The sequence below is a fragment of the Arthrobacter sp. Z5-13 genome, assembly GCF_056499105.1.
The window spans coordinates 4,409,307-4,465,762 of the sequence record NZ_CP096460.1; the positions used below are offsets into that span (position 1 = coordinate 4,409,307).

Below are 56,456 nucleotides of genomic sequence, written 5' to 3' on the forward strand. Positions count from 1 at the left end.
GGGGACATCCTGATCGACGACACGAAACCCCGCATCATCACGCTGACCGCGGGGGTGCAGACGACGAACATCGTCCTGACGTCCTACGCCCAGGACCACGTGACGAAGGTGAGCTACCAGATCGCCATCGTGCGCCGATAATCGCACAATGGCACACCGCCTGAATGGGAGACTTCCTGATAGTTGGTAAGGCTCGCATGCACGCTGGGATGGACCGTGCCACTTCCTTGGAAGTGGGACGGTCCATCCGTTGGACAGTGGGGGTGCCTTTCGTCCAGTCGCAGTCCTAATTTCACCCCTGTAGCGTGCCATCGGAAGGTCCGTCGATCCCCCAATTGTCGGCGGACCTTCTTTAGCCCGCAGCCGGCGTCGCAGCTCCCGGCTCTCCGGAACTGAGCCCCGAGACCTCACAATGCTGATTTCCCGGAAACAGCATTGTTTGTTGCAGGAACAGGATCTCGGGTCCAGCCTTGAAGTCATGCACCACCAATGCCAACACAGGGATGGCAGGATTATCTTGCGGCGGCTAAGCGGCTAAGCGGCTGTGCCGGTCGGGCAGCGGAGGCGGTACTGAGGTACAGGCCACGGCCAGTCGACGGACGCCAACGCTTCGCTTAGCACCCGATCTGATGAGGGGAAGATCGTCATGGAGAATAAATGGACCGGAGACGCTCAACTTGTACGCGCCGTGGAGCGCACGTTCCGATCGAAAACGGCAGCAGTGGCGGTGGTTACCCCTGATCGTGAAATGACCGCGGCAGTAGGTTCTGACCATCACTCCTCCTTCGAGATCGGTTCAATCTCCAAGGTGCTCACCGGAATGTTGTACCGGGATGTGACAGAGCGCGGCCTCATCTCGCAGACGACAGTCCTGCGCGAGTTACTTCCGCTTGAGGGTCACGGAGAGGTTGGCTCCGTGAGCCTGAGTTCCCTGGCCACCCACCGCTCCGGCCTCCCGGGCCTACCGCCAGGGATGCATCCGCTTAGCCGAAACCTTAGGTTCTTGATGAGAGGTGAAAACCCTTACGGCGACTCGCTAACCGAGCTCCTCAGCCAGACGCGCAACCTGCGGGTTGGCGATCCACGACCGAAGTACTCGAACCTGGGCTTTCAGTTACTCGGGCACGCCGTGGCGGAAGCAGCCGGGAGCCGCTACGAACAACTCCTGCAGGACGTCTTGGGCTCCGGGTTCCGGGCTCCTGCCCGCCCCGAGGACCTTGGACCATCGGAATTGCCGGGGTTCAGTCGGTTCGGACGCCGCATGCACCCCTGGGTTGGTGAAGCCATGGCCCCGGCGGGAGGGGTGCGCGCCACCATCAACACCATGCGTGGCTTCCTTCGTTCAGTCCTTGATGGGACAGCTCGGGGTCTCTCCTCGCTCGAACCGGTCGCGGAATTCACTCCCAAGGTGGGCATCGGAGCGGGGTGGATCACCCTCGAGTATCGAGGCCGGGAGATCACGTGGCACAACGGCAGCACTGGGGGCTTCAGTAGCTGGATCGGACTCGATCGCGACGCCGGCACCGGAGTTGTTGTGCTCTCGGCAATTCATGGGTCTGTCGATAGACAGGGATTCCGGCTCCTCACCGAATTCGCCACATCCGAAGCAGGACCTCCGTCACGCGCCGTCAATGGCAGGCCAGCGTGATCGGGAGCGCCGTGTGCTGGGAGAAGAGCAGACGGATTGGTGTCGGCTTGAATCGTGATCAGGTTCTTGACGACGGCAAGCGTGCACTGGGAATCCGGTCCAACCGCAAGCGGGCGACTGCCAATATTGGTAAGGATCAGTGGAGCTGTTTGGGTCTCGGGCTCAGTCGTATGCGGACAGCAACGCCGGCGCAGAGAATGACGGCCAGACCGCCGATGATCGTGGTCGAAGTCAAGTCCTCGCCCAGCAGAAGACCTGCCCAACAAATGCTGAGGACCGGCTGCGCCAGTTGGATCTGGCTTATCTGTGCCATCGGCCCGATCGCAAGGCCGCGGTACCAGGCGAAGAAACCCAGGAACATGCTGACGACCCCAAGGTAGACGAACGCTGCCCACTGCAAGGGTGTACCGGACGGGACCTGCTGCGCCATGGCAAGGGCGCTTAGGACCACCATTAGGGGCGATGCTAGAACCAGCGCCCAAGATACTGTCTGCCACGCGCCCAGTTCACGGGCCAGCAAACCTCCCTCCGCGTACCCGATGGCTGCGGCAATGACAGCGCCGAAGAGCAGCAAGTCCGCCCAATGCAGCTGCCCTAAACCACCCGATTGTGCGGAAGCGAAGGCAATCGCCGCCACCGAACCCACCGCTGTCACGATCCAGAAGACAAGCGGTGGACGTTCTCGGCTGCGGAGGACGACCGTAGTAGCCGTGGCCGCCGGCAAGAGAGCGATGACGACTGCTCCATGACTGGCAGGCGCGGCAGTAAGTGCAAAGGACGTGAGCAGCGGGAAGCCCACGACAATCCCTGCAGCGACAACAGCCAGCCGGGCCCATTGAACGCCTCGCGGAAAGCGCTGCCTCGCCAGAGATAGGGCCATGGCAGCAAGAAAGGCCGCCACGACTGCCCGTGCCGATCCGATGAACAGCGGCGATAGGCCGCCGACTGCCAGCTTCGTAAAGGGGACCGTGAAGGAGAAGGCAACTACTCCAACGAGGCACCACCAGAGGCCGGATGCTGTCCGGTACGGTAGCACAGGTCGGATTATGGCAGTAGCGCTACTTTGGAGTCTCATGAGTGACGATAGCAGTTTCCTCTAAAGCTTGCTGTCCTTGAACGGCAAGGGTCGCGGCCGCTCCCACCGTCGTGTGACTGGGCTCCATGGTTGGATGAATTATGACAACCATCGATGTAGTGAATGCAGAGGACCTGCCCTTCACCGAAGTCCTCGCGCTTTACGATGCGGTGGAGTGGTTGGCCTACACAAAGGACCCTGACAATCTTCAAAGAGCGTTGGAGGGGTCCTCAACCCTCGTGGCAGCTCATGATGGACAGGCGCTGGTTGGACTAGCGCGGATCATCTCCGATGGTGCCTCGATCTGCTACATCCAAGATCTCCTCGTGCTGCCGTCACACCACAGAAGAGGTATTGGACGAGCCCTGGCTGAACGGGCGCTCGAACAGTATCCGCATGTGCGTCAGAAGGTCTTGATCACCGACGACGGGCCACGGCAGAAGGCATTCTACGAAGCGCTCGGCTACACGCAGGCTGAAGAGTTCCAAGGAGGATCCATCAGAGCGTTCGTCAGGTTCGATTGATCGCAGAATTCGTGCGAGGCACCATCCTGGGGGTCCCTCCGATCAGGAACGCCTGACGTCAAGCCAAGAAAAAGAAAGCACTGGTCCCCCGGATTCGTCCGGGGGACCAGTGCTTCGCGGCGCTCTCAGCTGTCCCTGAGCACGTTACCTAGACAGTGGCCTCGGCGAGCTTCTTCTCGCTTGAACGAGCGCTGCGCTTACCATTGGCAGCCGGTGCGGCGCCGGCTCGCTTCTCCACTGACTCGGCTGCAATGTAGAGACCCTCGCGGTTCAGGTTCCGCGAGTAGGAGGAATCGAGGTACAGAGTCGGGAACGAGTCCACAGAGTTCATCTCGGTGGCCTTGGCCAGAAGTGCCGGATACAGATGTGGCTTCACCGGACCTGCCCCGCCGCCGAAGACATACGCGACCTCGGTGGTCGCACCAACGACGGCCAGAACGCGGCCGAACCGCTCCGCAACTTCCTTGGCGAAGAACCGCATCTCTTCATCGACGAACTGAGCAACCTTGTCGTAGAAGTTACGCTTCAACGGCGACGCTCCGGCCTGCAAGTACTCAGCCAACTGCTTGCGGGAAGTGAAGCCATGCGAGAAGCCCTGGTCCTCCATCGCCTTCAGCGCGTCGTTAAGAACCGAACCGTAACCTCGGTTGTGCGTGGTCGAGGCGTCGGCGTTGAACTCTCCAGCGGTGAACACAGGAAAGTTGACTGTCCCTTCACCGACGTCGATGCCAACTGTGTGCTCGGCTGCAAGCACGTCTGCAGATGTGATGCCCACCAGTGACAGGCCTCTGCGGCGGACATCGGCTAGCATAGCGTCCATCAACGGCTCGCCCTTGGCAGTGATCGCATACTGAGCCGACGCGCCCTCGGGGATCACCTGTACATCCACGAATTCAAGCTTCACGGTGACCGGGGTCTCGAAGTTATGCACGGTAACCGTATGCGTGCCGCTCGTGAACTCAGCGGCGTAGCTGGTGCGGTGTGAGATGTACTCGTTGATCGGCAGCGCAAGTGCCACCCGAGCCTGCACACTTATGGTTTCGATAGCCGGCGGCAATCCACCGTGCTGGCGCACGTAGTCACGCAGGGCCTTGGCGGCGAAAGCACCCATGACCAGAACCTTGCTCAGCTCCTGCTGGGCCTTGCTACGACGGCCAACCACGTCGAACTCATCAAATGCGCCTTGCGCGCTCAGGGCACGCAGTCCGAAGAGCCTGCGGTGATAGTTGCTGACCAAAGGGGAGACGAAGCTGACGTCCAGCTCGTTGTAGAAGTTGCCTTCCATCTTCGTTGCGGCTTCATCGTCAGGGGTCGGCAGAGCGTTCGGGCGCGTGATCGTTGAGACGCCGCTTGGCAGGTCGATCTCGTCCACGTTGGCGGCACCTGATGCACCGGCGCCGCGGATGAGGCCCTTGACATAGCCGTTACCGACGTCGATGCCACCGGTGAGATTGATCGAAATGGTCATGAATGTGATCCCTTCGTGGAAAGTGTTTGATGTGGTTACTGGGTTGCCATACAGGAGAAAGTGCTGGGGGTTGTTTTGAGAGTCAGCGCAGCATCGAGAAGATGTCGTTGACTTCCTGTCCGACAGAAGGCTGCTCCGGTTCAGGAGTGGTCGAGGAGGTGTGGATCTCGTCCTTCTTTGGGACAGACTTATTAGGCAGTACCGCAGGTTCCGGTGCGATGCCGCGGATCTCGGGTTCGGTGTTTGTCTCCTGGCTTAAACCCGGATCTGCGAACGCAGCGGGGGACGCTACCTGCTGAATCGAGGCAGCCGAAGCCCCAACTGTTCCTGCGTTCCGCTCTGTCTCTGTGGATTCCTCTTCAGGACCCACAGGACGTGCGCGCGTGGGAAGCTTGGCAACTGGTCGGTTAACGACGTCGATGTAGCCAAGGCGCTCGATGCTCTCACGGATCAGCATCCGAATAGACAATGATGGGTTGTCCTGCAAATTCATCCACACCAAAACAGCCTCATCGGCTGCGGGGACGCTCATGCGGAAACGGTGCGGCTGCGGTTTCACAGTTGTTACAGCAGAAGGTTTTGCCGTTTTCACAGCGGCCTTCGCCTTTGGTGCTGCCACCTTGCTCTGAAGATTGGCCATGGACCCCTCCCCTCTCTTTTTGTGATTAACAAAAGTTCATGATGAGACTCAAACTGAACCCTCGCTCGCGTAGCTCCGGCCCACATATGACCCGTCTCCGGTCAGATATGGTCAGGAACAACCCAACCTTAGCCCGCAATTTGTGGAGCAACTTACGCGGCGCTTCAACTAATCCTCGCGGGCACGGCGCAGCGGTTTCTTTTTTGTTGGTATCTGCCCGTGGAACTAATGTTGTGCACATGAGTGCAGAACGAAAAGCCAGTCGCCACGCCCAAGAATTTCGTTGGCACCAGGAAAACCTTCAGTTAACGGAGACCGAGGCTGCTCTTCGCGACCTCAGAACCCTCCGGGAGGCGGTTGACCAGCTCCTCATCGAAGCTGTCATTCGAGCCAACGACGAAGGAATGAGCCCGGCCAGCCTTGCTGACGCGCTCGGATTCACCAAACACATTGCGACGGAATCACCCTCCCCTGAAATCGTGAACGCTTCAGTAGCAAGGCCTTCTGGTCGCCGTGGCATTCGTTTTGAGCCAATGGCTTAATTGTGAAATGGGGCGCACCCAGGGCATGAACTGCTCCTCGAAAGTTGGACTGAGAAATCCGTTCTGACTTGCGGGGAGCAGTTTTATGTTGATGGCTTCTCTACGTTAATGAGTTCCAGCACAGGCCCTTTGTGGAGAGAGCGATAGATTTCGTTCCGGATGCCGTTCGCTTCTTGATCGGTAAGAGTCCGCGACAGTGGGCGCAAGGTGATGCGCAACAATGCGTTCGACTGCAAGCTATCCAGTTGCAACCTGGCCTTCGCTCCCTCAGGCAGGTCATCATAGGCCGTCAGGGCCATGAGCGTCACCGATTCGAGATCCTCTGAACGCTCGCCCAGCGCGGCACGCACCTCGTCGCCCAGGGTCTCGTCGTCTGAGTCAGCGGGAACAACGATAGAAATATCCCGGCTGATACTGGGCATCAGGGAAACCGGACGCCACGGCGAAAGGTCGAGCACCTGAATCCTGATCCTTTCATCCGTGGAGCGCAGGAGCCTGATGTCGGGAATGCCCTTACGGAGCATCAACGCCCAATCCATGCCCATACCCAACGCCAAGCCCGACCAGCGGGCCGGGTCCAGGCCCGCATCGTCGAAGAGTTGCGGCCGCATCATCCCGCACTCGGCCAGTTCCAGCCATTCTCCGCTTACCAGCACGTCAACCTGCCGCCCGCTCGTTGTGTACGGGTGTTCGGCGGGGACCGCCCTCCACTGTGCCCCCGGAATCACCGCTTCAACCAGTTGACCGATCATGGCTTCGAGATCGACGGGCGTGAGGGAGGCCTTGGAGGAAACCCGCCACAGGTCCACCTGGTGCGGGGTTCCTACGTGGGCCCGGTCAATCGCGTCAAGGCGGTACACCAGCCCGGGCATAACCAGCAGCTGGTCCACTGCCATGGAATCGGAGTAGGAACGCAACAGCGCCGGGATGGAGGCGGAGGTGTGGCTGCGCAACATCACGGTAGGGCTGGCGTACCGGGTGTAACGACGGTTCCGGGTCACGTCCGTGGATGCGAAACCCAGTTTGTCGTAGTTGTCAGCCACCGCGACCAACGGACTGTCTCGGATGGTGCGGCATGGAACCTCCCACGCCTCTGTCAAAGCTGCAGTGACCTGCTGCAAGAGGTCCTGCATGGCGTGTGGGCCGGACGCAGGGTTTGAGAGGTCTCGCAACGTCAGGGCATCGTGGAGTTGTGCAGGGGAAAGGTACTCAGTCATTGGAAGGTCCTTCACTGGCAGGTTCGGCGGTCGGGTTCCCCCGAGCCGTACCCGTAGCCAGGACCTAGGCGCTCGCCTTTGAGCCCTCGCAACCGGTAACCGGTCGGGGGCTGATAAATCGCAGGCAATTGCGCATGAAAGTAAGAGTAGCGCGACGGCGGCCATTCACGCACCCATGGTCGACGACGGAACTAATCGTGCTGGGACGGGCTGACCGGAAAGTCCTTTCATACCCACAACCCGTTCATGATCAGCGGATAGACGTTAGTGTCTGTTGTCATGGAACTTCGCCGCCTCTCACTTCAGGACGAGCAAGAGGTAGCACGAGCTCATGAAGAACTCGCACGTGAGGGCTTTGAATTCCTCCACGGCTATGAGCCCGACACGGACTGGGCCGATTTTCTGGAGAGGACGGAACGTACTCGTCAAGGCATCTGTCTGTCCGGGACTCACGTTCCGGAAACGTTTTTGGTCGCGGAAGTAGGAGGCCAGATAGTGGGTCGCGTTTCGATCCGCCATCACCTCAATCCAGCACTCCGCCTAGTGGGCGGCCATATTGGATATTCAGTGCGCCCAGGATTCCGGAGGAACGGTTATGCAGGGCAAATTCTGGATCTGGCACTGATCGAAGCCCGGAACCTTGGGATCGGCGAGGCATTGCTCACCTGCGACGTCGACAACCTGGCATCCCGGCGCGTGATCGAAAGCCACGGTGGCGTTCCCGAAGCGGCGATCCACCAGGACACCAAGTTCAAATTGCGGTACTGGATAACCACCTGAAGTGCGAGGACGCCTCCAGCCCACGCACGGCGATCCGTCCGGTGACGGTCCCTCTTCACCGACAGCTATCAGCCCTCGACGACGGACATCGGCCCTTCGACTTGCGGAACAGCTCACGAGGTCTCTGGGCGGCGCTACGCGCGGCACCGGACGAAAAAGTCCTGCAGTGGGTGAGGATTGAGCCATGGCAAAGCGCATCAGCGGCCTGGCCGCCGTCGTCTACCAACAGGCTGCGTCCGCGGCTGTGAGCCAAAGTGCATCCTCATGAAGCAGATGAGGCTCAGGTACACCGGAGTGTGTCGGCTGTGCGGTGCCTCTCTTTCGGCCGGTACAGAAGCGATCTATGAGCGCGAGACGAAGACTGTCCGCTGCCTGGGATGTGCCACCGAGGCTACGGGAACCTTGTCCCCCGAGTCCGGAGTAGCCGGGTCATCCGCCCGTCGCGAGTATGACCGTCGCAAAGCGAAGGACGAGGAAAAGCTCCGCGAAAAGTGGGGTCGCCTCGGTGGCCTCGCTGTCGTCCTCTCTGACGAACGCCCGCACACCAAGGCCTGGGATCGAGGCGCGACCGGCGAGGAACGCCTCGGTGCTCGACTAAATGCCCTGGCTGCCGATGGCCTGGCTGTCCTCCACGACCGACGCATCCCCGGCTCGAAGGCAAATATCGATCACATCGCCATCACTCCCGGTGGAATCTGGGTGATCGATGCCAAGCGGTACAAGGGACGGCCTGAACTCAAGATCGAGGGTGGCATCCTTCGCCCACGCCTGGAGAAGCTTCTCGTTGGCCGCCGTGATTGCACGAAACTGGTCGACGGGGTACTGAAACAGGTCGACGTCGTCCGCGACCTCGTCGGGGATGTTCCGGCGACCGGGGTGCTGTGCTTCATAGAAGCAGACTGGCCCCTGATTGGGGGCGCATTCTCGACTCGTGGCGTTCAGGTGCTCGGGCCCAAACAGTTAGCCAAGGCGTTAACAGAGCAGACGTCCGGCGACGTTGATGTGCCGGCGATTCGTGCGACGGTAGCGTCGCGGTTCGGGTCAGCCTAATGAACCGTGATGTGTCTTCGAGTTCCTGGCCTCGTCTGCAGCGCGGAGACATTGTCAGAATTGTCTCGCCGGCAAGCTTTCCGGACGAAGCTGATGTCGCAGCGCTTCGGTGCCGGTGCATACCGCATCGCCGAGGAGATCGACTTCGAAGCTGTACGTAGAGACCCCAAACCGCTCATTGGCTTCAGCGACATCAGCTACTTACAGCTGGCACTTCGGCGTGAGTGCAGCCTGGTGACCATCCATGGCGCTGCTGTTGGCCAAGAGGCGACCTCCTCGGTGAGACAACTTCTGATGGGCGACAGGCCGGTGACTGTAACCCGGGACGCACAGGCGTACTCCGCAAAAGTCCAGGTGGCAGGCCGGCAAGGGGGCCGCTTGTCGGCGGCAATCTTTCATCGATCGCCCACATGGTTGGCGCCGGCCTGCCACCCCTCGATGGCACCATCCTGCTGCTGGAAGACAAGCGCGACATGGGGCTTGGTCGCATCGATCGGCAAATCACTCAGCTGAAAATAGCCGGGGCGCTCAACAACCTGGCAGGCGTTGCACTTGGCCTTTTCAGTGGCTTCGATGACTATGAGGATCGTGGTTGGACCTTGGTGGATGTCCTCAAGGATCACCTGGAACCCCTGGGCATCCCTGTCCTGGGCTGGCTCAACATCGGACACGGGAGGAAGGCTCGAGAGCGCCGGTGATATCCTGCGGCGGTGACTTTAGAAGCCTCGCGTTTGCGCCCGTTCCACCAAGTCGACGTCTTCTCCGATCGGCCTTACCGAGGCAATCCACTCGCCGTCGTGGTCAATGCCGAAGGCCTCAGCACCGAGACTATGCAGCATTTCGCCAACTGGACCAATCTCTCTGAGACCACGTTCCTCCTCCCTCCTACGGATCCGCGCGCCGATTATCGCGTGCGCATCTTCACGGGCAACGAGGAGTTCCCGTTTGCGGGGCATCCCACGCTGGGTTCTGCGCACACCTGGCTTCAGGCCGGCGGGGTACCGAAGACTGAGGGCGTCCTGGTTCAGGAGTGCGGCGCAGGTTTGGTTCGTGTGAAGCACGACGACGGACGGTTGGCTTTCGCTGCACCGCCGCTGACCCGGTTCGGTCCAGTTGACCCCGCCGTCCGCTCCCAGCTGGCAGCCGGTCTGCGACTTCCGGAAAACGCGCTGATGGACGCAGCGTGGCTGGTCAACGGACCTGAGTGGATTGGTGTTCTTGTTGCCTCCGCCGAGCAGGTGCTGGCCATCGAACCCGATTGGACGGCACTGGCTGATCTCAAGGTCGGTGTGATCGGCGCCCAGGAGCCGGGCGCAGGCACGGACTTCGAAGTCCGCACGTTCATTCCAGGTGACGCCATGATGGAAGACCCGGTCACGGGCAGTTTCAACGCCGGGGTAGCACAATGGCTCATCGGTAGCGGCCGCGCGCCCGAAGAATACGTGGCTGCCCAAGGAACGGTGCTCGGCAGGGCAGGGCGTATCCATGTGAAGGCTCAGGACGGAGACATTTGGATTGGCGGGGAATCGGCCACCTGCATCCAAGGCACTGTCATGCTGTAGGCGCCCTCAGGGTCACAAACCGGAGCCGGGGGAAATGGTTCCCGGTAAGGAGCACCTCGTGTCCGCCGTCGGTCTTCAGCCAGAAGGTGACTGCCTTCCCAGGTCGTGCGTCCGCCATGAAGAGCAGGCTCATATCGGGATAGAGACAAAAGGTGTGGGGCCGCCCCGTTAGGTCCGGAGCCTCAAGCCAGAGCTTTCTCCCATGACCCGTTGTCTCGTGCCGTTTTACGGTGCCCGTCAGCTGCCGCCAGGGGACGTCGTCGCTGGCTAATGAGCGTGCCCGACGATAGACCCTGACCGACCTCACAAGGAAGAGGCCAGCTGTAATGCTTCCCACAATTGCACCGACGGCAAAAGGCCATGCGGTCCAGCTTTGGGAGTCCTGTCCAACGACAGTCAGGTACTCCAGCGGATTGTCGGGATAGACGTTCAGCGTCACTCCAGCCCCAGGGCCGGGGACTCCTTTGCAGGTCGTATTGGTGTCCACGGTGCCCTGCAAGTGGCGCCCGTTCAGGGAGAAGGCCACGTTCAGGACGCAATGGCCGCCTCTGTGGCCGGACTCGTCCTGGGCGGTAATGATGCCGGGCACGTGAACGCTCGTGACAGCGGCCCTGATCATGGTCCCGATGCCATGCCCGGAACCAAGTACCACAGCACAAAAAGCAAGGAGCATCAGTGCCCGCCACAGCAGCATTCTGGCCCATAGCCCGCTGCGCTGCCAGACCGGCGGCAGGGCACCAGTTGGCAGGTTGTCGGCGCGCAGTTGCACCTTCCCTTGTTGACCGGCCGACGCCGGGACATTGATAGAGATGCCCTGCGGGGACGGCGCTGGAACCGACATGGACATCCCCGCAGGATCGTGGCTGGCTTGCCACAGGATTCCGTGACTGGAGTAGACGATACAGGCCGGAATGCTGATGCGAGGGGTGGCCCTCTTGTCGGCCCTGCATGGGTCAGGATGACCCCGTTTCCACATGCATTTTCCCGGAACTTGATCGGAATTTGCATCGCCTGTGGGATCCGTGATGAACCTGCACAAAGCCTTTCCCACTCCTGCGGAAACGCTGCCTAAATCTGCTCACCTGCGGGGGCATGATTAATCCAACAGTCAGGAAATCCCACAGACAATGAAAACGGAGGCCCTCCGGTGGCAACAAAAGCAGACAAGGCGAACTACCGCTACAGCGACTTCTACTGCTTCATGTCCCTCTCGGACTTCACAGCCTACGTCTCCCGCGATGACGTTGACGGCGAGGATTTCTTCTCCATCAGCACCAGCATGCTGGCCGCGTAACTGACTGCTCGCAGACTGAACGGACCGAGCACAAAGGCGTCAGCGGAACAGCCTATTGGCGGACCCGAAGTTTCGGGCCCATGCGGGTACGAATGGTCGAATATACACCGGGCTACCTGGCCGACCATTGGTGCGAAAAGGGCCACGTTCTGCTGTGCACGGCTGGTGAACTCGTGAACTCCATCCACCGCAACCGGTGCCACTCTCTTCATCGTGGACTGACCAACTCGGTTTAGCCCTCCTGCAACGCCGCCTTGAACGAGAACGCCGCGTTGCTCCACACCACGAACAGCAAGGGCGCAGGCGCCAGGGCAGTTCCCAAAACGGGCTGGGTCAGCGCCGCAGCCGCGATAATGCCCAGCAGCGCCAAGGCAGCCAGACTCAGGTACCAGCGCTTGACAGCCAGGTAGAGCGCGGCCTTTGCGAGGCTTTCTAACCCGGCTTGGGGAACCAGCACCATTCCAGCGATCATCAGCAGGCTGACGCACACCACAAGAGCCGCCGCCGTCACTGCCAGCGGAACCAGAACGGCGGCTCCCGGCATGGACTGCAGGATCACCAGGTCAAAAACCAGAAACCCCAAAAGTACGACGCCGGCCAGGCCCACCAGGGCCGCCCGGCTGAAGGACTGCTTATAGCCCCTCAGAAAGGCGGCCACCGGGCGAACGGCCGGACCGTCCTCCTCCGCGAGCGCGTGAAAAGCACTGAATGCGCCGGCCAGAGACGGGCCCACCGTAACGGCGAGCGCGAGGAAGAACGGCCACGCCGCCACCGGATCGCCTACGAAGGACAGGAAGAACACAAGGGGTGCGTTGGCCGCCGCGAGCAGGAAGTTCACGGCCAGGAACGTGTAGACGAAGCCGAAGATACTGCCGAACGTTTCGAAGCCAGGTCCCGCCCACTTCCGCCGCAGCGGCTGCACTGTGTGCCCACCCACGGTGCTCATCCCTTCATACCGCTCGTCGCGATTCCCTGGATGAAGTAACGCTGCCCCACCAGGAAGATGATCAGGATCGGAACCACTGAAATTACTGAACCGGTCATGATCATGGCGAATTCGGCGTCGAACTGTCCTACAAAGGAACGCAAGCCCAACTGGACCGTCCAGAGACGGTTGCTGGTCAGATAGATGAACGGCCCCATGTAGTCATTCCAGGTGTTCACAAAGGTCAGCAGTGCCAGGCTGGCAAGGGCGGGTTTGGAAAGGGGCAGGATGACCCTGGCCCAGATTCCATACTCGCTCAGGCCATCGATCCGGGCAGCCTCACACAACTCGTCAGGGATGGTCATGTAGTACTGCCGCATAAGGAACACCCCGAACGCGCCGAACGCCTGCAGCAGGATCAGCGCATTGAAGCTGTTGGTCAGCCCCAACTGCTGCATCATGATGTACTGCGGCACCATGTACGCCTGCCACGGTACGGCGATGGTTCCGATGTAGGCGAGGAACAGCACGTCGCGCCCCGGGAAGCGCACCTTGGAGAAGCCATAGGCCGCCAAGGACCCGGTGAGGACCTGCAGGATGGTGATGATCACGGACAGGTAGAGCGAGTTCTGCAGGTACCCCATCATGGGTATCCGGGTCCAGATGTCCGAATAGTTGCTCCAGACGAACTCCTCCGGAATCCACTGGATAGGGACCGTGAACACCTGGTTGTTCTCCTTCAGCGAGGAGGACACCATCCAGATGAAAGGAACCATGAGGGCAGCCACCAGGACCACCAGCACCGCGTAAACGATGACGTTAACCGTGCGCGCCTTTTGCTCCCGTGGGCTCCGCCTGCGGAACTCATCCCGGGCAGAGACGTCGTTTCCGCCGCCTGTAATGGCTTGGGCCTTGAGGTCTTCGGTCAGGTTAGTCATCAGCGTTCCCTCCGCTGCTGGATTTTGAACTGCAATACCGTCACCGTCAGGACGATGAGGAAGAGGACGAGGGAGACAGCAGATGAGTAGCCGAACTTACCTTCGCCGATTCCTTCCTGGTAGATGAGCTGGGACAGAACAGTCGTTGCCCGCCCGGGTCCGCCGTTGGTCATGACCACAATGAGGTCGAACACCTTGAAGCTGGAGACGGTCAGCATCACCACCACAAAGAACGTGGTGGGCCGCAGGGAAGGAACGGTGACGTTCCAGAAGCGCTGCCAGGGGCTGGCGCCGTCCACTTCGGCTGCCTCGTAAAGCTCCGTGGGAATCGCCTGTAGGCCGGCTAAGTACAGAATCATGTAGTAGCCCATGTCCCGCCACACGCTGGTGATGATGACGGCGGGCATGGCCCAGTCGGAACTGGACGTCCAGCCTGGCGGGTTGGCCACTCCGACGAATTGCAGGAACTGATTGATGGGACCGTCAGTGGGGCTGAACAGCATGTTCCAGACGACGGCGACAGCCACCAGTGAGGTGATGTAGGGGAAGAAGATGGCAACCCGGAAGAAGCCGATGCCCTTGAGTTTCCGGTTCAGCAGCATGGCAAGTGCCAGCGCCAGCACCAGGGTCAGCGGCACGTGGCCCACAGCGTAGATCACTGTATTGCGCAGCGCGATCCAGAACGAATCGCTGCCGAGCATGCGTTCGAAGTTTTGCAGCCCCACCCATTTCGGGGCGGAGAACGAGGTCCATTCCATGAACGCCAAGGCGAACGCGGCCAGGACCGGGATGAGGGTGAAGGCCAGGAAACCCAGGAAGTTCGGAAGGATGAAGGTCCAGCCGATGAGGGTGTTGCGCCGCGCCTGCTTCCGGTTCCCTCCACTGAGGCTGTTTCCTCGGTTCAGGGTGTTCCTTCGCTTGGGATCAGGGCCGACGGCAGGTGCCCGGAGTCGTGTTTCGGTAGTCACTTAAGGACTTCGTCCTTGACTCGCTTCCCCATCTCGGCGATGCCGTCCTCGATGGAACGTTCACCGGCCATGATCAGCTCGTGCTCCTGGGTCAGGATCTTATCCGTTGCCCCTGACTTGTCGCTGACGGGCATCTCGAGGGCTGTCTTGTCCGGCGCAAAGGCCTCCTTGGACAGCTCGTCTGTGGGAAGGCCCTTGAGCTTGAAGTACTCCTCGGTGATGTCATCGGTCTGCAGGGCCGGGACCACCCCGATCTTTGCGATGGCCTTCGCACCCTCCACACCTGCGGCCCACTCAATGAATTTCTTTGCTTCGTCCGAGTGCTGGGCGTTCTTGTTCACGGCAAAGGCGGTGGGAGAGCCGAAGGTGGTGATCTCCCCGCCCTTTGATTTCTGCGGAAGCTGGGCGAAGCCCCAGTTGACGTTGGTCTTGCCGTCCTTGAGGGCGGCGGCGAAGCTCGAAATGTACCAGGAACCCATGGGCATCATGGCTGTCTGGCCGGACTCGAACATCGTGCGGTAGCTGGTCTTCTGGCTCTTGGCCGTACCGAAGTCCATCAGGGCTCCACTCTTCTGGAGGTCCAGTGTCATGTCGTACTGGTCCTTGAAGAAGGGGTAGTCGCCGCCGATGAGATCGCCGTCGTTCTGCGCGGCGGCGACGGCCTGCACCAGCGAGCGCCAGGTGTGCTGGTAAGTGCCGTAGACCTTCTTGCCGTCAGCGGCCGTCCCGGTCAGCTTCTTGGCGAGCTCGGCGTACTCATCCCAAGTGATGTTGTTTGGTTCTTCGAGTCCTGCTGCCTTGAACAGGTCCTTGTTGTAGTAGAGCAGCCAGAAGTCCTGCCGGTAAGGGGCAGCGAAGTACTTGCCCTGCAGATCGAAGGCGTCAAGGCCGGCCAGGTTTTCCTTGTCCAGCTTGTCCACAACGCTGTTGATCTCCTGGAGCTGGCCGTTGCTGGCGTAGCGGGAGTAGTCGATGACGTTCTTCATGGTGAGGACATCCGTGGTGTCGCCGCCGGCAAGCATCGTGGTGACTTTTTGGGGATAGTCATCGGCCAGGATGTCCACGGGTTCGATGTCCACATTCGGGTTGGCGGCCTCGTATGCATCAAACAGTGCCTTGAATTCAGGTGTGCCCTCATAGTTCCAGACGGACACGCTGAGGGTGGTCTTGCCTTCTGTTGCGGGTTTCTCTGCCGGGCCGGCAGCGCCGGCGCAGCCGGTGAGCCCGAGTCCTGCGGCGGCAGCCAGGGCAATCGCTGCGAGAGTGGTGCGCTTCATTGCGTTTCTCCTTGTCGAGGGGGAGGTGGAACGTGATGGTTGGAGCTGTAGATGATGGTTCTTGCCTACGCGCTGACGCTTAGGTCTTCAGCGGATACCTCGGCGAGCAGGTCTTTGCCGGCGAGGTAGCGTTCAAGTTCGTCCAGGGCGGTATCGGACATCCGGCGGGTTTCCGTACCGAGGGACCCTGCGATGTGCGGGGTGAGGACCACGTTGGGAAGGTCGTAAAGTACTGATCCTGCGGGCAGCGGTTCGGGTTCGGTGACGTCGAGGATGGCGTGGATCCGGCCGTTGGAGCACGCGGCCTCAAGGGCTGCGGTATCCACCAGGGATCCCCGCGCCGTGTTGATCAGTGTTGCGTTGTCCCGGAGCAGGGCCAGTTGAGGTGCACCGATCATGTGCCGGGTCTGCGGCAAGGCGGGGGCGTGAATGCTCACGATGTCCGACTCACTCAGGAGCTGGTCCAGCCCCACGAGCTTTCCGCCTGCTGCTGCCACCGCCGCGGGATCAGCGTACGGATCCGCAACAAGGCAAGTGACGTCCTGCAGCTGCTGGACCAGCTTCACCACCCTCCGGCCGATGCGCGAGAATCCCACAACGCCGATGGTCCGGCCGATGTTTCCCAACTCTCCGCGGGCCGACGCGTAGGACCAGTCTTCGCGCCCGGTCCGCGCGTCGTTGGCAAGGACCTGGGCCTTCTTTCCTGCCAGGACGATGGAAGCAAACGTGAATTCAGCTACCGGAATGGCATTGGCATCTGCTCCGTTGGTGACCAGGATCCCCCGCTCCCACAGTTCATCGCTCACGAACGAACGTACCGTGCCGGCGCAGTGAAACACAGCCCGCAAGAGCGGCATACTGTCCAGCCGTGCAGCATCCAGCATGGGTACACCCCAGCTGGTAATCAGGATTTCAACCTCGGCCAAACGGGCGGCGAGCCCAGGCTCGTCCAGCGACTCCGTCCAGGCCGGATCCTCCAGCTGCACCAGTTGCCCAAGGCGATTCATCCGCGAGGCGTCGAACTGATCAGCCAGAGTTCCGCGGTTCATGAGCAGCAGGGCCTTGGGCTTGCGCGTCATCCTTAGGACCTCCTTTCTAAAAACGTGGCCGGGCGGCCTTGCCCGGCTTTCCGTGTGTTGCATCACAACTGGGAATCAGTAGATACTCAGATGCAACAAAGTTCAATCGAGTCATTCATATTCGGTCTCAAGTAATCACGATCGAACATTCACCAAGGCAGAAAACAGCAGGAGGCACCGTGCCAGGCAGGCCAACCAGCCAGCTTTCGACGCCCGATACGGCTGGGGCACTTTTCGCTTCGGGTCTGCCTTTCCACGGCCCGTTAGCAGAAGCGTGGGGACAGGCGGCGTGCGCTGCCGAGCTGCCAGCACTCCTGGACGGCTTCCGGAACAGGATGAGTGTTCGCCCGGCAGAGGAACGGGACCGGTGGCGGGAAGTGCCCGCCACCCGGACGGAGTTCTTGGGGCAGGAAGCCGAAAAGGAAAAGCAGACGCCGTGGCCCCAGCCTTTGGTCTCGCACTATGCGCGCTACTTCCGTGACGGCAACCGCACCGCGTACGAGAACCTCGTGCGGGCCCGGCAGGAGCGGCTGACGCGCGCCGTGGTGATGGCATTGCTTGCTGAAGGGCAGGAATCGGCCGATGCTTCCCACGTTTTTGACCCAGATGCAGATGCGCAGGCGTGGCTCGATGAAGTGATCGACGGCGCTTTCCTCCTATGCGAGCAAAGTTCCTGGTGCTGGGCAGCTCATGACGACGTCCACACGCGCCTCGGCCACGTGGTGCCCGACCGGGACCGGCCCTATCTGGACCTGGGCGCCGGGGAAGTTGCCGCCCAGCTTGCCTGGCTGGACCATGTCCTCGGCGCATCGCTGGATCGCCGCGCCCCGGGGCTCCGCCTGCGTATCCGGCACGAAGTCCAGGAAAGGATCATCAGCCCGTTCCTCGAGCAGAATGACTGGCATTGGCTGGGACTTGACGGTCACGTCCACAACTGGAACCCCTGGATCCACTCCAACATCCTGGCCGCGGCTCTTTTCCTCGTGGAGGACAGCGCGCTGCAGGCCAAGACTGTGGCAAGGTGCATCGAGGGCCTTGACCGTTTCCTCGCCGTCATTCCCGCAGATGGCGCCATCGACGAAGGGTTCTCCTACTGGTGGAACGGCGCAGGCCGGGCCCTCGAGGCCTTGGCGCTGCTGGAGGAAGCAACAGCCGGGGCCCTCGCAGCGGACATTCCCGTGGTGCGCGCCCTGGTTGCGTTCCCGCACAGGATGCATATCGGGCAGAAGTGGTTCCTCAATGTTGCGGACGGCCGGGCCGTGGCCGAAAGCAACCTTCCCTGGAGCATGGTCCGAAAGTGGGCACTGCGGCTCGGGGACTTGGAGGCGGCCGCACATGCCGAGGCCATGACAGCGGCGGCGCCGGACGCGGCTTTCGGGCTGGGAAGGACCCTGCACGCCCTGATTGAACGTGATGCTGCACCTCAGGACAAGGCACCCGGCACTCCCCCGTTGACGGCCTTCACCTACCTGCCGTCCGTCCAGATCATGGTTGCCCGCCAGGCTCCCGGGACCACAGAAGGCCTCGTTGTCACGGCCAAGGGCGGGCATAACGGCGAGAACCACAACCACAAGGACGTCGGCTCGGTCACTGTGGCCGTGGACGGAGTTCCGTTACTGGCGGACGCAGGCCAACCCACCTATACCGCCCAAACTTTCGGCCCTGATCGCTACGGCATCCGTGCCATGCAAAGCGGTTGGCACAGTGTTCCAACTCCCTTTGGCCTTGAACAGGGTGCAGGCGCAGAATTCGGGGCCGACGTAATACAAGCACCAACCGCCGAGGATCCGCGGCTCATTCTGGAACTGGCGCGCGCTTATGGCCTGGGCGGCGGTTCCAGTTGGACGCGCTCGGTTTCCCTGGATCGTCCCGGCTCCCGCGTCCGCATCGAGGACAGCTGGCACCTGCCAGCGCCGGAATCGGAAGGAACGGACGACGTCGACATCCACCTTCTCCTGGCAGGAACCGTCAGCCTCGGCCCGCAGGGCACGGCGACCGTCCTTCCCCACGGCATTCCTGCCGCCGAGGCGACCGGCGCCAGTAGGATCACCAGTCGCGGCGGGATCCTGCGCTGGGACCAGCCCGCCGCCGTCGTACTGGTGGACGAGTGGCTGCTGGATGATCCGCTGCTGTCCTCCGTGTGGGGTACCAGTCTGACCCGTCTGCGCTTCCGGATGCCCGCGGGTCGGCGGGCAGCAGGTTCATTCACGCTGACAATGGAGGCCACGCCATGACGCCACGACAAAGCCCGGAGCAGGGTTCGGAACCGGCAGGAAAGTCGCTCTTTTCACTCCAGCGCCGCGAGAAACTTATGGACGAACTCCGGGCCCACGGCTCCATCACGGTGCGGGCCATCGCGGCCGAGCTGGGCGTCAGTGAACTGACCATCCGCCGGGACGTGAACCTGCTCGCCGTCGAAGGACTCGTTTCGCGGGTCCATGGCGGCGCCACCCTCCCCAGTCCCCTGGACCGCACGGCATCAATGTCCAGGCAACAGACAAACCGCTATTCCATCGGAATGGTGGTGCCGTCGCTGGACTATTACTGGCCCCAAGTGATCAGCGGTGCCCGCGCTGAAGCCGACGAGCGGCAGGCAAAGATACTGGTCCGCGGCTCCACCTATGATGCAGCCGATAACCGCCAGCAGGTCCAGGCACTGCTCAACACGCAGAATATCAATGGGCTCATCGTCGCACCGGACACCACCGGAGAGGCCGGAAGGGAATTGCTGCGGTGGCTCAATTCCCTTCCCATCCCCGTGGTCCTGGCCGAACGGCGGTCGCCCATCGAGATCCCGGCCCACCGCCTGGAATGGGTGGCCACGGATCATGCCTTCGGGGCAGGCATGGCAACGCGGCATTTGTGGCAGGAAGGGCATCGGAAAATCGGCTGCATGACCGACTCCAACAGTCCCACGAGCGCGCATGTTGTGCGGGGTTGGCTCCAGGCGCTCGGTGCCCTGCGGATCCCGGCTGCCCAGTCCGTCAATGAAGACTCAGCGCACATCCCTACCAGTGACAGGGCAGAGCATTTCGACCGCATCCTGCAGCTGTGCCGGGAAACCGACACAACAGCCATGCTGGTCCACTCCGACACCCAGGCGGTGGCTTTCGTCCAGCATTGCGTGGACCGTGGCGTGGATGTTCCCGGGAGCATGGCAGTGGTGGGCTACGACGACGAAGTGGCTTACCTTGCCGAACCCGCGATCTCAGCGGTGCGGCCACCCAAGCAATATGTGGGGAGACTCGCGGTCCAGCTCATCACCGCCCGCATTTCTGAGGGGCCCAAACGCCCCGTCCATCGTGTTCAACTTAACCCCGACCTCATTGTGCGCGATTCCTCCCTCGGTGGACCGCGCACTTCTGCCCGAGCCCTGGAGGACTCCCTGTGACTGAACCAACCGCCCTGCTGCTCAGCGGAACCGGACGATACTCCGACCCCTGGCACCCGTTCGCGGAGACCTCCGCCGCTATCGCTTCGCTGCTGCGTGAGGCGGGCCTTCAGGTGCAGGTGGCGGACGACGTCGACACCGCCTTGGAGGATTTGGGCACCTCAAAGCCGCTTCCGGACCTGCTGGTAGTCAACGTGGGCAAGCCGCGCGACGGCGGAACTTCGCCGGGAACGCCGGCGGCGACCCGCGGACTTGAGGGGTGGGCCGCCGCTGGCCGACCCCTGCTTGCCTTCCACGTCAGTTCCACTAGTTTTGTGGACTCACCGGTGTGGGAGGAGACGCTTGGCGGAAGCTGGCTCCGGGGCACCACGATGCATCCCGACTACGGTCCAGCCCAGGTGCTGATGGATCCGCAGTCAGGGCCGCTTTCCGCAGGCATTCCCGATTTCGAGGTGCTGGATGAGCGCTACAGCTGGCTCCGCACCTTGCCGGGCATCACGGTGCATGCCAGGCATGAACACGAGGGGACGTTGCATCCCCTCGTGTGGTCTTATGAGCGCGGCGGCCGGACGTTCTATGACGCCCTCGGCCACGATTCCGCCACGTTTGACTCCCCCGAGCACCAGGAACTCCTCAAGCGCGGAGTCAGCTGGCTCTTGGAAGGGACTCGTCCGCCAGCGGCTCGGTCCTGATACTGCCCTGGGCGTCGGCAAACACGCGGAAGCCCAACTCGGGGTCATAGCCGTGCACCTCCCGGGTGTCCAGGGCGGCCATGAAGTCCAGCGCATCCGCCGTGATCACCTGGCCGGGAACCAGAATGGGGAAGCCCGGAGGGTAGGGCGTAACGAACCCTGCGGAAATGACTTCCTCACCATCCGCCACCCGCCGCGAGAGTTCGGCGGGTTCCAGGTATTCGGTGGCACCTGTTTTGTAGGTTTCAAAGTAGGCAGCCCTCAGGTTTCCATCGGGGTTGGTGCTATCCGCCCTGAACCTGTCCGCGAACCTGCTGAAGTCAGGGAGGGCAATCGGGGCGCTCACCGTTGTACCTTCCGAGTGGCTCCCGCTATGGCTCCCCGGATCGCTTCTGAGTGCCCGGACGCGGGCATCGCGCGCCTTCAGCCCGCGCGGGCCCAGTGTCCGTTGTTCCGCATCAAAGGATTCAGCCAGCTTGACGAGGACTTCGACGAGGTAGGCCACCGCGCTTCGTGAGGTTCCGATGTTGGTCATAAACAGGACACTGTTGCGTGAGGTCTTGTTGACCTGGATGCCGTATTTGTCCATCAGGTACTCGTGCTTGAACGCGTCGCCGTCGATCCCGGTAAGGCCGATGTCCAGGGTGAGCCGGCTGGGGTCAACCACGAACTCGTCGCGCCGCCAGGCTTCGTCCAGCACGGACAGGCCCTTGCTGAGGGGCATCGAAGTGCTTGTTTCCCGATATTCCTCAGGGATGAGTTCGCTGGCGCCGAGCACCCGGAAGTACTTTTTCAGCAGCGGGTTCCTGGCCACGGCCTGGGCGATGCTGACAGCCAGGTCCGCCTGTTTCTGCACAAGAGCGAAGCCTTCAAGCTCCACCTGCCGCCGGCCGATGTCCAGCGACGCCAGGATCTGGTAGTTCGGGGACGTGGAGGTGTGCGTCATGTACGCCTCCCGGAACGCCTCGCCGTTGAGGTATTCGAAGTCCTGGTCGAACACGTGGACCATGGATCCCTGCCGCAGGGACGTGAGGGTCTTGTGCGTGGACTGCGTTGCATAGATGCGGAGCCGCGCCTTTGACGGATCCGGGATGAGCCGGGTGTTGAGCCATACTTCGTCGTCCGCGGGGGCCCCGGTTTCCGGATCCCAAAGAGCAGCCGCCTGCTCGGCGTACCGGAGAACGTAGTCCGGGTTCCGGAACTCAGTTTCCAGTTTCCGGGCGGCCGCCATCGCGGTCCGGCGACGATAGACCGGGTGGAAGGCAGCGAACGCGAACCAGGCCTCATCCCAGAGGAAGACGAGGTCCGGCTTGATGGCCAGGCACTCCTCCATAACCCGCTCCACGTCGTACACGATCCCGTCGAAAGTGCAGTTGGTCAGGGTGATCATTTTGACGTCGTCCAGCCGCCCCGCCCGCCGGTAGTCCAGGAGCATCTTCTTGATGCTGGCCAGTGGAACAGCACCGTAGAAGGAGTAGCGGTCCAGCGGGTACGCGTCCAGGTAGGCCACCTGCGCACCGGACAGCATCAGCGCATAGTGGTGGGACTTATGGCAGTTCCGGTCCACCAGCACGATGTCCCCAGGGGCGACGATCGCCTGGTGGACGATCTTGTTGGCCGTGGACGTGCCGTTGGTGACAAAGAATGTCTGCTCAGCTCCGAAGGCCCGGGCGGCCAGTTCCTGCGCTTTTTTAATCGAACCATGGGGGTCCAGGAGGGAATCGAGGCCGCCGGAGGTGGCTGAGGTCTCCGCCAGAAGCAGATTCAGGCCGTAGAAGTCGGCCATGTCCCGGATCCAGGGTGAGTTTCCCACCGAGCCTCCGCGGGAGATGGGGAGCGCGTGGAACACACTCGCGGGCCGGCGGCTGTATTCCTGGAGGGCTGTGAAGAACGGCGTCTCGTACCGCTCCGCGACACCGGCTAACAGCGACAAATGCAGGTCAAGGCGGTCTTCCCGGCGGAAGATCCTTTTGAACGGCCGGGTCAGGGAGCCTGCAAGGCCTTCAATAGCGACGCCGGCAACGAGGTACACGTCCAGTTCCGGCCGAAGCTCAGCCATTCCCTCCGCCAGCCGGAGGATCCGGTCGATGGGCCGCAGCGCCTCCAGGCCGTCGTCTATGTGGCGTGCCAGGAAGCTCTTCAGGTCGGTGCCGAGCCGCCGCCCGCCCCTGATGGTGAAGCCCGGGCGCAGGATGCAGGCCTGGATGTCAGGGTTCAGCAGCACGGCTACAAGGGCGTCCTCGAAGGAGGGCACCACGTTGACCTCGTAGCTGAATGCATCCGCGGGGCGCCGTTGCCCAAGCATCTCGCTCTTGAGGGTCTCAGCTTCTTCGGCAGTGATGTCATCCACCACCAGGACCTCAAACTTGGGCCGCTCCGGCGCATCCTGGCGGCCCTCAAGGGGTTCGCCTTCCCCGCCGTCGGCCGGATCAGCGGTTTGCCTGGCCTGTTCGGAAGCGGGACGGTTCCGGCCGATGCGGCTCCTGACACCCTCTATCAGGTCAAGCGCCTCGCCATATTCACCGGCAGCAATGATGCCGCGAAGCCGAGCCAGCGCCGGCAGGCCGGGGAAGGCCCAGTACAGTTCGATTGCCTCGAGCAGTACGAGCGCCCGGCGGGTCTGGTCCTCCAATCCGCTCTGGCTGCCCGATCCCTTCGCAGATTTTCCGTTCGCGCCGGGTTTTCCACCGGCTGGAACTCCTGCTGCGGCCGAAGCCAGTTGCTTCATGGCGTACCCCAGGAAATCCCAGGCGTCAGCGCGAACACGCCATGCCCGGCTCGGTGTGCCTATTTCCATTCCAGCCGCGGTGGTGGGAGTGACGCCGTCGTCAATCATTTCTTTTAGTTCTCGTGCTTTCTGGTCAATGTCTTAGAGGATGCTTCGAGGCAGGCATGCCGGCAGAAGGCAGCGCGCATCAGATCATCATCAGGAAGTGCAGCTGGACCTGCTGCTGGCCGTGGGTGAAGCTTCCCATCGTCCCGGCGACGTTGCTGGGGCGGTGGTGTATCCAACTCTAGGTTCCGAGGGATAGTTTTATCTTGGTTGCTCGCCCAAGAACGCAAGGACGAATTTGTGCGGCAAACTAAATTTCTGTCGTCATTGGGCGAGTAGCGTACTTGGCTGTGGCTGTCGCCGCAAAGAGCCGTGCCTGTCCGGCACGTTGCACGCACAATCAGAAAGGGTCGGGAGGCTGTCGTGAGACCTGAGGAACTCAAAGGGGAGCTGCCCCGGGTAGCGCTCAGCGATGTCCTCGAAGACATTGGCATCGACAACGCGCAACTGCTGCTTGCCCCGTCCGCCGACAATGAGACTGTCCAGGACGCGGTCATCACCGATTCCGAAGACCATGACTCCGTGCAGCGCGGTGCGTTGGTGCTGCTGGTGGGAGCGAGGGGACGCGCGGCCCTGCCCACGGTCCGGGCGCTGATCCACAACAGGCCCGTAGCCATTGCTGTCAAAGGCACGGAAGCCGAGCTGGCAGCAATCCGGGAAGTCCTGCGTCCCACCGGAATCGGACTGGTGGCCGTCGCCCTTTCGGCGCGCTGGAACCGTCTTGAAAGCATTGCGACGGACCGTATCCGCGAATCGCTGCCTTCCGGCGACACGTCCACTCTGATGCAGCGTGACCTTTTCGGAATCGCGCAGACAACGGCGACGCTGACGCACGGGCACGTGGTCATTGAGGACCCCGCGAACCGCGTGCTGGCCTACTCCCCCGCCTCCAACGACGTCGATGAACTCAGGCGCTTGTCTATCCTGGCCCGCCGTGGACCCGAGCGGTACCAGAAACTCCTGAAGGAATCGGGGGTCTACAAACACCTCCAGGCCGGAGAGGCGCCCATTCACATTCCAGCCAATCCTGATGAGGGACTCAGGGAACGAGTGGCCATCGGCATCCACGCCGGCCGGCGCGTCCTCGGGTACATCTGGCTCCAGGAAGGGGCAGAACGGCTCGCCCCGAACACTGACCGGATCCTGGTGGGATCGGCCCGGCACGCCGCCATCGAGCTGGTGCGGCACCGGAACGAACAATCCCAATCCCTGCGCCAGGACAGGGTCTCCAGCCTGCTGAGCGGGACGGCGCAGATCCATTCGCAGGCGCAATCGGCGGGGCTTGATCCCTCCAGGCCCGCGGCCCTGGTGCTGGTATCGTCCGGGAGCCTCCAGCAGACTCCCCCCGGGCTGCAGCTGCAGCGGGGTGAATTGGCCAACCTGATCTCCATCCATGCTGCCGCCTACCGTCCAGGCGCTGTGGTTGGCTCGCTGGGCCTGGAAACCGCCGTCATCCTTCCCGACCTGGATCCAGTCAAGTCCCCGGCCGCGATCACCCGCCTGGCCAACGTCATTGTGCGGGATGCCCGGGCCCACCTGGACCTGCAGGTACAGGCCGCCGTAGGACCCGTGGTGGAGCAACTGGACCAGCTGCACACCTCTGTTGAACACGTCCGCAATGTTCTGAAGGTCCTCAAGGAGACGCCTTCCATGCGTGTGGCTTCCTTCAGCGAGGTGGAAACCACTGTCCTGGTCAATGAGCTGCTGGACCTCATCGGCTCCCGCGACCGGCTCCGGCATCAGGGCATCACTGTGTTGTGCCAACGCCATCCCGAGTTCGCCGCCACCCTGCTGGCCTACCTGGAGTCCTTTGGCGACGTCAACCTTTGCGCGGAGCAGCTCAAGGTCCACCGCAACACCGTCCATTACAGGCTCCGGCGTTCCTGCGAAGTCGCGGGAATCGACCTCCAGGATTCCGGTCAACGGCTCCTGGCCCACCTGCAGATCCGGCTTTGGATGGAATCAGAACACCAGGCGGACAAAACAGCAGCCCTCAAAACAGCGTCCCCCAGCATCACCTCCCTCAACACCACATCGTAGAAGTAGAGAACCACCGGTTATGGACATGCAGAACCTCCTCGACGACATCGTCGGGACCATCAAGCCTCACCTTGGACAGGGTGAGGTGGCCGGCTATATCCCGGAGCTGGGCGCTGTGGGCGCAGACCATTTCGGAATTTCCGTTGCCACCCGCGAAGGCGAAGTTTTTGCTTCCGGGGATTCGGAGATGGCCTTTTCCATCCAGAGCATCTCGAAGGTTTTCGCTCTCGCACTCGTGCTTGCAGATGACGGGGACAGGATCTGGAAGCGTGTTTTCCGGGAACCGTCCGGTAATCCGTTCAACTCCCTCGTCCAGCTTGAGCACGAGGACGGGATTCCGCGGAACCCGTTTATCAACGCCGGCGCACTCGTCGTTACGGACCGGCTCCTGAGCATCTCGGAGAGCCCGTCAACCGCCGTCCGCGATCTGTTGCGGCAGGAAAGCGGTAACGACTCGCTGGAGGTTGACGCCGTCGTCGCCGATTCAGAAGCCCGCCACAGCAACCGGAACAAATCGCTGGCGCACTTCCTGGCGAGCTGCGGCAACCTCGACAACCCCGTGGACGATGTCCTGGACGCCTACATCAACCAGTGTTCCCTGGCCATGAGCTGCACCGATCTGGCCCTGGCCAGCAGGTTCCTTGCCTCCAAGGGCATGCGGGGCGATGGAACTGCCCTGCTGTCCCCGCCTCAGACAAAGCGGATTAACGCCGTCATGCTCACCTGCGGAACCTATGATGCCGCCGGTGAGTTCGCCTACCGCGTCGGGCTGCCAGGAAAGAGCGGAGTGGGCGGAGGCATTATTGCCGTGGTGCCCAACAATTGCACCATCTGTGTGTGGAGCCCGGGGCTGGGACGCTCCGGGAATTCAGTAGCCGGCGTAGCCGCCCTGGACGAGTTCACCACCAGGACAGGCCTGTCCATCTTCTAATTCACTAGAAGGTTTGCTCCGAATATTCGTTGGCCAGGCCCCCGATAATTGCAAAGAAGAAGATGAGGAAGGCCACCGTCAGGGCGATGCCAAGGTAGCCCATCACCAGTCCGGCGATAGCCATAGCCTTCCCTGAAGGCTCCTTTTTCAGCGCCATGTGACCGAGGACCACCGCTGCAATCTGGGGCAGGATGATGAAGCCAAAGCCAATGTAAACCGAGATCCCGCAGCACAGGCTGGCGATACTCAGGCCCTTGGGTTCCGGCGTTGCGTAGTACCCTGGCTGGCCATAGGGCTGCCCGTAGGGGCTGGGCGCCTGACCATACTGCTGTCCGTAGGGCTGCGAGTAGGGGTTTGGGGTTTGTCCATACTGATCCGCTGGCTGGCCATACGTCGGCTGTCCGTAGGCCGTTTGGCCATGCTGCGGTTGGCCATAAGTGGGTTCGCCGTAGGCGTGGGAGCCTGAAGAGTCCGGCTGTTCGAACTTGGGCTGTTCGGCATCCGGCTGTTCAAACTGCGGCCCGGCCGGAGGGGCCGGCGGCGGTGGGACGTCGGAGCCTTGGGAGGGAATGTACGACGGCGGCCGGTAGCCGTCCGGTGTATTGTCGCCGCCGGTTTTGGGTTGCTCAGTCATGGTGGATCCCCCTCAGAAAGTATTTAGCACAAGCCTACCGCCGTGCTGGCCCGAACGCGGCTGAAGCCGCCACCGCTTCCGTGGTGGCCCCTGAGTAACTAGCTCTCCCCTGCCAGCACGGCGCAGATGTCTGCCAAGACCTTGCCGTCGAGGGAATACGCGACGATCGTGTTGGTGTCGGCGTCGAAGGTGAAGGTCTGGTGTCCCACGACACTGTAAATCTGAATCTCTGTCACCGGGCCGTCAGGCCCTATGTCGCCAGGGATGAACCCTATAAAGACCCGGCCATTGATGGTGACGTGGAAGTCGTTGGCCGCTTCGTCGTACGTCTCAAAGGAAGCGTACCGGGATCGCTGTGTGAATGTTTCGCCTGACTCTGGATTTGTGAATTTGCCAGTGCCGACGTTGTGTTCCCAGAATCGGTCACCCGGAAGGATTTTTTCGGAACCCTTTACTGTGAACTTTCCCAGTACGGCGAACTCCGGGCAGAATTCGCCCGCCGGGAATTCGACTTCAGGTTCCTCAGCATTGGCGATCGAAACAGGCCCGAGAAGCACGAACGACAAGATAGCTGCCGCGGCTATGGCGCGGCGTTGCAGCACGGACATGGAAGCCTCCAAGATCAGACTGTGATGTGGACGTTACGCCCCGGCATCGGCGACCACAAGAGTCCGCCCAAAGGCTCGCCACTGGAGCTGATGGCTCCGCCTTGGTAGCTTCAACCCATGACCATCAAATTTGAGAATGTGGGTATCGCTGTTCGCGATATCGAAGCAGCTATCGCCTTTTTCACCGATCTCGGTCTTACGGTCATGGGCAGGGATACGGTCAGCGGTGAGTGGGCCGATACTGCCGTTGGACTTGATGGAAACCACGCCAAAATCGCAATGCTCCAGACCCCGGACGGTAACGGCCGGCTTGAGCTCTTCGAATACATCCATCCCGCGGCGATCGAGTCGGACCCGACGCGCCCCAACGACATTGGTATGCACCGCGTGGCCTTCTCGGTGGACGACATCGATAAGGCCCTCGAGATCGCCGCCAAGCACGGATGCCATCCTCTCCGTGGCGTGGCGACCTATGCCGACGTCTATAAACTCACGTACCTCCGCGGTCCCAGTGGAATCCTCGTGATGCTGGCCCAGGAACTGAAGACAGACTGACGAAGGAATCACCCACTACGGGAGCCAGGTCAGCCGTAGTTAAAAGAACAGGTCGAGGAGCCGATAAAAGGTGATCCGGGCCGTGTCAGTATTTTCCACGCCGTAACGGCTGAGGTAACGGTCCGCGTGGCGAACGCTGTACTGGGGGTTCTGGCCGCCGGCGATACTCCGCGTGGCCAGGGCGAGGTCGGAGTATCTGTCGGCGCGGCCCAGGCGGCCAACATCGATGAGTCCTGTGACCATAAGAGTGTCTGGGTCGAGCAATACGTTCGGCAAGCAGAGATCGCCGTGGCAGACCACAAGGTCTTCGGACCCCGGAAGAGTGGCGTGGGCCTCGTCGAGCAGTTGCTGCGGTGTCCAACCCTCATATGCGGGGTCCAGGCGGGCCATGTCAACCAGATGCTGCCCAACAGCGTGGGCAGCCGCAGGAAGAGTCACGGCAAGGCTCCGTTCGAAGGGGCAGTCCTCAATCCGCAGGGAGTGCAGGGTGCGAGTGAAATCGGCCAGTGCGTCAATGACGTAGGGGCGCTGGTCAGCCGGCCAGTGTTCTGCGGCCGATCGGCCAGGCACCGCCTTGGTAACCAACCATGCGCAATCGTCAGAGGCGCCGAAGTCCACCACCTCGGCGGTAGGAATTCCAACCTTGGCAAGCCAACGCATGCGTTCTGCCTCGGCACCCAAGTCGTTCCCGGTGTCCCGGCTATTGCTGCGGTTGGCAACCTTCACATACAGGTCTGTGACTCCGTCCAACCTGTAAACGAGGGCGCCGGAGCAGCCAACGCCGACCGGAGTCCAGTCGTGACCGGAATAGCGTCGTCGAAGTGACTTGACCTGTTCTTCTATCACTCGTCGATGGTAGGCCATACCTGGCCTGCACCTCAGCGGTGGCGACAGTCCGTGATGATCCAATCCGCACCCTCGTGGAGGGCTGGGGACGTCTGCTGATTTCGCCGGCCATCACCTTCTGCCGGGCACTAATACGACCGTGCCGTTTTTGCGCGGGTGGATGACAAAGTCGTCGCCCTTTCTTGGGTGCAGAAGGTCAGCGACACGATTCGATAAACATGTGGAACGTTCCATCGAACTGCTGGTAACCTCGCTCCATCAGTAGAAAGGTTATGGCCAATGGTTAGAGGGCGGATCACGCTTCATGACGTGGCGGCTGAAGCGCGGGTATCCAAGAGCTCAGTTTCCAATGTGATTCGGAACCAGCCTCACGTTCGCGAGTCGGTCCGTAAACGGGTCAATGACGCAATCGAGAAGCTCGGCTACCGTCCGTTGGCCATAGGCCAGAACCTGGTGAGCGGCAGCACCGGTGTGGTGGCCTTGGCGATACCGAACTTCGCCCAGCCCTATTTCGCTGAAATTGCCCGCGCGGCTGTAGCGGCAGCATCCCGCCATGGGCTCAAGCTCATTGTTCAGCAGACCGATAATGATCTGTTGCGGGAGCGGGAGGTCGCTGATGCGTGGAACCTGGGCGCCGCAGATGGAATGATATTCAGTCCCTCCACCATCACTGATGAGGAAATCGAGAAGCGGCGGGGCGGAATGCCCCTGGTTTTGCTAGGTGAGCGCTCCAAACTGGAAAGCGTAGATCGGGTTGGCATTGACTCAGTGGCAATTGCCAAGCTGGCGACCGAGCACCTGATAGGGCAGGGCCGCCGGCATGTGGCAATGATCGGGCACAAAGATACCGGGGATCCTAATGTGGTCTCAGAACGCGAAGAAGGATTCCATCTGGCACTGGCTGAAGCCGGGATGGTGGAAGCGACCCCCATCGGCTACGTCCAGGACTGGACCCGCCGGGATGGAGAGGAAGCAATGATCGCTCTCCTGGAGCGCGGAGACACGATAGACGCGATTTTTTGTGCGAACGATTTGCTGGCCCTGGGTGCGATGAAGGCCCTCGCTGAGCGCGGCGTCCCAGTGCCAGGCGAAGTCGCCGTCATCGCTGTCGACGATATTGAGGATGCTTCCTTTGCCAACCCTTCGCTCTCCAGCGTGTTTATCGACCGGACCTGGATGATGGACCAAGCTTTCACGTTCCTCAGCGCCAGGCTCAGGGACCCACTCACCCCCCCTCAGCAGGTTAACGTTCCCTTTCGGTTAGTTGCCAGGTCATCGACCGTTGGATGATCAGGTATTGACAAGAGAGCCTGTCCCCAAGATGATGTAAATCACGGTTTGGAACGGTGCAAACCCCAAATTCGGCTCAAAGAGCCTTTCCCTAAGCCCCGTAAACAGCATTTGAACGCTACAAATCCCCCGTACGCAAGAACGGCCCTCGGGTGCAGACTGCGTGTTTGGAACGTGACAAATGATCTCGAAGGAGAGAAATGATGGATTCGAAGTCTTTGACTTCCCCCGCCCGTGCCGCGAAGGTCCGCCGTGCCGGCCGTATCGCCGTTGCCCTGATCGCGTTGACCTCGGTGGTCGGGGTAGCGGGTTGTTCTTCACAGTCCGGAGCAACGTCCAGTGACGGGAAGACCGTTTTGAAGGTGTACGGCTGGAAGGGCGGCGACGCTGAACCGGCCAACATGGAGAAGGTCAACAGCGCCTTTGAGCAGGCGCACCCGAATATTGACGTTCAGTTCGAGTACGTGCCGGCCAACGATGCCTACACCCAGAAAGTTCAACCTGAACTCCTCGCCGGCAACAGCGCCGATGTCATCATGACCGACTCGAGCAAGGTCCAGGACTGGGGTTCTGCCGGGTATCTTGAGGACCTTGGCGGCAGCGACTGGTCAAATTCTGTGATCCCGGCAGTCATCCCCTTCACCCAGGAAGAAGGCACCACGTACGCGCTGCCGATGGAACTGGTAGGCATCGATCTGTACGCGAACCTGGATCTACTTAAAAAGGCCGGGGTAAACGACGTCCCTGCAACGTATCCCGATTTTGTGGCCGCACTGCAGAAGGTCAAGGACGCGGGGATCACCCCGATCTCGCTGCCGAACAAGAACGGCTGGACCGGCGACGCGATGATCAACGCCATCGCGGCGACCAAGGTTTACCAGGACCACCCCGACTGGGACAAGAAATTCCTCGATGGGTCCGCCTCGTTCACCGACTGGAAGAGCTCGGCTGAACAGATGATGGAGCTCCAAAGCAAGGGATTCGTGAATTTCTCAACCGAACTTGGAGTCGACGAGTGGACCCAGGGCCTGGCTGACTTCACATCCGGCAAGAGTGCGTTCTGGGTGCAAGGCGCGTGGAACCAGTCTGCTGTCACCAAGGCCGGCATCAACAACGTGTTCATCCCGTGGCCGGCCGGCGACAAGGGCCAGGAATCCTCGGCGAACCTGTTTGTCGGCACCATGTGGAGCATCAACGCTAAGTCCAAGGTCAAGGATGCCGCCAAGGAGTACGTGGACTTCTGGTCCGACAGCACCAATGCTGCACCGTTTGTCGAGGCTGAGAACGCGGTAACGCCATTCAAGGACGGCAAGACGCCCAGCACGCCAGCGACCAAGGACTTCGTGGCCGCAGTCGATGCAGGGCGCTACCGCATCCTCCCCTCGGACAGCTGGTTCGCAGCGGCCGGAGAGAAGCAGCTGCAGCAGGAAACACAGTCGCTCTGGCTGGGCCAGGTGGATGTCAACCAGTACCTGAAAAACCTCGACAAGCTCCGGGACAAGAAGTAAACCGCAGCCGTCATACCACCGGGCGGCGCCGTTCATATGGCGCCGTCCCGGATTCCATTTCGACTTCCAAAGGTAGTACCCGTGATCCATCGCCGGCCCATGACGGCCTTCCTCTTCCTCGCACCAGGGTTGGCACTTTACTTGCTGATCGTGATCTACCCGCTGCTTCAGGGATTCTCCCTCAGCACGACCAACAGCAAGGTCGGAAATCCGGGAAAGTTTATCGGCGCCGAGAATTACATCGACGCTTTCGCTGACCCGGTGGTGACGGGCGCCCTCCTCCGCACCGTCCTGTACGCCGTCGTTGTGGTGATTGTTCAGAACGGTTTGGGTCTCTGGCTGGCCCGGGCCTTGTACTACCGTTTTCGGGTACGCCGGCTGACCAGCATCCTGGTGCTGCTCCCTACGCTGATGTCCGCCGTCATGGCAGCGTTCGTCTGGACATACCTCTACGCCCCGGAGGGCGGGATCAACACCGTGCTCCGCAGCGTGGGTCTTGATTCCCTGACCAGGATCTGGCTCGGGGACCCTGCCATTTCCATCTGGGCCATCGCGGTCGTGAACATCTGGATGTTCACCGGCTACTCCTGCGCGATTTTCCTCGCCGGCTACACCGGCCTGCCCGGTGAGCTTCTGGATGCAGCCCAGGTCGACGGCGCCTCGGGATGGCGGCGGTTCGCGAACGTCGAATGGCCTCTCTTGGCCCCGGCACTCACGGTCAACGTCACGCTATCCCTCATCGGTTCACTGAAGGTCTTCGAGCTGCCCCTGGTGATGACCAACGGCGGCCCGGCAGGATCATCGACCACTCTCAGCCTGCTGATCTACCAGCAGACCTTCGGCGGCCAGGGCACCTTCGCCTACGGCACCGCCATCGCCATCATCCTTCTGGTTGTCGTGGTCGTCCTCGCCACCGGAACCCAAACGATCCTGCGGCGCCGAGAGGACCTGATCTAATGACCGCCCCCATCGTTAAGCCACAAACCACCATCAGCCCCGAAATCCCGCAACAGCGCCTAACCGGACGCTCTAAACGTCCCCGCTCCCTCGGCGCCGGTGCGTACTGGTCAGGGAACATCGCCCTGGTCATCGTCGTCGCAGCGATCATCGGCCCATTCTTCTTCACCCTCCTCACCTCCCTTCGGCCCAGTCAGGACGTCGCGAATGACCCGCTCGGGTTCCCGGCCTCACTGACACTGGAGAACTTCATCGCGGTCTTCCAGAAGATGAACTACGGACTGGGGTTGCTGAACTCCATCGCCATCCTGGTCTTGTCCCTGCTGGCCACCATCCTCCTCGGAGCCCTCGCCGCGTACCCCCTGGCCCGTGTCACCAAGAACTGGACCTCCTGGGTGTACCGGCTTTTCATCGCCGGATCAACAATCCCCGTCTTCGTCCTGATCGCACCCCTGTATCTTCTCCAACGAGACCTTGGCCTGCTGAACAGCCACGTCGGTGTCATCCTGGCCTACGCCGCCCTGAACCTGCCCGTGGCGATCTTCTTTTACACCAGCTTCTTCCGCCAGATCCCCATCGAACTCGAGGAAGCAGCAGCCCTGGACGGTGCAAGCCCGGTGCGGATCTTCTTCACCGTCCTCTTCCCCCTGCTGCGCCCCATCACCGCGACCCTGGCGACGTTCCTGACCCTCGCCATCTGGAATGACCTCATCATTCCCCTGGTCTTCCTGCAAAACCCCGCCTTCAAAACCGTGATGGTCAACGCGTACTCCCTGATCGGCACCTACTCCATTGATCCGACAGTGCTGTTCCCCGCAGCCCTGCTCGGCGTCGCCCCGCTGCTGGTCGTCTTCATGTTCCTCCAGCGCCAGGTCGTGGACGGCCTGACCATGGGCGCCGTCAAGTAACACCCCGCACCACCCCCAATGAAAGGAACTCGACAATGCCGTTGAACACCCGCTACTTCCGAAGGCCCTCCCGGGTCCGCCTGCTGGCCACACTCACCGCCACGGCGATCTGCGCGGCAGCAGGCCTGGCAGGCGCCGCCCCTGCCAGTGCAGTGAACACCAGCTACTTCCTCGACTGCTCGGCATCAACGAACGGCTCAGGAACACAAGCATCCCCATGGAACGCCCTGACCTCCGTGAACGCCGTGACCTTCGGGGCGGGGGACAGGATCAACGTCAGGGCCGGCACCTCCTGCACAGGCCAACTCATCGCCAAAGGATCCGGCGCCAGCGGGAACCCCATCATTCTGGGCAGCTACGGGACCGGCGCAAAACCCATCCTCGACGCCGCCGGAGCAACAGGCGCCGTGATTCTGCTGCAGAACGTCCAGCAATGGGAAATCAGCGGCCTTGAACTGCGCAACCAGGCCAGCAGCCCTGACTACAGGTCAGGGATCCTCGCCATCAACTCCTCGGGCACCACGCTCAACCACCTCAAGATCACCGGCATGACCATCCGCAACATCAGCGGCTGGTCCGGTGGCTGGTACTCCACCAACGCCGGCGTCGGCATCCAGACGAACCACACCGGCACCATCTCAACCTGGAACGATATCCAGGTCAGCGACAATACCTTTGAAAACGTTGACCGCATCGCCGTCGCCGTCACCCCCGATCATGACGGGCAAGGCACCGGCCTGAGTACGGGCGTGAAAATCCAGCGCAACACCATCCGCTACTCCGGCGGGGACGACATCCTCGTCGTCAAAGGCCAGGGAGCCCTGATTGAGGGCAACGATGCCGCGTACGGCGGGCCCAAAGCGACGACCGGATGCCCGCCCTCCGGGAATTACTGCAATACGGCGGCAGCTTCGATCTGGGTGGCCGGCAGCGACGACACGATGATCCAGAACAATACGGTGGCGTGTTCGATCAACCAGCAGGACGGCCAGGCGTTCGACGTCGACTGGGGCAACCACAACACCACCGTCCAGTACAACTACTCGCGCAACAACTCCGGTGGGTTCATCCTGTTCATGCCCCCGATCAGCGTCTCCAACGAACCCACGTCCCGGATCCCCTCCGACGGCACCGTCGTCCGCTACAACGTGAGCGAAGACGATACGAACACGGCCAGCTGCCCGATTACCAGCAACTTCAACCGAGCGCACAACGTGTTCGATTTCCCGGGGGCCATTCCCAACCGGAGTGGTTCGGCCGCGCCCCTTCCGGACATCTACAACAACACGATCTACATCTCCTCCGGACAGGCGACATCGGTGGTCGGAACGCGGATCGGCAACACGCAGTCCGGTTCCTACAAGTTCCGAAACAACCTGGTGCTGAACTTCGGGTCCAAGGGCTACCTGCAGACGACCGGTTCCGTCTTCGCCAACAACATCATGTACGGGAACCGGCACTCCACCGAACCCGCAAACTCCGGAACAATCACCCTGGACCCGCAGCTTTCCGGCCCGCTGCCCACCCCGGCCCAGACCTCCGCCGGGTCCTCGTCATTCAAGATCCGACCCTCCTCCCCGGCCATCAACGCCGGAGTAACAATCGCGAACAACGGCGGCAGGGACTTAAGCGGAACACCCCTCCCCTCCAGGCCCACCATCGGCGCCTTCGAAAGCACCGGGACGCTGGTCTCCAACCCCGGCTTTGAAACCGGAACCCTGTCATCCTGGACGCTGTCCGGCACCGGATCCCAGGCCACCGGCGCATCACCTGCGGCAGGAACCACCGCGGTGCAGACCGGCCCAACCAACAGCGGCATCCAGCAGACCATCAACGGGCTGAGCCCGAACACCACCTACATGCTCAATGCCTCCCTTAAGGTTGCAACGGCCGGAGAGCAGATCGCACTCGGGGTCAAGGACTTCGGCGGAGCCGAAACCTACGTCCGCACCACCTCAACCGGGTGGGCGCAGCAGACTGTGTACTTCACCACCGGCACTTCCAACACCAGCGCAACAATCTACTGCTACAAAAACACCGGCAGCGGAGCAGGCTACTGCGACAACTTCGCAGTCCAGGCAATCTCCTCACCCGCGAACCTTGCCAACAACCCGGGATTCGAAAGCGGCTCCCTGACCCCCTGGACCCTCAGCGGAGGCGGCGCAACCGTGGCAACCTCGGCGGCCAACACCGGAACCTACGGCCTGCAGACCGGAGCTGCCAACAGCGGCGCCAACCAAAGCATCACCGGCCTGCTCCCAGGCGCCAGCTACGTACTGAGCGGTTTCCTCCGCGCAGCACCGGGCGAAGAGATTTCCCTCGGTGTCAAGGGCATGGGCTCAGCCGAGACATACCAGCGCGTGAGCGGGTCAGCGTTCGCCCCCGCCAGCGTGCGCTTCACCACGGGAACGAACGTCACCAGCGCCAACATTTACTGCTACAAGAACGACGGAACCAGTGCCGGCGCATGCGATGACCTCCGCCTGACCCGCATCGGCTAACCCCCACTGCAGTGCGCGGCCAGGACGCACGCCTGTCCTGGCCGCGCCCACCACCGCGCCCTTCCACCGAGAGACAACGAACGCATGACACATCACCTCAGGAATATCCGCATCCGCGATCCCTTCATTCTGCACCTTCCGAGCCGGCCCACTTATTACCTCTTTGGAACCACCGACGATCAGCCGTGGACCGGGCCCGGAACCGGGTTCGACTGCTACACCAGCTCCGATATGGAGAACTGGGAGGGCCCCATCCCCGCGTTCCGCCCACCCCGGCACTTCTGGGGCACCACACAGTTCTGGGCCCCTGAAGTGTACGACTACAACGGCAGCTTCTTCATGTTCGCCACCTTCGCTGACCACGACGGCCACCGTGGCACGCAGGTACTTAAAGCCGACGAGCCAACAGGGCCATACCTGCCTTGGAGCGACGGGCCTGTCACTCCCGCAGACTGGGCCTGCCTGGACGGCACTCTCTACATCGACAAAGCGGGCCTGCCTTGGATGGTCTTTTGCCATGAATGGCTTCAGATCAACGACGGCGCTATCTACGCCCAGCGCCTCTCACCGGACCTGAAGACAGCAGTCGATCTGCCGTTCTTCCTCTTTAGCGCCTCGGAAGCGGCCTGGAGCACTCCCCTGCCCGGCGGGTCCGCGCAAGCCCCCAACTACGTCACTGACGGGCCCTTTCTCCAAAAAACAGACACCGGCGAACTAGTGATGCTGTGGTCCAGTCACGGAAAAGATGGCTACGCCATGGGCCTGGCCAGGTCCAGGAACGGCACCATCGAAGGTCCCTGGGACCACGATCCCGAACCCCTGTGGGCTGAAGACGGCGGGCACGGCATGTTCTTCCACCCCTCCCCAACCAAGACCATCCTCGTCTTCCACCACCCCAACGACCTCCCGAACGAACGAACCAAACTGATCGAACTTCCCATCAGCGATTCCGGACGCCTAAAATCCCTGTCCCAGCTGGCACTCTGACCACCGCGGAGCCCGTGAAGACACTCAAACCACCACAATCAGTCTTAGGAAAACCATGGACCTCGCCTCACACCGCTTGGAAATCGAAGTGGATTCAGCACACCAACGCGATCATGCACTCACCCAAGCCGAATCCGCCCTGCTGCCCCGAGCCCGGGAACGCCACTGCGGCATACTCATCACCAGGCTTAGCTACCGAAAATTTGCCCTGACCCTCACCGGAGACATCCCCTGCGGAACAACACAGGAAATTTCACTCTTCTAAACACGTCAGTAGATGTACCCGCAAACCCCAGGGCAAGACTGAGTAGGCCACACCTGGCCTGCACCTCAGCGGTGGGCTTCTACCAATTCGCTGGTAATGCGTTTAATGGCATCCTCAGCCGTGGGCGGGGGCCCGAACAACTGCTCCTGTCGGCGGGGGTTAGCGACGTAGCGGCCGGTATCGAACCAGCTGAACATCGCCGTCATGTCCTGGACTATGGGCTTGAACGGGCCGGCGACGGCGCCTGTGGCGCGCCGAGGGCTTCGCCAGATACATAGACTGGTCCTGTGCCTAAGCAGTCAACACTAAGGGGAGAAATGCGGGATCTGGTTTTGATATCGTCACTCCTTTTGCTGCTTTCCGCCTGCGCTGCACCACAGCCAAACGAATATGTGCGTACTATTTCTGCGGGTGACCGATGGGGCGTCGGTGCGGAATATCCCGTTTTCGCTCCTGCTGCCGGGACACCCTGCGAAGAGGACGCCAGTGTGGAGATAGCAGTGGAGAGTGCGGACCTGCCGACGTCTCATCTGGGATTTCGACTCATAGCAGGAGCTTCAGAGGCGGACGCTCTCCGCATTGCAGCATGCCTTGAAGAAGCTCTAAGCAGTGGGAAAATTTCGATAAGCTCTCCCGGACCCTAGAACTACTCGGGCTTGTCGGTAATATCAGGGCAAACGATGGGCCTTGTCGGAGCTGCCCCTCCCGGTTCATTCTGATCAGCGCGAAGGTGTAGATGGCCTTGTTGAGTTGGCGGTCGCCTCCGCGATTCAAGCGGAATCTGGTGTTGCTCCCCGATGAGGCTGGTACAGGGCAAGGGCAGCCACAAGTATCCGAAGGACCATTCGCGTAAGACTCAGTTGTGCACTCTGCCAATTCTCAGCTCGAACCCGACTCGAAACGCATGCGGTACTGCCCCTAGAGTTACTTTTGCGGCTGACTGATTGTGATCCAGTAGAGTCGCACGGCGCCGTTGTTGGTGTCCCGGGGGACCTCGAGAGCACCGCCTTGGCGCTCGATCGTCTTAGCAGAGGCACTGTTGCCGTCCTCGCAGATAACCATCACTCGGTCCATGCCAAGCGCCCCGGCCTCAGCTATCACTTGACCAAGTGCCCAGGCAGCCAGCCCATGACCGCGCGAGGACGGCCGGATGCCGTAGCCGATGTGTCCGGCCCGTGCCGCTAGTTCATGGTTTTCGTGCCGCAGCGCGATCCCGCCCAGGATTTGGTCCCCGTCAACGATCCACCAATAAGTACAACCGCAGGACTCGTCGGCAAGCCTTGCCAACCAGGTGTGGAACCCCGCAGGCGAGTCGACCTCATCGGTTGCCAACAATCCAAAACCATCCTCGTGGAGTCCCGGCCCCCACTCAGCATGGGCCTGAAGCCAAGCGGCATGAAGGCGATCGGTCGGCACAATCAAGTCGGGCATGCCGCAACTATATCGATCGGCGATGGCCCTTTCGCGGGCGCCTTCGGAGCGTTCAGGTTTTGAAGTGCTGCCAAAGATTTCCGCCACCTCGCGAATTGGCACTACAACTTCGAACGAAATCAGGTCCCGGCCAGGTACGAAATTTCCGGTTCGGTACCATCCTCGGCATCCACCCAAACCATGAAGTCAGCCAACGACATGAAGCAGTAGTAATCGCAGTACCGTAGCGCCTGTTTCTCTGCCTTGCTCATGTCTACTATTCGAAGCCCGCTTCGATAGGGATGGCTTGTGGCCGGTTGTCCTGTCACCGCGTTCCCTTCGCTGTGTTTCGGAAAGCAGCAGCGGCTGGGCCGCTCACGACGACACCAACGTCGTCGATGGCGAAAACGTTGTGGTCCTTGCCCGCGATACCGCCACGCACAGACGAGCCGCAAAGCTCTGAACGTCCGCGTTGATCACCACTTCGCCGTCCGCGGCGGGCTCATCGTCCGCTTCGAACAGTTCGTAGACACGGCCCTTGTCAGGAACGCAGCGCAAATTTAGGCAGCGCAGGTCTAACCGGGACGCCCCTCAACTTCAGCTGATGGGAAAGACGAGCAGCGACCCGGTGGCAGTAGCCACGAGTTTGCCGTTGGCATCAGTGACGGTTCCGTCTGCGAAGGCCACACGGTTACCCGCCTTTGATACGACTCCCACACAGGTCAAGCGGCCGCTGCCGGCACGGATGGAGCGAAGGTAGTTCACTTTGATTTCTATCGAGGTGTACCCAACCCCCTTGGGCAGTGTGGTTTGCACTGCGCAGCCCAGGGCCGAATCAAGCAGGGTGCATACCAGCCCGCCGTGCACTGCGCCGATCGGGTTGTAGTGGGATTCGTCCGGCTGGCACGTGAAGGTGGCCGTTCCCGGTTCCGCTACGGTCAGCGTCATGTTCAAGAGTTCCCCCATCGGAGGAGGGGGAAGCTTTTTGCCCATCATGGAATGCAGGTACTCAAGGCCACTCATGCTCGGCATGGCTGCCGCACCAACGGCAGGGTCTTCCCACGTGATGAGTCGTTTACGCTCTGTCACTGCCGCTCCCAGGTTCGATTGAGTAAGCCGGGTTGGTCTGAATAAGTGTCGAAAATCTAACACGAGCGGAGTGCTCACCAAGGTCCTGGCAGTGGTGCATGGCGTTGCGCCGTGGCGCACGTGGTAGGACTTTTGAAATAGCCGTTAGTCATGCAACGAAATATCCAGCCTCAGAAACCGATTGCTGAATCGTGTCAAGGGCCAAAGCCCGAAAAATGACCCCAACTTCATGTTTTTTATGACCAAAACCCTTCAATGCTCTAAAAGTTGTTTACGCTAACAAAAGGAGCTGAAAGGAGTTGGGCCTGCTCGGTTCCCTGAATTTGAAGGGCGCTATGAAACAGGTCAACGAGGTCCTGGGTGCGGTCGATCAGGTACGGATGGTTAAACCGTCCCGGTGCCATTCCCCAAAGAGGGACTCCCCCACTGCTTGCCGCAGCTCCAATAACCTTGCCTTGCGGACAGGAAGAACGACGACGAGAAAGTCGCGTTCCGCACATTCTCCGCACTCCATGATTCGGGAACAATCGGCTCCCAATCCGTGCTTCCACTCCGCTCATTCCGGCCGTGAAAGTCCCCACCCGGCGTCACGTTTTGCCATCCGGCCCGTTTCATAACCAGCAGACCATTCAAGTCCAGCTTCGCCAAGGAAGGCGGAGGTTCTCTTGGAACCAGAAAGGACGTACACGATGTCCATGGGATCGTCACCCCTGAACACCCGCTTGGAAACCCCGCGCGACGTCGATGCGACCCTGACTGCCCAAGCGTTGAACGTCCTGTCCAGGGCGCCCCGGATGGCTATGCTCAGAAGCCTGCGCGGAGAAACCTGGCGTCCTTCCGGCCAGATCTTTGAAGCGGCCGGCATTTCCCCCACGGAGGGGTTGCCGCACCTTTTGGCGCTGCAGGACCTGGGAGTGGTCCGCGAGGACCAAGGCAGCTTCAGCCTCGACGTCGAACTTCTGAACCGGATCTTCCAGCAGACCTCACTCTCCGCGCCTGCTACGGGAATGGCATCTGCCCAAGGCGGATTGGCCTCCGCCTAACCCTCATTGAGGCTTAAATTCCTGTCATAGGAGCCGGATCGCGGACTTAGCGTGTGGAGTGACGCAGTCGTCTGGCATGCTGGTGCCATGGCTAGCCGCGCGGGTACTGTTGCCCAACCCCAAGACCTTGTTGATCTCACCGCACTCCTGGATGCGTACTACGACGTTTCGCCGGATCTCACTGAGCCAGGCCAACGAGTAGCGTTCGGCACGTCCGGACATCGAGGCTCCAGCCTCAAAGCATCGTTCAACGAACAGCATATTGTCGCCATCACCCAGGCCATCGTCGAGTACCGGGCGGGGCAAGGCATCACCGGCCCGCTGTACCTGGCCAAGGACACCCATGCGCTCAGCGAGCCGGCCCAGAATTCAGCGCTGGAGGTCCTCGCCGCAAATGGCGTGAACGTGCTGATCGACGCACGGCACGGCTACACCCCCACCCCCTCCCTGAGCCACGCGATCCTCACCCACAACCGCAACGCACCCGCCGGTGCCCCTCAGGCAGACGGCATAGTTGTCACTCCCAGCCACAACCCGCCCGGTGACGGCGGCTTCAAGTACAACCCGCCGCACGGTGGCCCCGCGGACAGCGACGCGACGGGATGGATCGCCAACCGCGCCAATGAACTCCTCGAGAACGGGCTTCGCGGCGTCAAACGGATCCCTTTGGCCGAGGCCCTCGACGCCGACACAACGGGCAAGTTCGACTTCCTGAGCAGTTACGTTGATGACCTTCCGTCCGTTTTGGACCTGAACGCAGTCCGTGAAGCCGGCGTCCGGATCGGAGCCGACCCCATGGGCGGCGCCGCCGTGGACTACTGGGGTGAAATCGCCGAGCGCCACCATCTCAACCTCACAGTGGTTAATCCCACTGTTGACCCGCAGTGGGCCTTTATGACCCTGGACTGGGACGAAAAAATCCGGATGGACTGCTCCTCCCCCTCCGCGATGGCTTCGCTCATTCAGCGGATGTCCAACGGCGCCAGTTACGACGTCGCCACGGGCAATGACGCTGACGCAGACCGCCACGGCATCGTGACACCTTTTGTTGACGGACAGGGCGGGCTGATGAACCCGAACCACTACCTCGCCGTCGCCATCGACTACCTGTACCGTCACCGCACCGGCTGGAACCCGCAGTCGGTGATCGGAAAGACCCTGGTTTCCTCCTCGATCATTGACCGCGTAGCGGAGAGCCTTGGCCGGAAGCTGGTGGAAGTTCCCGTGGGCTTCAAGTGGTTTGTTCCGGGTCTCCTTTCAGGGGAAGGTGCTTTCGGAGGGGAAGAATCGGCCGGCGCGTCCTTCAACAAGATGGACGGCAGCGTGTGGACTACGGACAAGGACGGCATCCTGCTGGCACTCCTGGCTTCGGAAATCACCGCGGTCACGGGCAAGTCCCCTTCCCAGCTCTATAAGGGCCTCACTGACCAGTTCGGCGACCCCGTGTACGCACGCATTGATGCCGCCGCCACCCGCGAACAAAAAACCGCGCTCGGCAAACTGTCCTCCTCGGACGTCACCGCTACCGAGCTTGCCGGTGAAACCATCACCGCCAAGCTGACAGAGGCGCCGGGCAACGGGGCCTCCATTGGTGGACTGAAAGTGGTCACTGAAAACGCCTGGTTTGCGGCCCGCCCCTCCGGCACTGAAGACGTCTATAAGATCTATGCCGAGTCCTTCAAGGGTGCAGACCACCTCAAGCAGGTGCAGGCTGAAGCCAAGGCTTTGGTGGACGGCGTCATCTCTTAGCGGGCGTCATCTCCTGGGCCGGATACCGGCCCAGGAGATGATCCTTTTTTTGCAGCCTGAATCTACAACGCTGTAGAAGCGGCTGGCAACTGCTGGAACGAACTTCTTCATCGATGTAGAGTCGACGCAATCCACGGGCCCTGCCCGGACCCAGAGAAAGCGATCCATGAGCCAGACAGAGCTACCGAAGGCATCAACAGCCACCCGGCCATCGTTTCCCACGAGGACTCCTTCGCCTGCGAAATCCCCGCTGCCGGGACTGTACGCGGACCCGACCCTGATCCAGTACGGCGACACCTATTACCTCTACCCCACTTCAGACGGCTTCGAGGACTGGGCCGGCACGTCGTTCTCGGTACTCTCCTCGCCGGATCTGGTGGATTGGACGGACCATGGCACCATCCTCTCCCTGGGGACCGACGCCACTTGGGCCAGCGAGCGAGCCTGGGCTCCGGCTGCCGCTCAGCGCAATGGCAAGTTCTACTTCTACTTCACGGCCAACGGGAACATCGGCGTCGCCGTCGCCGACTCCCCCACAGGCCCCTTCAAAGACCTGGGTGAACCGCTGGTACCGGCCGGAGTGTTTGCCGGCTACACCATCGATCCCTCTGTCTTTGTGGACCGGGACGGCAGCGCATATCTGTATTGGGGCAATGGCACAGCCCACGGGGCGAAGCTGAATGAGGACATGGTCTCGTTCGACGCCGGCTCCGTTGTCTCGTGGCAGCCGGAAGGCTTCCGTGAGGCCGCCTGGGTCCACCGCAATGGTGACAACTACTACCTGTCGTGGTCCGAGAACGATACCCGCGAGGATGACTACCGCGTCCGGTACGCGAGTGGACCGGGCCCCCTTGGCCCTTGGACCCATCGCGGGGTGATCCTCGAAAAGGACCTGGAGCGGGGCATCAGGGCAACGGGTCATCACTCGATCCTGAACGTCGAAGGTACCGGGGATTGGGTCATCGCGTACCACCGCTTCGCCATCCCGGACGGAAACGGCTTCAACCGCGAGACACTCTTTGAGCGTCTGGTTCATCAGCCGGACGGTTCAATTGCCAAGGTGGAGTTCGGCGAAGAGCCCCTGCATCTTCCGATTGTGCAGCAGCCTTCGCCCTGATGCTGTTCGTAATACCCATCGCATATGCCGGCACTCTGGAAAATGGCTTGGGAAATCGTTATCCTCAAAGGCACGGGACGGTTTCAGGTCCCGGCAAGTTCCGCCGCCGCAACCAGGAGATGACATGGCCCCCGATAGTCCCACAACCGCTACAGGCGATCAGCTTGCGGCTGGTTCCAGGGCAGTGACCTCAGAGAAAACCCGGCGGCCCAAAGCCCTCCTGGCAATGGCGCCGGTGGGCCTGGCGGATATGGTCTTCGGTGCAGGATGGCCCGGGCTCCATGACCGCGTTGAACTGCTCAGCCACAGCGTGGTCAGCGACTGGCAGCTGGTCGATCCCGCCATCCTTGCCCAGACCGAGGTAGTCGTAACCGGCTGGGGGTGTCCGGCATTTACGGCGGAAGTGCTGGAGCTGGCGCCGGAGTTGAAAGCCGTGGTGCACCAGGGCGGGGTCGCTTCTACCCAGCTGCCTCCCGCGGCGAGAAGTCAGATCAGGTTCTCCAATGCCGGCGACGCCAACGCAACCCCCGTGGCGGAGTACACGCTGGCGATGATTCTCCTGGCCAACAAAGATGCCTTCACCGCAACGCGCCTCTACCGGGAGGAGCAGTCCGCCATTCACCGCGAAGAGCGGTTCCCGCTTTCGGGGAACTTCCGGCGCACTGTAGGAATCGTCGGAGCGTCCCGGATCGGCCGCAAGGTCATCAAACTGCTGCATCCTTTCGATCTCCGCATCCTGGTATCGGACCCAACGCTGGAACCGCAGGAGGCCAGACTTCTCGGCGTCGAGCTTGTGGACCTGGACCACCTGATGGCGTCCAGCAGCGTGGTTTCGATCCATGCCCCGGCGATTCCTTCGACCTTCGAGATGATTGGTGGAAGACAGCTGGGCTTGCTGGAGACCGGAGCCACCCTGATCAACACCTCCCGCGGCGAGCTGGTGGACCAGGAGTCGCTCCTGGCGGAGCTGCGAACCGGGAGGATCAACGCCATCCTGGATGTGACCACACCTGATGTCCTCCCGCCCGGGCATGAACTCTATTCGATGGCAAACGTGGTGCTCACGCCCCACATCGCGGGGTCTATGGGCAATGAGCTCGCGCGCCTGGGCGAACACGTTCTGGCCGAGCTGGACCGTTACCGGTCGGGCCAGGAGTTTGCCTACCCCGAAACACCTGTTCAGTGAGGACGGCCATGACCACCAGCATCACCAACCCCATACTCCCTGGCTTTTTTCCGGACCCGTCCATCGTTCGGGTCGGAGAGTGGTTCTACGTGGCCAACAGCTCCTTTGAATGGTTTCCCGCCATTCCGATCCACCGGTCCAGGGATCTGGCACATTGGGAGTTCGCAGGCTCACTCAACGGACCCGACGTCGCTTTGGACTTCAGCGGAATCCAGGACTCGGGGTCCATTTGGGCGCCGTCACTGAGCTGGGACGATGGCACCTTCTGGCTTACATTCACAGTGGTACGGTCCTTTGGCGGAGCACAGAAGGACATGGACACGTATGTAACGCGGGCTGAAGATGCCGCCGGTCCCTGGTCAGCGCCGTCACGCGTCACCAGTACCGGCTTCGACCCCTCCATCTTTCACCATGAAGGCCGGCATTGGCTCGCGAACATGGAATGGGACAACCGCCCCAACGGGCGCGGCGGATTTGCCGGTATCAACGTGCAGGAGATGACAGCCGATGGCTCAGCCACGGTCGGGGTGCCCCAGTCCATCTTCCGCAGTGCCACGCTGATCGAGGGGCCCAACCTGTATTTCAGGGATGGCTGGTTCTACCTCATGACTGCCGAGGGCGGAACAGGCTTCAACCACGGCATTCTGATGCTCCGTTCCCGCGAGCTGCTCGGCCCCTATGAGGCCGATCCCGAGGGATCCCTCCTCACCAGTCGCGACGACGACACCCTCCCGCTCCAGAAGGCCGGCCACGGTGAGATCGTCACCACTGAAACGGGTGAGGACTACCTTGTGCACCTTGCCAGCCGCTGGATCGAGTCCGACGGCGACCGCCGCGCCATCCTCGGACGGGAGACCTGCCTCCAAAAAGTGAACTGGACCTCCGAGGGATGGCTTCGGCTCGAACAGGGCGGGCACCATGCTGCCGAGGAAATCCCGGCGCCTTCGGGATTGCAAGCGCCTTCGGGGTTGCCGGCGCCTTCCGATTTGCAAATGGCGCCTTCCGGGCAGGAGGGGGCTCCCGCCGTCGGACTCTCCGCTGGTTTTCCTGCTGCCGGCGAGCCCCTTGCCTGGCCGTGGAGTGCCTTGCGCTCCCCCGCTTCCAAGGCCGACTGGCTCAGTACCACTGCCCGGCCCGGCTGGCTGCGCCTCCGTGGCATGCGGAGTACTGATTCCTTGCGGGACCAGAGCCTGGTTGCCCAGCGCGTCAGGAGCGAATCCGTGTCCGCCAGCGTTGTCCTTGACGCAGCCCCGGAAAACTACACACAGTCCGCGGGCCTGATCTTGTACTACAACACCGCCGCGTACTTCTATCTGAGGCTTTCCGTCACGGACACTGAAGACTCGGTGGAGCGTGTGGTGGAGGTATGGGAGCGCGACGCCGAGAAGGGACTCCTGGTACATGCCACCGCTGCAGTCCCGGACGCCGGACCGCTCCTGCTGAACGCCACGATGACGCCGAGTGAAGTCCAGTTCTCCTGGGGCACTGAGGATGGCGGACTTCAGCAACTGGCAGCTGGCCTGAACGCGACGCACCTCTCCGATGACTACGGCAGGAGCCTGAGGTTCACTGGCCCGTTTGTCGGCATCTGCGCCCAGGACCTCCGCGACCAGACCTTCTGCGCTGATTTCTCGAAGTTCACGCTGACTCCGTCGTAGCCGGCGTCCGCTGCCGCGGCCACGGGGCGGCTTGACACCTTGACGGGCGCCATCTGGGCTGGGGAGGATAGCTGGGATGCTTCCCCTCAGCGAGATCAAGTCCCTGAACAGTACCGTCGACCAAGGTTGGCGCAGCCCTGTGGCCGATTCCGTGGCCGCCGCTTGGGGCCTGCCCCCTGGAGCCGCGCTCTACCTGCGCTCGAGCGCAACCCACGTATTCATCGTGCCGTCGAAGACCAGGGCAGAAGGGACCATCTTCCTGCGCTTTGTGCCGGCGGGACTCCGCACGGAGGACGCCCTGTTGCGGCCAGCCAAATTGCTGACCGCGCTTTCATCGGCAGGACATCCAGTGGTGTCTCCGGTGCTATCCGATGCCGGGCGGCTCGTGGAGACGCTGGAGACGCCGATGGGCACCGTCCACGCTGCCGCAGTTACCGCAGCCCCTGGGGAAGAAAGGGAGCCAGAAACTGTCAGCGAAGACCAGTCATGGGCCTGGGGCGCCGCTCTTGCCAGATTCCACGTAGACGCGGCTCCCCATTCCGGGATCTTCCTCGATCCGGACAATTTCGGGGGTGCAGCCAACCAACGCGGCCGGGCAACGTCGCCCTTTGTCGCCCTTGCCAACCTGAAGGATGATCCGCGCCTGGCCCAGGCCGGCGAAGGCTTGGCTGCCGAGTGGGCCGCCCTTCCCCGCATTCCCGCCCAAAATGGTGTTTTGCACGGCGACTTCGAGCTCGACAATCTCCGCTGGGACGGTGACGCGGTGTCCATCTTTGATCTGGACGAGGCCCGCATCGGCCGGTTTGCAGAGGACATTGCCTCAGCGCTGAGGGACATAGTGGGGCAGGACTGTGAAAAGCCAACCCACCCGGCCCTGCTCGCCTCCTTCCTCGATGGTTACGGTTCTGTGCGCCCCCTGTACGCGGACGAAATTACCCTCCTGCCGATCTGTATGGCATCCAACGCGGCCCGTGATCTGCTGCAGGGAGCCGGTGTCCTCGATGTGGATTCCGCAGCCGGAGGCTCCCCTTCGTGGCTTCCGGATCTGCGCTCCTCCCTCGTGAGCCATTACGACAAGAAACGCTCCCTGATCCTCACGATGGCCGAAAAGGCGCGGAACTAGCCGCCTGGCACGCAGCAGAAGTACCAGCGCGCCAGCGAAAAGAACACAAAGGGAACAAGGGCCCTCGCATTCCCTCTAGGAAAACGTTATCCTCAAAGAATCGTATTTCTAGGACAGTTCCGGCAACAGGCTGCCGAACCACCACCAGGAGCCACCATGACCCTTACTCACCTCCCTCCGGATGTCGAGGACAAACCGCCCACCCTCGAGGTACCGGAAGGCGGCGAGATCCTTACGTGGGGAAACAGCTGCATCCAGTTGCACATTCTTCATGGGGAGGACACTGCACCCCGCCTGCTCGCCCTTCATCACGCCAGCGAGCCTGTTCCCGATCTGGCCGGATTGCGCCGCTCAGCATTGCCTTTGGTGGAACTCTCCTTGGCCGGGGATGGCCGTCACGGCACCGCCGGTAAACGGCATGTGGACGGCCGGGCCGCGCAGGGCTTGCGGCTCACGGCAGTTGTTCGCAGCGAGTACGACGGCGGCAATCGCCTTCAGATTGACGCCCGCGACGACGTCTCCGGCGTCGAAGTTTCGGCGTTTTATGAGCTTTCCGACGGCTCCGCCGTCCTCCGTTGCTGGAATGAAGTACGGGCCGGAGCCACCGCAGTCGAGCTTGAATACGTCTCCTCACTGACTCTCTCCGGCCTCGGGCATGGGGCCGACTGGGAGGAGCGCTTCGGCCTGTGGGAAGCAGCCAATCCGTGGTCCGGGGAGTTCCGCTGGCGCCGTTCAACGCTGGCTGAACGCGGGCTCTATAACGTGGGGATGGTCCAATACAACCAGGTGGGTTCCAAGAACCGGATTGTCACCACCTCCACAGGGGCCTGGTCCACGGGCGAACAGCTGCCCCTGGGGATCCTCGAGGATCTGGACACCGGCCGCATGATCGGCTGGCAGGTGGAGAACAACGGGGCCTGGCATTATGAACTCGGAGACCGTTACGACGACGTCTACCTCACCGTTTCCGGGCCTACTGCCGAGGAACACCAATGGGCGGTGACCCTGAACCCGGGTGAGCGATTCACAACCGTCCCGGCCGCCGTCGTCGTGGTCCCGGTTGGGGGTTTGGACGCAGTGGCCACCGAACTGACCGCCTACCGGCGCCGGATCCGCCGGCCGCATACGGACAGCGTCCAACTGCCGGTGATTTACAACGACTTCCTCAACTGCCTGATGTCGGATCCCACTACTGAAAAAGAGCTCCCGTTGATCGCGGCCGCTTCAAAGCTGGGGGTGGAGGTTTTCTGCATCGATGCCGGTTGGTACGACGACGAAAACGGCGGCTGGTGGGACTCGGTGGGCGAGTGGGAGCCGTCCTTGAACCGGTTCCCGGGCGGCGGCTTAGGCGCTCTGATCGAAAAGATCCGCGACGCCGGCATGAAGCCCGGCCTATGGCTGGAACCGGAAGTAGTGGGAGCCCGCAGCCGGATGGCCGATCTGCTTCCTGCCGAGGCATTTTTCACGCGGCGGGGAAAAAGAATCAAGGAATGGGGCCGCTACCAGCTTGACCTCCGTCACCCGGCGGCGCGCGCCCATCTTGACCAGGTGGTGGACCGGCTCATGGCTGACTTCGACCTCGCCTACCTGAAGCTCGACTACAACATCGACATCGGCTCGGGAACGGACTCCACCGGCGCTGCCGGGGCAGGACTGCTCGAGCACAACAGGGCTTTCCTTGACTGGGTGTCCACAGCGATGGACCGGCACCCCTGCCTCACCATTGAAGGATGTTCGGCCGGTGGTTCCAGGACGGACGGCGCATCGGGAGCAGTTTTTCCCGTCCAGTCGCTCACAGACCAGCAGGACTTCATCAAAACTCCTCCTATCTCCGCCGCCGCAGCCCTGGCGATTGCGCCTGAGCAGTCCGGCGTCTGGGCGTCAGTGGAAGGGAGCATGAACGCCGAGGAATTGGCGTTCTCCATGAGCAGCGCTCTTTTGGCACGCGTCCATCTGGCGGGACATATCGACACGCTGAATGAGGCCCAGTTGGACGTGGTCCGTGAAGGGATCGAGGCGTACAAGAGGTTACGGACAGGCATTGCCGCCTCGGAACCGTCATTCCCCTTGGGGTTGCCCGGATGGCGTGATCACTGGATCGCCCAGGGCGCCACCTTCCCGGGTATCGCAGCCGATGAGGACATCCAGACCGACCGCTACCTCATAGCCCTTCACCGGCGTGGCGGGTTGGAGGAACAGCTGATCACGCTGCCGTCCTGGCTCGGCCCGAATCCCTTGGTTTCCGTGGCGTACCCCAGCTGGGGATCCTCCGCCGTCGAAATCCTTCCTGGCAGTGCCGGCCAGGCAGCGGTGCTGAAGGTGACAATGCCCGAAGCCCCTGGTGCGCGGGTCATCGAGCTGCGGCCAGCCTAGGCAAACGTTTCTTAACGAACACGTGATCACCTTAACGAACACGTGGTCACCGGCCGCTCTTGTCAGCCAGTGACCACGTGTGTTTTGGGGGCGGGATCAGGAGACACCGGGCTTGTGCCAGACGCCGGCTAGCGCGGCCTGTTAAGCGGGACCCTTAGGCCAGGACCGTTAGGCCTTGATCTGCTGCTGTTGGCCGCCGGACTGGATCTCGATCTTCCGCGGCTTGGCCTCCTCAACGACCGGGATCCGCACCTTCAGCACGCCCGCGTCATAGCTGGCGTGGACGTGGTCGGTGTTAAGGGTCTCGCCCAGGACCAGCTGCCGGCTGAAGACACCGCGCGGACGCTCCGAAGCGACCATCTCCGTGCCTCCAGGAACCGGGTCCTTGCGCTCGGCACGAACCGTCAGGACATTGCGTTCAACGTCCACGTCTACCGAGTCGACTTCGACGCCGGGAAGATCCAGCGCGACCACAATTTCATCGCCTTCCCGCCAGACGTCCATAGGCATGGCGGCGGGATGCGCGGTGGTGCCAAGCACCTGCTGAGCGAGCCGGTCCAACTGCCGGAACGGGTCATTCAGCATCAACATCTCATACCTCCTTTTGATCCATTTCTTAGACCGGATATATATCCGCTGATACAGATTTTTATAGCACTACACCATCGCTCTTGCAAGCGGTGACGCTTCCTGTCGAAGTACGGGTTTTTGAGGGATGCCTAGGGATCAATGGACCAGCCCTCCTGATAATCCGGGTGGTTCATATAGACGGACGCCACGCACATGAGGACGTACTCGCTGGTCGCCCCGATCTGGGTGGGAATATCGGTGACGAGCGGGACATTGCCCAGGATCTTCCGCTTGGCGTTGCACTCCGCAAGGACCCGCGCGGGGTCGAACCAGCCCACAGCACCCTGGATCTGCTCCCGGCTTTCGAGTCCCCTCCGGGCTTCTGCCTCTTCTTCTGCAATGCGTGCTTCGAGGAACTCCATGATGTCAGCCATACATTCATCCTTGCCCACGTGGGCTTCAGATCAAACATCCGTGAAGGCTGGCACCCCCCGGCCCCTCAGGACGCTCCCTCACGTTCTTGAGTTCTAGCGGTCGTTGCAACACCCAGAGTTTTGGGAGTTGCAACGACCGTGTCGTCTTTGTCGAAAGAAGCGTCGGGCCGAGGGAAGTACACGCAGGAGCAGAAAGAGGAGTTCTTCGCCGTTCTGGACCGGGTCAGGAATGTGACCGTCGCCGCAGCCGAGCTTGGGCTGAACCGGATGACCTGTTATCACTGGACCCGCGCTGCGGGCATGGCCGGAAAGCGTCCGGACTCTTCGAGGCGTGAGGAGTTCCTGCGGTTGCGCAAGGCTGGCCTGGGCCGGCAAGAGGCCGCCGGGAACGTGGGTGTGAGCGTCCGCACGGCCAGGGACTGGGACAAGGGAATCCGACACTCCGGCAGCCGGCGCTTTTACCCTGACGGACGAGTTGTGGACTACAAACGGGGTGTGACCACTTCGACGACTGCCGCTGGTGGGACCGGGACGGTTCCCGGCCCCCAGATCCCCGTCTCGGAGTTGGAGAAGGCTATCGATCCGCGTTATCTGTCTTTGTCAGAGCGTGAAACGATCCGGGACATGTCAGCAACCGGGGCGTCTCTGCGGGCGATTGCGTCCGCATTGGGCAGGTCGGCTTCGACCATCAGCCGAGAACTCTCCCGCAACACCACCTCAAACCTCGGCTATCAGCCGTATGCGGCGCAACGGGCCGCTGCCGCCCGCCGTCCCCGGCCCAAGGATCGGAAGCTGCTAACAGTGCCCCGGCTGAGGGAATACGTTCAAACCAAACTGCTCGTGCGCCAATCACCGGAGCAGATCAGCAACACTTTGATCAAGGACTTCCCCAACGATCAGGAAATGCGCGTGAGTACAGAGACGATTTACCAGGCCCTCTACTTCCAGGCCCGCGGAGGTCTCAAACGCGAAATCCAGACCGCCCTCCGCACCGGCAGGACCCGCCGCAAACCCCACAACACCGGTGAACAACGCACTCAACGATTCAGGGACCCGATGGTGATGATTTCCGAACGCCCACCCGAAATTGAGGACCGCGCCGTGCCTGGCCACTGGGAAGGGGACCTGATCACCGGGGCATTGAACCAGTCCGCTATCGGGACCCTCGTCGAGCGCACGACCCGGTACGTGATGCTCGTCCATTTGCCCAATGACCACACCGCCGAAACCGTCCGCGACGGCCTCATCAACACCATGACCACGCTGCCGGCCCATCTCCGCGGTTCCCTGACTTGGGACCAGGGCGCAGAAATGGCCAACCACAAATCCTTCACGCTCGCCACAGACATGCAGGTCTACTTCTGCGACCCCGCGAGCCCCTGGCAGCGCGGATCGAACGAGAACACCAACGGGCTCCTGCGGCAGTACTTCCCCAAAGGCACCGACTTATCCGTCTACGGACCCGAAGACCTCGAACACGTAGCCCAGGAACTAAACGGCAGACCACGCAAAACGCTCGGCTGGGATACCCCGGCCGAGCGCCTCCGTGATCTACTTTTGACCACATAGCTACCATCTGTGTTGCAACGACCCCCAGAATCCGCCGTTTCGCCGCCATTTTCTAAACGCTCCCTCATGTTTCGCAACCTTTCCCCGAACCCTCCCTCACATCCTGTCGGCAGGAGCGCGAAACGTGAGGGAGCGTCCGGGATTAAAGCGCGAAAAGTGAGGGAGCGTCCGGGGCTATGCGGCGGGTGAGCCGGCTGCAGCTGTGGAGTTCCGCAGGACGAGCTCGGGTTTGACGATGGAGGACCCGGAGCCGTCAGTGCCCTCAACGGCGGCTGACAGAAGCTGGAAGGCGCGGGCCCCGAGGTCGCCGAAATCCTGCCGGACCGTAGTGAGCGAGGGCCGCCAGAGGGCAACATGGGGCTGATCGTCGAAGCCCATGACGGAAACGTCTTCCGGAACACGGCGTCCCCGATCCAGGAGCGCGCTGATGACGCCGATGGCGACGTCGTCGTTTCCGCAAAAGATAGCCGTGACATCATCCTGATCGGCGAGGTCCAGACCCAGTTTGTAGCCACTGGCAGGCTCCCAGGTGGCATGAAGCACGGGAGGAACAGGGGCTCCGGCAGCGGTGAGCGCCGATTTCCAACCCTGGGTTCGGCCCGAGTGCTTGCCCATGGTGGGAACGGCGACGTGGTGGACGGTCTTGTGGCCCAGTGAGAGAAGGTACTCAGTGGCATCCCGTCCGGCGCTGCGCTCATCGAGGAGTGCGCTCGGGTTGACGCCGCTGCGACGGGTTCCGCCTCCGGCCACCACCATGGGCACTGACGACGGAAAGGCCTTCACCGCAGCAAGGCCGGGACGATCGAATTCGAGAATGATCACTCCGGCCACGGGTTGCGACAGGACGAGGTCGATGGCGGCGTTGACGGCCGGTTCGCTGTCCGACTCAACCACCGCAATGATGACGGAGAGCCCTGCTTTCCGTGCCGCCAGTTCTATACCTTCGATGGTCTTGGCATAACCGTAATTTGACGTGGCTCCGGTGAGGACCGCAACCATGGATCGCTTTCCCGATCTTGTGGCACGGGCAGCGCTGTTGGGCCGATATTCGAGGTCGTTTACGGCTTTCATCACGCGTTCGCGGAGTTCGGGGGCAACGTACTTGCTGCTCGTGAGCACTCGGGAAACAGTCGGCACTGAAACGCCGGCAGCTTTTGCAACATCGCTAAGGACCGGGACCCTGTTCTTTGCTTCCATACTCACTCCATCAGAGTAACGCTTTATAGGTCCTACAGGGCTGAAATTGCCCTATTTTGGGTAATCGTTTTCCTGGATCTACTGGCAACCTGCGTTCAGTTACTTCTCAGCCAGTCAATGCGCGCAGTCAGTCAGTCCAGAGCTGCAGAATACGCCGGATCCTCCGCTCGCCTTCCGGCGCCATGTCCACGAGGGCAACCCGGTCAAGTACGACGGCGTCACCACGGTGGAATCGACTCTCACCCTGGTGACTCACATGAGGGCGGTAATTTTCCAACGTGTAGCCGGGAGACGACACCCCAGCACCAAGCCTTTGGACCTCCCTCACGAGGTTTTCGTGGAGCACCTGAAGACGGGGGTGCGGTTCAACAACGTTCACCGGCACCAACTGCCGGGGGCCGAACCCCGCCTCATCCCCAATGGTGAGGCGTGCACCAAGTGCTTCTTTCACGGCCCCGTCGACCCTGGCGGCAACCCGCGCAGCCACCTCATCCCTGCCGCCTGCTTCCTCACCGGGACTGGAACCGACGTCGAATTTCACAAGGGTGATGTGCAGCGGCCACTGCCCGCTGGGGAACTCCCCGCCAAGGGCCACGGGTTCAAGGAAGGCGACAAGAATGAGGTTCCGCATAAGGAAAGTGTGGCAGCGGAAATTGGGCAATGGGGCAAGAGATGGGATTAGAATGGAAAACGGAACGGACACATGCCATGCAATTCATCTGCAGAAATCGCGTCCCCCAGTGCCTCCGGCGTGTCCCCCATCGTGCCGGAGGCACTGCTGGCTTAAGCCCCGGAAGCGTTGGCCTTGCAGCCCCGAGAGCTCCGCTGGGATAAACGTGCCAACCGTTCACGCAGGGCGGTAATGTTTGCACCGAACCATCTCTGCCCTTGCGGCTACACCCTCTGAAAGGCTCCCGGCCATGAGCATGCTCGGCACCAAGTGGAAACTGCACGGAAACGGTAAGTCGGTACGTCCCGGCGAGGTTGTGGCTCCGGAAGAACGGCTCACCTGGCCCCTGACCATCGGGGTGGGCATGCAGCATGTCGTTGCAATGTTCGGTGCAACGTTCCTGGTGCCCATCCTGACGGGAATGCCGCCCGCCACAACGCTGCTCTTCTCGGGCATCGGAACACTGCTATTCCTGGTGATCACCAAGGGCCGCGTTCCCAGCTACCTCGGCTCCAGCTTTGCGTTCATTGCCCCCATTGCCGCGTCCCAACAGCAGTTCGGTGTGGGCGGCGCCCTGGGCGGCGTGGTGCTTGCCGGCGCCGGACTGGCAATTGTGGGTGCGGTGGTGCAGAAGTTCGGTGCAGGGTGGATCAACCGCCTGATGCCGCCCATCGTCACAGGCGCCATTGTGGCCTTGATCGGGCTTAACCTGGCACCCGCGGCGAAGAACAATTTCGACGCCGCTCCAGTCACTGCTCTGATCACCCTCGCCACGATCATCCTGGTAAGTGTGCTGTTCAAGGGGATCCTGGGGCGCCTAAGCATCCTCGTCGGGGTAGTTGTTGGATATCTGGTGGCCATGACCCGGAGTGAAGTAAATTTCGCCAAAGTGGATGCCGCGTCCTGGATCGGGCTGCCCACTTTCCAAACCCCTGAGTTCCATCTGGGCGTGGTGGGGCTGTTCGTTCCGGTGGTCCTGGTGTTGGTGGCCGAGAACATCGGGCATGTGAAGTCTGTGGCCGCCATGACCGGCCGCAATCTCGACGACGTCTCCGGACGCGCGCTCATGGCTGACGGCGCCGCCACCGTCATGGCAGGCTTCGGCGGCGGCTCGGGTACCACTACCTACGCGGAGAACATCGGCGTCATGGCAGCCACCAAGGTCTACTCCACTGCTGCATACTGGGTGGCCGGCAGCTTCGCTATCCTGCTTAGCTTTTCGCCAAAATTCGGGGAACTCATCGCCACCGTTCCGGCGGGTGTCCTGGGTGGTGCCGCCACCATGCTGTACGGGATGATCGGCATCCTCGGCGTCAAGATCTGGGTGCAAAACAA

56 protein-coding genes and 1 pseudogene (2 of these 57 cut by a window edge) are annotated in these 56,456 nt (G+C 61.6%); 34 read left to right on the forward strand and 23 right to left on the reverse strand.

Features of this window, described 5'->3' with window-relative positions:
* Positions 1–141 carry the 3' end of a beta-L-arabinofuranosidase domain-containing protein gene (locus M1E02_RS20565; RefSeq protein WP_479376019.1) on the forward strand. The gene continues 3,639 nt to the left of window position 1, outside the view, so 141 of the gene's 3,780 nt are visible here — the last part of the coding sequence; the start codon falls outside the window, past its left edge; it ends in the stop codon at positions 139–141.
* A gap of 505 nt (positions 142–646) precedes the next feature.
* The gene (locus M1E02_RS20570) at positions 647–1,648 is read left to right on the forward strand and encodes a serine hydrolase domain-containing protein (RefSeq protein WP_479376020.1); all 1,002 of its coding nucleotides are present in this window, start codon (positions 647–649) and stop codon (positions 1,646–1,648) included.
* A 136-nt stretch (positions 1,649–1,784) separates the two neighbouring features.
* Here the strand turns inward: M1E02_RS20570 and M1E02_RS20575 are convergent, their stop codons facing one another.
* Positions 1,785–2,723 (reverse strand): DMT family transporter, encoded by a 939-nt coding sequence (locus M1E02_RS20575; RefSeq protein ID WP_479376021.1) that lies wholly within the window; start codon positions 2,721–2,723, stop codon positions 1,785–1,787.
* A 101-nt stretch (positions 2,724–2,824) separates the two neighbouring features.
* On the opposite strand from M1E02_RS20575, the gene M1E02_RS20580 reads away from it, so the two are divergent.
* On the forward strand, positions 2,825–3,247 hold the full coding sequence (locus tag M1E02_RS20580; protein ID WP_479376022.1) for a GNAT family N-acetyltransferase: 423 nt from the start codon (positions 2,825–2,827) through the stop codon (positions 3,245–3,247).
* A 148-nt stretch (positions 3,248–3,395) separates the two neighbouring features.
* Here M1E02_RS20580 and M1E02_RS20585 read toward each other — a convergent pair whose 3' ends face one another.
* On the reverse strand, positions 3,396–4,715 hold the full coding sequence (locus M1E02_RS20585) for a ParM/StbA family protein (RefSeq protein WP_479376023.1): 1,320 nt from the start codon (positions 4,713–4,715) through the stop codon (positions 3,396–3,398).
* A gap of 82 nt (positions 4,716–4,797) precedes the next feature.
* On the reverse strand, positions 4,798–5,355 hold the full coding sequence (locus M1E02_RS20590; RefSeq protein ID WP_479376024.1) for a hypothetical protein: 558 nt from the start codon (positions 5,353–5,355) through the stop codon (positions 4,798–4,800).
* Positions 5,356–5,594: 239 nt separating this feature from the next.
* Between M1E02_RS20590 and M1E02_RS20595 the strand changes: the two genes are divergently transcribed.
* Positions 5,595–5,897, forward strand: a complete 303-nt coding sequence (locus tag M1E02_RS20595; protein ID WP_479376025.1) for a hypothetical protein — start codon at positions 5,595–5,597, stop codon at positions 5,895–5,897.
* An 83-nt stretch (positions 5,898–5,980) separates the two neighbouring features.
* Here the strand turns inward: M1E02_RS20595 and srmL are convergent, their stop codons facing one another.
* Positions 5,981–7,114: a PheS-related mystery ligase SrmL gene (gene srmL, locus M1E02_RS20600; RefSeq protein WP_479376026.1), complete on the reverse strand. Its 1,134-nt coding sequence runs from the start codon at positions 7,112–7,114 to the stop codon at positions 5,981–5,983.
* A gap of 279 nt (positions 7,115–7,393) precedes the next feature.
* Between srmL and M1E02_RS20605 the strand changes: the two genes are divergently transcribed.
* The 5 genes from M1E02_RS20605 to M1E02_RS20625 all read left to right on the forward strand — a co-directional run bounded on the left by M1E02_RS20605 (position 7,394) and on the right by M1E02_RS20625 (position 10,506).
* The gene (locus tag M1E02_RS20605; protein ID WP_479376027.1) at positions 7,394–7,894 is read left to right on the forward strand and encodes a GNAT family N-acetyltransferase; all 501 of its coding nucleotides are present in this window, start codon (positions 7,394–7,396) and stop codon (positions 7,892–7,894) included.
* Between the two features lie 264 nt (positions 7,895–8,158).
* Positions 8,159–8,944 carry a nuclease-related domain-containing protein gene (locus M1E02_RS20610; protein ID WP_479376028.1) on the forward strand — a complete coding sequence of 262 codons (786 nt, stop codon included), beginning with the start codon at positions 8,159–8,161 and terminating at the stop codon, positions 8,942–8,944.
* A gap of 93 nt (positions 8,945–9,037) precedes the next feature.
* Positions 9,038–9,457 carry an LD-carboxypeptidase gene (locus tag M1E02_RS20615; protein ID WP_479376029.1) on the forward strand — a complete coding sequence of 140 codons (420 nt, stop codon included), beginning with the start codon at positions 9,038–9,040 and terminating at the stop codon, positions 9,455–9,457.
* The gene (locus tag M1E02_RS20620) at positions 9,355–9,642 is read left to right on the forward strand and encodes a hypothetical protein (RefSeq protein ID WP_479376030.1); all 288 of its coding nucleotides are present in this window, start codon (positions 9,355–9,357) and stop codon (positions 9,640–9,642) included. The genes M1E02_RS20615 and M1E02_RS20620 overlap by 103 nt, the downstream gene beginning before the upstream one ends.
* Before the next feature lie 12 nt (positions 9,643–9,654).
* Positions 9,655–10,506 (forward strand): PhzF family phenazine biosynthesis protein, encoded by an 852-nt coding sequence (locus M1E02_RS20625; RefSeq protein ID WP_479376031.1) that lies wholly within the window; start codon positions 9,655–9,657, stop codon positions 10,504–10,506.
* Here the strand turns inward: M1E02_RS20625 and M1E02_RS20630 are convergent.
* The gene (locus tag M1E02_RS20630; protein WP_479376032.1) at positions 10,496–11,353 is read right to left on the reverse strand and encodes a hypothetical protein; all 858 of its coding nucleotides are present in this window, start codon (positions 11,351–11,353) and stop codon (positions 10,496–10,498) included. The genes M1E02_RS20625 and M1E02_RS20630 overlap by 11 nt on opposite strands.
* 300 nt (positions 11,354–11,653) lie before the next feature.
* Here M1E02_RS20630 and M1E02_RS20635 point away from each other — a divergent pair, with 300 nt between their 5' ends.
* The gene (locus M1E02_RS20635) at positions 11,654–11,800 is read left to right on the forward strand and encodes a hypothetical protein (RefSeq protein WP_479376033.1); all 147 of its coding nucleotides are present in this window, start codon (positions 11,654–11,656) and stop codon (positions 11,798–11,800) included.
* Positions 11,801–11,853: 53 nt separating this feature from the next.
* A pseudogene (locus M1E02_RS20640) lies at positions 11,854–12,036 on the forward strand (DHCW motif cupin fold protein); the annotation flags it as partial.
* On the opposite strand, the gene M1E02_RS20645 reads toward M1E02_RS20640, so the two are convergent.
* The 5 genes from M1E02_RS20645 to M1E02_RS20665 form a co-directional block, all read right to left on the reverse strand.
* A complete protein-coding gene (locus M1E02_RS20645) occupies positions 12,033–12,746 on the reverse strand; it encodes a DUF624 domain-containing protein (RefSeq protein ID WP_479376034.1) in 714 nt (237 codons plus the stop codon). The pseudogene M1E02_RS20640 and the gene M1E02_RS20645 sit on opposite strands and share 4 nt — an antisense overlap.
* On the reverse strand, positions 12,743–13,663 hold the full coding sequence (locus M1E02_RS20650) for a carbohydrate ABC transporter permease (RefSeq protein WP_479376035.1): 921 nt from the start codon (positions 13,661–13,663) through the stop codon (positions 12,743–12,745). Before M1E02_RS20650 ends, M1E02_RS20645 begins: the two co-directional genes overlap by 4 nt.
* Positions 13,663–14,631 (reverse strand): carbohydrate ABC transporter permease, encoded by a 969-nt coding sequence (locus tag M1E02_RS20655; RefSeq protein ID WP_479376036.1) that lies wholly within the window; start codon positions 14,629–14,631, stop codon positions 13,663–13,665. The genes M1E02_RS20650 and M1E02_RS20655 overlap by 1 nt, the downstream gene beginning before the upstream one ends.
* Positions 14,628–15,908, reverse strand: a complete 1,281-nt coding sequence (locus M1E02_RS20660) for an ABC transporter substrate-binding protein (protein WP_479376037.1) — start codon at positions 15,906–15,908, stop codon at positions 14,628–14,630. Before M1E02_RS20660 ends, M1E02_RS20655 begins: the two co-directional genes overlap by 4 nt.
* A 65-nt stretch (positions 15,909–15,973) precedes the next feature.
* Positions 15,974–16,987: a hydroxyacid dehydrogenase gene (locus M1E02_RS20665; protein ID WP_479376038.1), complete on the reverse strand. Its 1,014-nt coding sequence runs from the start codon at positions 16,985–16,987 to the stop codon at positions 15,974–15,976.
* A 179-nt stretch (positions 16,988–17,166) separates the two neighbouring features.
* On the opposite strand from M1E02_RS20665, the gene M1E02_RS20670 reads away from it, so the two are divergent.
* Genes M1E02_RS20670 through M1E02_RS20680 form a run of 3 tightly spaced genes read left to right on the forward strand, consistent with a single transcriptional unit; the run spans position 17,167 to position 21,070 of the window.
* Positions 17,167–19,221, forward strand: coding sequence for a heparinase II/III family protein (locus tag M1E02_RS20670; protein WP_479376039.1), 2,055 nt, complete (start codon positions 17,167–17,169; stop codon positions 19,219–19,221).
* Complete coding sequence (locus M1E02_RS20675) at positions 19,218–20,378, forward strand: LacI family DNA-binding transcriptional regulator (protein ID WP_479376040.1); 1,161 nt, start codon at positions 19,218–19,220, stop codon at positions 20,376–20,378. Before M1E02_RS20670 ends, M1E02_RS20675 begins: the two co-directional genes overlap by 4 nt.
* Positions 20,375–21,070, forward strand: coding sequence for a ThuA domain-containing protein (locus tag M1E02_RS20680; protein ID WP_479376041.1), 696 nt, complete (start codon positions 20,375–20,377; stop codon positions 21,068–21,070). The genes M1E02_RS20675 and M1E02_RS20680 overlap by 4 nt, the downstream gene beginning before the upstream one ends.
* Here M1E02_RS20680 and M1E02_RS20685 read toward each other — a convergent pair.
* Entirely contained in the window at positions 21,024–23,906 is a 2,883-nt protein-coding gene (locus M1E02_RS20685) for an aminotransferase class I/II-fold pyridoxal phosphate-dependent enzyme (protein WP_479376042.1), read from the reverse strand. The genes M1E02_RS20680 and M1E02_RS20685 overlap by 47 nt on opposite strands.
* Before the next feature lie 360 nt (positions 23,907–24,266).
* On the opposite strand from M1E02_RS20685, the gene M1E02_RS20690 reads away from it, so the two are divergent.
* Both M1E02_RS20690 and M1E02_RS20695 read left to right on the forward strand, forming a co-directional pair.
* Positions 24,267–25,943 carry a PucR family transcriptional regulator gene (locus tag M1E02_RS20690; RefSeq protein WP_479376043.1) on the forward strand — a complete coding sequence of 559 codons (1,677 nt, stop codon included), beginning with the start codon at positions 24,267–24,269 and terminating at the stop codon, positions 25,941–25,943.
* Positions 25,944–25,962: 19 nt separating this feature from the next.
* Complete coding sequence (locus M1E02_RS20695) at positions 25,963–26,874, forward strand: glutaminase (RefSeq protein ID WP_479376044.1); 912 nt, start codon at positions 25,963–25,965, stop codon at positions 26,872–26,874.
* Positions 26,875–26,878: 4 nt separating this feature from the next.
* On the opposite strand, the gene M1E02_RS20700 is transcribed toward M1E02_RS20695, so the two are convergent.
* Positions 26,879–27,508 (reverse strand): DUF4190 domain-containing protein, encoded by a 630-nt coding sequence (locus M1E02_RS20700; protein ID WP_479376045.1) that lies wholly within the window; start codon positions 27,506–27,508, stop codon positions 26,879–26,881.
* Between the two features lie 98 nt (positions 27,509–27,606).
* Positions 27,607–28,116 carry a hypothetical protein gene (locus tag M1E02_RS20705; protein ID WP_479376046.1) on the reverse strand — a complete coding sequence of 170 codons (510 nt, stop codon included), beginning with the start codon at positions 28,114–28,116 and terminating at the stop codon, positions 27,607–27,609.
* A gap of 117 nt (positions 28,117–28,233) precedes the next feature.
* Here M1E02_RS20705 and M1E02_RS20710 point away from each other — a divergent pair, with 117 nt between their 5' ends.
* Positions 28,234–28,671: a VOC family protein gene (locus M1E02_RS20710; RefSeq protein WP_479376047.1), complete on the forward strand. Its 438-nt coding sequence runs from the start codon at positions 28,234–28,236 to the stop codon at positions 28,669–28,671.
* 39 nt (positions 28,672–28,710) lie between these two features.
* On the opposite strand, the gene M1E02_RS20715 is transcribed toward M1E02_RS20710, so the two are convergent.
* Positions 28,711–29,514 carry an APH(3') family aminoglycoside O-phosphotransferase gene (locus M1E02_RS20715; protein WP_479378235.1) on the reverse strand — a complete coding sequence of 268 codons (804 nt, stop codon included), beginning with the start codon at positions 29,512–29,514 and terminating at the stop codon, positions 28,711–28,713.
* 282 nt (positions 29,515–29,796) lie between these two features.
* On the opposite strand from M1E02_RS20715, the gene M1E02_RS20720 reads away from it, so the two are divergent.
* The 7 genes from M1E02_RS20720 (at position 29,797) to M1E02_RS20750 (ending at position 37,933) form a co-directional block, all read left to right on the forward strand.
* Positions 29,797–30,807, forward strand: a complete 1,011-nt coding sequence (locus M1E02_RS20720) for a LacI family DNA-binding transcriptional regulator (protein WP_479376048.1) — start codon at positions 29,797–29,799, stop codon at positions 30,805–30,807.
* A gap of 200 nt (positions 30,808–31,007) precedes the next feature.
* Positions 31,008–32,315, forward strand: a complete 1,308-nt coding sequence (locus tag M1E02_RS20725; protein WP_479376049.1) for an ABC transporter substrate-binding protein — start codon at positions 31,008–31,010, stop codon at positions 32,313–32,315.
* An 81-nt stretch (positions 32,316–32,396) separates the two neighbouring features.
* A complete protein-coding gene (locus M1E02_RS20730; protein WP_479376050.1) occupies positions 32,397–33,272 on the forward strand; it encodes a carbohydrate ABC transporter permease in 876 nt (291 codons plus the stop codon).
* Complete coding sequence (locus M1E02_RS20735) at positions 33,272–34,180, forward strand: carbohydrate ABC transporter permease (RefSeq protein WP_479376051.1); 909 nt, start codon at positions 33,272–33,274, stop codon at positions 34,178–34,180. Before M1E02_RS20730 ends, M1E02_RS20735 begins: the two co-directional genes overlap by 1 nt.
* Before the next feature lie 35 nt (positions 34,181–34,215).
* A complete protein-coding gene (locus M1E02_RS20740) occupies positions 34,216–36,681 on the forward strand; it encodes a carbohydrate binding domain-containing protein (protein WP_479376052.1) in 2,466 nt (821 codons plus the stop codon).
* Between the two features lie 84 nt (positions 36,682–36,765).
* Positions 36,766–37,668, forward strand: coding sequence for a glycoside hydrolase family 43 protein (locus tag M1E02_RS20745; RefSeq protein ID WP_479376053.1), 903 nt, complete (start codon positions 36,766–36,768; stop codon positions 37,666–37,668).
* Positions 37,669–37,723: 55 nt separating this feature from the next.
* Entirely contained in the window at positions 37,724–37,933 is a 210-nt protein-coding gene (locus M1E02_RS20750) for a hypothetical protein (protein WP_479376054.1), read from the forward strand.
* A 65-nt stretch (positions 37,934–37,998) separates the two neighbouring features.
* Here the strand turns inward: M1E02_RS20750 and M1E02_RS20755 are convergent, their stop codons facing one another.
* The 4 genes from M1E02_RS20755 to M1E02_RS20770 form a co-directional block, all read right to left on the reverse strand.
* Positions 37,999–38,139, reverse strand: coding sequence for a hypothetical protein (locus tag M1E02_RS20755; protein ID WP_479376055.1), 141 nt, complete (start codon positions 38,137–38,139; stop codon positions 37,999–38,001).
* Positions 38,140–38,476: 337 nt separating this feature from the next.
* Entirely contained in the window at positions 38,477–38,809 is a 333-nt protein-coding gene (locus M1E02_RS20760; RefSeq protein ID WP_479376056.1) for a transposase, read from the reverse strand.
* A 48-nt stretch (positions 38,810–38,857) separates the two neighbouring features.
* Positions 38,858–39,364, reverse strand: a complete 507-nt coding sequence (locus M1E02_RS20765) for a GNAT family N-acetyltransferase (protein WP_479376057.1) — start codon at positions 39,362–39,364, stop codon at positions 38,858–38,860.
* Positions 39,365–39,483: 119 nt separating this feature from the next.
* Complete coding sequence (locus tag M1E02_RS20770) at positions 39,484–39,615, reverse strand: hypothetical protein (RefSeq protein ID WP_479376058.1); 132 nt, start codon at positions 39,613–39,615, stop codon at positions 39,484–39,486.
* Positions 39,616–39,650: 35 nt separating this feature from the next.
* On the opposite strand from M1E02_RS20770, the gene M1E02_RS20775 reads away from it, so the two are divergent.
* Complete coding sequence (locus M1E02_RS20775; RefSeq protein WP_479376059.1) at positions 39,651–39,806, forward strand: hypothetical protein; 156 nt, start codon at positions 39,651–39,653, stop codon at positions 39,804–39,806.
* Positions 39,807–39,940: 134 nt separating this feature from the next.
* Here M1E02_RS20775 and M1E02_RS20780 read toward each other — a convergent pair whose 3' ends face one another.
* Positions 39,941–40,432, reverse strand: coding sequence for a PaaI family thioesterase (locus M1E02_RS20780; RefSeq protein WP_479376060.1), 492 nt, complete (start codon positions 40,430–40,432; stop codon positions 39,941–39,943).
* 689 nt (positions 40,433–41,121) lie between these two features.
* On the opposite strand from M1E02_RS20780, the gene M1E02_RS20785 reads away from it, so the two are divergent.
* The 7 genes from M1E02_RS20785 to M1E02_RS20815 all read left to right on the forward strand — a co-directional run bounded on the left by M1E02_RS20785 (position 41,122) and on the right by M1E02_RS20815 (position 50,681).
* On the forward strand, positions 41,122–41,475 hold the full coding sequence (locus M1E02_RS20785; RefSeq protein ID WP_479376061.1) for a hypothetical protein: 354 nt from the start codon (positions 41,122–41,124) through the stop codon (positions 41,473–41,475).
* An 87-nt stretch (positions 41,476–41,562) separates the two neighbouring features.
* The gene (pgm, locus tag M1E02_RS20790) at positions 41,563–43,224 is read left to right on the forward strand and encodes a phosphoglucomutase (alpha-D-glucose-1,6-bisphosphate-dependent) (protein WP_479376062.1); all 1,662 of its coding nucleotides are present in this window, start codon (positions 41,563–41,565) and stop codon (positions 43,222–43,224) included.
* A 166-nt stretch (positions 43,225–43,390) separates the two neighbouring features.
* On the forward strand, positions 43,391–44,341 hold the full coding sequence (locus M1E02_RS20795) for a family 43 glycosylhydrolase (RefSeq protein WP_479376063.1): 951 nt from the start codon (positions 43,391–43,393) through the stop codon (positions 44,339–44,341).
* Between the two features lie 124 nt (positions 44,342–44,465).
* Positions 44,466–45,527: a hydroxyacid dehydrogenase gene (locus tag M1E02_RS20800; protein WP_479376064.1), complete on the forward strand. Its 1,062-nt coding sequence runs from the start codon at positions 44,466–44,468 to the stop codon at positions 45,525–45,527.
* A gap of 8 nt (positions 45,528–45,535) precedes the next feature.
* Positions 45,536–47,185 (forward strand): glycoside hydrolase family 43 protein, encoded by a 1,650-nt coding sequence (locus M1E02_RS20805; protein ID WP_479376065.1) that lies wholly within the window; start codon positions 45,536–45,538, stop codon positions 47,183–47,185.
* Between the two features lie 76 nt (positions 47,186–47,261).
* Positions 47,262–48,308: a phosphotransferase enzyme family protein gene (locus tag M1E02_RS20810; protein ID WP_479376066.1), complete on the forward strand. Its 1,047-nt coding sequence runs from the start codon at positions 47,262–47,264 to the stop codon at positions 48,306–48,308.
* A gap of 156 nt (positions 48,309–48,464) precedes the next feature.
* Positions 48,465–50,681 carry a glycoside hydrolase family 36 protein gene (locus M1E02_RS20815; protein WP_479376067.1) on the forward strand — a complete coding sequence of 739 codons (2,217 nt, stop codon included), beginning with the start codon at positions 48,465–48,467 and terminating at the stop codon, positions 50,679–50,681.
* Positions 50,682–50,849: 168 nt separating this feature from the next.
* On the opposite strand, the gene M1E02_RS20820 is transcribed toward M1E02_RS20815, so the two are convergent.
* Together M1E02_RS20820 and M1E02_RS20825 are read right to left on the reverse strand one after the other, a co-directional pair.
* A complete protein-coding gene (locus tag M1E02_RS20820; RefSeq protein ID WP_479376068.1) occupies positions 50,850–51,272 on the reverse strand; it encodes an Hsp20/alpha crystallin family protein in 423 nt (140 codons plus the stop codon).
* 128 nt (positions 51,273–51,400) lie between these two features.
* Positions 51,401–51,685: a DUF6221 family protein gene (locus M1E02_RS20825; RefSeq protein ID WP_479376069.1), complete on the reverse strand. Its 285-nt coding sequence runs from the start codon at positions 51,683–51,685 to the stop codon at positions 51,401–51,403.
* Positions 51,686–52,048: 363 nt separating this feature from the next.
* On the opposite strand from M1E02_RS20825, the gene M1E02_RS20830 reads away from it, so the two are divergent.
* Positions 52,049–53,254: an IS30 family transposase gene (locus M1E02_RS20830; RefSeq protein WP_479378031.1), complete on the forward strand. Its 1,206-nt coding sequence runs from the start codon at positions 52,049–52,051 to the stop codon at positions 53,252–53,254.
* A 174-nt stretch (positions 53,255–53,428) separates the two neighbouring features.
* Here the strand turns inward: M1E02_RS20830 and M1E02_RS20835 are convergent, their stop codons facing one another.
* The gene (locus M1E02_RS20835) at positions 53,429–54,451 is read right to left on the reverse strand and encodes a LacI family DNA-binding transcriptional regulator (RefSeq protein ID WP_479378236.1); all 1,023 of its coding nucleotides are present in this window, start codon (positions 54,449–54,451) and stop codon (positions 53,429–53,431) included.
* Between the two features lie 127 nt (positions 54,452–54,578).
* Entirely contained in the window at positions 54,579–55,082 is a 504-nt protein-coding gene (locus tag M1E02_RS20840; protein ID WP_479376070.1) for a 2'-5' RNA ligase family protein, read from the reverse strand.
* Positions 55,083–55,371: 289 nt separating this feature from the next.
* Here M1E02_RS20840 and M1E02_RS20845 point away from each other — a divergent pair, with 289 nt between their 5' ends.
* On the forward strand, positions 55,372–56,456 hold the 5' portion of the coding sequence (locus tag M1E02_RS20845; RefSeq protein WP_479376071.1) for a uracil-xanthine permease family protein. 277 nt of this gene lie beyond the right edge of the window; the window shows 1,085 of its 1,362 coding nt (coding positions 1–1,085); the start codon lies at positions 55,372–55,374; its stop codon lies beyond the right edge, outside the window.

Bases quoted from the DNA above. Each gene is read 5' to 3' on its own strand.
- M1E02_RS20615 (WP_479376029.1), top strand. From the start codon at position 9,038: ATGTCGCAGCGCTTCGGTGCCGGTGCATACCGCATCGCCGAGGAGATC.
- pgm (WP_479376062.1), top strand. From the start codon at position 41,563: ATGGCTAGCCGCGCGGGTACTGTTGCCCAACCCCAAGACCTTGTTGAT.
- M1E02_RS20695 (WP_479376044.1), top strand. From the start codon at position 25,963: ATGGACATGCAGAACCTCCTCGACGACATCGTCGGGACCATCAAGCCT.
- M1E02_RS20675 (WP_479376040.1), top strand. From the start codon at position 19,218: ATGACGCCACGACAAAGCCCGGAGCAGGGTTCGGAACCGGCAGGAAAG.
- M1E02_RS20650 (WP_479376035.1), bottom strand. From the start codon at position 13,663: ATGACTAACCTGACCGAAGACCTCAAGGCCCAAGCCATTACAGGCGGC.
- M1E02_RS20825 (WP_479376069.1), bottom strand. From the start codon at position 51,685: ATGGCTGACATCATGGAGTTCCTCGAAGCACGCATTGCAGAAGAAGAG.
- M1E02_RS20740 (WP_479376052.1), top strand. From the start codon at position 34,216: ATGCCGTTGAACACCCGCTACTTCCGAAGGCCCTCCCGGGTCCGCCTG.
- M1E02_RS20745 (WP_479376053.1), top strand. From the start codon at position 36,766: ATGACACATCACCTCAGGAATATCCGCATCCGCGATCCCTTCATTCTG.
- M1E02_RS20805 (WP_479376065.1), top strand. From the start codon at position 45,536: ATGACCACCAGCATCACCAACCCCATACTCCCTGGCTTTTTTCCGGAC.
- M1E02_RS20755 (WP_479376055.1), bottom strand. From the start codon at position 38,139: ATGACGGCGATGTTCAGCTGGTTCGATACCGGCCGCTACGTCGCTAAC.
- M1E02_RS20765 (WP_479376057.1), bottom strand. From the start codon at position 39,364: ATGCCCGACTTGATTGTGCCGACCGATCGCCTTCATGCCGCTTGGCTT.
- M1E02_RS20685 (WP_479376042.1), bottom strand. From the start codon at position 23,906: ATGATTGACGACGGCGTCACTCCCACCACCGCGGCTGGAATGGAAATA.
- M1E02_RS20585 (WP_479376023.1), bottom strand. From the start codon at position 4,715: ATGACCATTTCGATCAATCTCACCGGTGGCATCGACGTCGGTAACGGC.
- M1E02_RS20630 (WP_479376032.1), bottom strand. From the start codon at position 11,353: ATGTCCATGTCGGTTCCAGCGCCGTCCCCGCAGGGCATCTCTATCAAT.
- M1E02_RS20800 (WP_479376064.1), top strand. From the start codon at position 44,466: ATGGCCCCCGATAGTCCCACAACCGCTACAGGCGATCAGCTTGCGGCT.
- M1E02_RS20770 (WP_479376058.1), bottom strand. From the start codon at position 39,615: ATGAGCAAGGCAGAGAAACAGGCGCTACGGTACTGCGATTACTACTGC.
- M1E02_RS20570 (WP_479376020.1), top strand. From the start codon at position 647: ATGGAGAATAAATGGACCGGAGACGCTCAACTTGTACGCGCCGTGGAG.
- M1E02_RS20815 (WP_479376067.1), top strand. From the start codon at position 48,465: ATGACCCTTACTCACCTCCCTCCGGATGTCGAGGACAAACCGCCCACC.
- M1E02_RS20575 (WP_479376021.1), bottom strand. From the start codon at position 2,723: ATGAGACTCCAAAGTAGCGCTACTGCCATAATCCGACCTGTGCTACCG.
- M1E02_RS20750 (WP_479376054.1), top strand. From the start codon at position 37,724: ATGGACCTCGCCTCACACCGCTTGGAAATCGAAGTGGATTCAGCACAC.
- M1E02_RS20595 (WP_479376025.1), top strand. From the start codon at position 5,595: ATGAGTGCAGAACGAAAAGCCAGTCGCCACGCCCAAGAATTTCGTTGG.
- M1E02_RS20610 (WP_479376028.1), top strand. From the start codon at position 8,159: ATGAAGCAGATGAGGCTCAGGTACACCGGAGTGTGTCGGCTGTGCGGT.
- M1E02_RS20710 (WP_479376047.1), top strand. From the start codon at position 28,234: ATGACCATCAAATTTGAGAATGTGGGTATCGCTGTTCGCGATATCGAA.
- M1E02_RS20645 (WP_479376034.1), bottom strand. From the start codon at position 12,746: ATGAGCACCGTGGGTGGGCACACAGTGCAGCCGCTGCGGCGGAAGTGG.
- M1E02_RS20810 (WP_479376066.1), top strand. From the start codon at position 47,262: ATGCTTCCCCTCAGCGAGATCAAGTCCCTGAACAGTACCGTCGACCAA.
- M1E02_RS20705 (WP_479376046.1), bottom strand. From the start codon at position 28,116: ATGTCCGTGCTGCAACGCCGCGCCATAGCCGCGGCAGCTATCTTGTCG.
- M1E02_RS20660 (WP_479376037.1), bottom strand. From the start codon at position 15,908: ATGAAGCGCACCACTCTCGCAGCGATTGCCCTGGCTGCCGCCGCAGGA.
- M1E02_RS20720 (WP_479376048.1), top strand. From the start codon at position 29,797: ATGGTTAGAGGGCGGATCACGCTTCATGACGTGGCGGCTGAAGCGCGG.
- M1E02_RS20840 (WP_479376070.1), bottom strand. From the start codon at position 55,082: ATGCGGAACCTCATTCTTGTCGCCTTCCTTGAACCCGTGGCCCTTGGC.
- M1E02_RS20795 (WP_479376063.1), top strand. From the start codon at position 43,391: ATGAGCCAGACAGAGCTACCGAAGGCATCAACAGCCACCCGGCCATCG.
- M1E02_RS20605 (WP_479376027.1), top strand. From the start codon at position 7,394: ATGGAACTTCGCCGCCTCTCACTTCAGGACGAGCAAGAGGTAGCACGA.
- M1E02_RS20735 (WP_479376051.1), top strand. From the start codon at position 33,272: ATGACCGCCCCCATCGTTAAGCCACAAACCACCATCAGCCCCGAAATC.
- M1E02_RS20725 (WP_479376049.1), top strand. From the start codon at position 31,008: ATGATGGATTCGAAGTCTTTGACTTCCCCCGCCCGTGCCGCGAAGGTC.
- M1E02_RS20590 (WP_479376024.1), bottom strand. From the start codon at position 5,355: ATGGCCAATCTTCAGAGCAAGGTGGCAGCACCAAAGGCGAAGGCCGCT.
- M1E02_RS20835 (WP_479378236.1), bottom strand. From the start codon at position 54,451: ATGGAAGCAAAGAACAGGGTCCCGGTCCTTAGCGATGTTGCAAAAGCT.
- M1E02_RS20620 (WP_479376030.1), top strand. From the start codon at position 9,355: ATGGTTGGCGCCGGCCTGCCACCCCTCGATGGCACCATCCTGCTGCTG.
- M1E02_RS20785 (WP_479376061.1), top strand. From the start codon at position 41,122: ATGTCCATGGGATCGTCACCCCTGAACACCCGCTTGGAAACCCCGCGC.
- M1E02_RS20665 (WP_479376038.1), bottom strand. From the start codon at position 16,987: ATGACGCGCAAGCCCAAGGCCCTGCTGCTCATGAACCGCGGAACTCTG.
- M1E02_RS20700 (WP_479376045.1), bottom strand. From the start codon at position 27,508: ATGACTGAGCAACCCAAAACCGGCGGCGACAATACACCGGACGGCTAC.
- M1E02_RS20580 (WP_479376022.1), top strand. From the start codon at position 2,825: ATGACAACCATCGATGTAGTGAATGCAGAGGACCTGCCCTTCACCGAA.
- srmL (WP_479376026.1), bottom strand. From the start codon at position 7,114: ATGACTGAGTACCTTTCCCCTGCACAACTCCACGATGCCCTGACGTTG.
- M1E02_RS20820 (WP_479376068.1), bottom strand. From the start codon at position 51,272: ATGTTGATGCTGAATGACCCGTTCCGGCAGTTGGACCGGCTCGCTCAG.